Below are 56106 nucleotides of genomic sequence, written 5' to 3'. Positions count from 1 at the left end.
TGTTGATGCGTCGGGAGGGCGCTCGGACGGTGGCGGCGTTCTCGGAGGCGTTGCGGAGTCGTCGTGCGCCGCATCAGGAGTTGGCGGACGGGGTGTTGATCGCGGCGGCGGGGTTCTTGATCGTTCTGCCGGGGTTCGTGAGTGATGTGGTGGGGTTGTTCCTGTTGTTCCCGGTGACGCGGCGGTTGGTCAGTCGGCGGATCGCGCGGCGGGCGGAGGAGCGGGAGCGGGCGATGGCGTTGAACTTCCGGTACGGGCAGCACCCGATGGCGGGCGGTGTCGTGGTGGACGGTGTGGTGGACGGCGATGTGGTGGATGTGCGGTCGGAGTCGCCGTCGGCGCGGCCGGAGTTGCCCTGATCGGCGGGGGTGTGCCGGGTTGGTCCGGTTCGCCGGGCGGGTGGTGGGGTACGTGAGACGGCATGACCGTCATCGGTGTGCACGCTTCGCATGAGCAGGTTCACCCGTCGGCGTTGTTGTCGGCGGTGCGTCGCGCGGAGGAGGTGGGGTTCGACGCGGCGATGAGTTCGGACCACTTCTCGCCGTGGAGTGCGCGGCAGGGGCAGAGCGCGTTCGCGTGGTCGTGGTTGGGTGCGGCGTTGGAGGCGACGAACCTGCCGTTCGGGGTGGTGAACGCGCCGGGGCAGCGGTACCACCCGGCGGTGGTCGCGCAGGCGATCGGGACGTTGGGTGCGATGTACCCGGGTCGGTTCTGGGCGGCGTTGGGCAGTGGTGAGGCGAGCAACGAGCACATCACGGGTGGCGGGTGGCCGCGCAAGGAGGTGCGGAACGCGCGGTTGCGGGAGTGCGTGGACGTGATCCGTGCGTTGTTGGCGGGTGAGGAGGTCAGTCACGACGGCCTGGTGCGGGTGGACCGGGCGAGGTTGTGGACGAGACCGGATGAGCCGCCGTTGTTGATCGGTGCCGCGGTGAGCGAGGCGACGGCGCGGTGGTGTGCGGAGTGGGCCGACGGGTTGATCACGGTGAACGCGCCCGCGGAGCAGTTGGAGCGGTTGGTGGCGGCGTACCGGGGTGCGGGTGGTCGGGGGAAGTTGCACCTGCAGGTGCACTTGAGCTGGGCCGGGTCGGATGACGAGGCGCGGTCGATCGCGCACGAGCAGTGGCGGAGCAATGTGTTCCCGCCGCCGATCTGCTGGGACCTGGACACGGCGGAGCACTTCGACCTGGTGTCGCAGGACGTGTCGGTGGAGCGGGTGGCGGAGGTGGTGAACGTGTCGTCGGACCTGGGGTTGCACGCGAAGACGATCCGGGATTACGCGGAGTTGGGGTTCGAGGAGATCTACCTGCACCACGTGGGGCGGGAGCAGGAGCGTTTCCTGGATGCGTTCGGTGAGCGCGTGCTGCCGGAGGTGCGGGCGTGAAGCTGACCCGGACTGCGGACCTGTGGTGGAAGAACGCCGTCGTGTACTGCTTGGACGTGGAGACGTTCCACGATTCGAACGGTGACGGGCACGGTGATTTCCGGGGGTTGATCGACAAGATCGACCACTTGCACCGGATGGGGGTGACGTGTTTGTGGTTGATGCCGTTCTTCCCGACGCCGGATCGGGATGACGGTTATGACATCACGGATTTCTACGGTGTGGACCCGCGGTTGGGGACGTTGGGTGATTTCGTGGAGTTCGTGCGGACGGCGCGTGATCGTGGGATGCGGGTGATCGCGGACCTGGTGGTGAACCACACGTCGGATCAGCATCCGTGGTTCCAGGCGTCGCGGGATCCGGAGAGCCCGTTCCACGATTGGTACGTGTGGCAGGACGAGCCGCCGGCGGATGAGCACGAGGGTGTGGTGTTCCCGGACAAGGAGACGTCGCTGTGGACGTACGACCGGAAGGCGAAGCAGTACTACCTGCACCGGTTCTACCGGCACCAGCCTGATCTGAACGTGGCGAATCCGGCGGTGCGGGACGAGATCGCGCGGGTGATGGGGTTCTGGATGGAGTTGGGTCTGTCGGGGTTCCGGGTGGACGCGGTGCCGTTCCTGTTGGAGGCGCCGATCGACGCGTTGCCGGATCCGCACGACTACCTGGCGGATCTGCGGGCGTTCCTGTCGCGGCGTAACGGCGAGGCGGTGTTGTTGGGTGAGGTGAACCTGCCGTACACGGAGGCGATGGCGTTCTTCGGCGGGTCGGACGGTGTGGGTGACGAGTTGCACATGTGTTTCGATTTCATCGGGATGCAGCAGATGTACTTGTCGTTGGCGCGTGGGGACGCGAGTCCGTTGACGCATGCGTTGAAGGAGCGTCCGAATCCGCCGCGTGATTGTCATTGGGCGACGTTCGTGCGCAACCACGACGAGTTGACGTTGGACAAGTTGACCGAGCCGGAGCGTCAGGAGGTGTTCGCGGCGTTCGGTCCGGATGAGGACATGCAGTTGTACGGGCGGGGGCTGCGGCGTCGGTTGCCGTCGATGTTGGGTGGTGACCTGGGTCGGATCAAGATGGTGTACAGCCTGTTGTTCTCGTTGCCGGGTACGCCGGTGTTGTTCTACGGCGAGGAGGTGGGGATGACGGAGGACCTGTCGTTGGAGGGCAGGTTGGCGGTGCGGACGCCGATGTGGTGGGACGCGGTGGACGAGCAGCGTCGTGAGCCGGATTCGCTGTTGGGGTGGGTGCGGTTGTTGGTCGAGCGGTATCGGGAGTGCCCGGAGTTGGCGTGGGGGACGTTCACGGCGATCGACACGGCGCAGCCGGCGGTGTTCGCGCACCGGTGTGAGATCGACGGTGGCACGGTGATCGCGGTGCACAACTTCGCCGGGGAGGACGTGTCGGTGGAGGTGCCGAAGGTCGACGGTGTGCTGACGGACCTGTTGGTGGACGGGACGGTGAAGCCGGGGAAGGACGGTACGGCGGTGGTGGAGTTGGGTCCGTACGGGTGTCGGTGGTTCCGTCAGGTGAGCCGGTAGCCGTGGGCGATCGGTTGGCCATGCCGTAGCGGGGTAGGACTTCGGCCTTGCCGGTGGTGACGAGGTGTTCGAGGTAGCGGCGGGCGCTGACGCGGGAGAGGCCGGCGCGGTCGCCGACTTCCTGGGCGGAGAGGTCGTCCTCGGTGGTGCGCAGCGCGTCGACGACGAGTTTGAGCGTCACCGGGGACAGTCCTTTGGGCAGGGCGGCGCGGGGTCGGTGTTGGAGGAGTTGGTCGACTTCGTCCTGGTCGAGCCAGGGTCCGAGGCGTTGGACGTCGGTGCGGCGGGCGAGGTATTCGCGCATGCGGTCGAGGAACGCGGTGCGGGTGAAGGGTTTGACGAGGTAGTGGTCGACGCCGCGGGACATGGCTTGGCGGACGGTGTCGCGTTCGCGGGCGGCGGTGACGGCGATGACGTCGACGGGTGGGCCGGTTCGGGCGCGCAGGCGGGCGAGGACTTCGAGTCCGGAGATGTCGGGCAGGTGGATGTCGAGCAGGACGAGGTCGGGGTGCAGGGCGTCGACGGCGCGCAGTGCCTCGCCGCCGCCGTGTGCTTCGCCGACGACGGTGAAGTCGGGGAGTGCTTCGAGGAAGCCGCGGTGGACGGCGGCGACGGCGAAGTCGTCGTCCACGACGAGGGTGCGCACGGTCTTCGGGTTGCCTGAGTTCGGGCGGCTCGCCTGCGGGTCGCCGGGCCGGGGGCTGCCGGGTCGCGGGTCGCCGGGTCGTGGGCTGCCGGGTGCGGTGTGGCCGGTCATCGGGCGGCCTCCGGGAGCCACACGTCGAAGGAGGCGCCGCCGAGTTCGGAGTCGGTGATGCGGACGCGGCCGCTGCGGCGGGTGACGACGCGGGAGACCAGGGCGAGTCCGATGCCGCGTCCGTGGGCGCCGCGGGGTGCTTTGGTGCTGACGCCGAGGGTGAAGATGCGGCCGCGGTCGTCGTGGTCGACGCCGGGTCCGTCGTCGTCGACCACTACGCGCACGCCCGCGGCGTCGGAGCGGACGAGGACGCGGACGGTGCCGCCGGGGTGGACGGCGTCGACGGCGTTGTCGACGAGGTTGCCGAGCACGGTGAGGGCGTCGTCGCCGGTGCGGGCGTCGACGGTGGTGGCGGGGTCCAGGCGCAGGGCGACGCCGCGTTCGTGGGCGGTGGAGGACTTGGCCAGCAGGAGGGCGGCGAGGGCTGGGTCGGTCATGGCGCCGCCGATGATGTCGGAGGTGACCGATCCGGCGCCACCGACGCGTTCGATGTAGGCGACGGCGTCGTCGCGCCGGTCGAGTTCGACCAGTCCGCTGATGACGTGCAGGTGGTTGGTGAACTCGTGGGCCTGGGCGCGGAGGACCTCGGTGACGGTGCGTTGGCCGTCGAGTTCGCGCAGGGCGTCGTGGAGTTCGGTGCGGTCGCGGAGGGTGAGGACGACGCCGACGGGTCGGCCGTGGGTCTTGGCGGTCATGCGGTTGGCGACCAGGACGCGTTCGCCGGCCAGGACGAGGCGGTCGGCGACGTCGTCGTGGGTGCGGGCGAGGTCGAGCAGGCCGCCGTCCTCGAGGACGGCGGCGGCGGGTTTGCCGGTGGGGTCGTCGGTGAGGCCGAGCAGGCGCAGGGCTTCGTCGTTGACCAGGACGAGGCGTTCGCGGTCGTCGACGGCGACGACGCCTTCGCGGATGCCGTGGAGCATGGCGTCGCGGGTTTCCAGGAGGTGGGCGATCTCGTCGGGTTCGAGGCGGAAGGTGCGCTTGCGGACCATGCGGGTGACGAGGGTGGCGCCGAGGACGCCGACGAGGGCGGCGGCGGCGAGCCAGCCGATGAGTTCGGGGAGGTCTTCGGCGAGGTCGGCGTCGAGTTCGCGTTCGAGGATGCCGACCGAGGCCATGCCGATGATGGCGCCGGAGGTGGACCGGATGGGGACCTTGGCGCGCAGGGAGGTGCCGAGGGTGCCGGTTTCGGTGCCGACGAAGACGTGGCCGGACAGGGCGGTGCTGGGGTCGGTGGAGACGGGTTGGCCGATGCGGGCGGGGTCGGGGTGGGCGTAGCGGACGCCGGTGCGGTCGGTGACGACGACGTAGGTGACGCCGGAGGCTTTGCGGAGGAGTTCGGCGAGGGGCTGGATGGTGGCGGCGGGGTCGGGGGAGTCGAAGGCGTCGACGACGGTGGGGAGGCGGGCGACGCTTTCGGCGACCGACAGCATGCGGTCCTTGTAGGCCTCGCGGATGCGGTCGCTCTGCAGCTTGGCCGCCAGCAGGCCCGCCGCGCAGGTGGTGGCGAGCACGATGACCGCCTGCAGCACGAGCAGGGTGACACCGAGGGGGACCGAACGGCGGCGCATGGGGGGCATTCTGGCCCAACGGGTGTGATCGGGGCCACGACCTAAACGACCAATACGGCCCTTACGACCTTTGCCCCGTCGGGTGGGGGTCGGGCTCCTAGCGTTGCGGCCCACCGGTGGCGACGACGCCCCGGGTCGGCCGTGATCGGTGTCGGCCGTGATCGGTGTCGGCCGTGATCGGTGTCGGCCGTGATCGGCGGGAACCGCGGTGGAGGATCTGATGGCAGGACGGCACACCCGACTTCTCGCGGCGGTGGGCGTCGCGGGCCTGGTGCTCGCGGGGTGCGGGGGCGGTGGCGCGGCGGGCGAGGTCGGCAGGTTGGAGATCATGGCCCCGGCGGATCCGGGCGGCGGCTGGGACCAGACGGCGCGGGCGATGCAGGCGGCGATCGACGGCGCCGGGCTGGCGGACTCGGTGCAGGTCAGCAACGTGGGCGGGGCGGGCGGCACGGTGGGGTTGCAGAAGCTGGCCAACGAGCGGTCCGAGAGCTACCTGATGGTGACCGGGCTGGTGATGGTCGGCGCGGTGGAGACCAACGAGGTGGACAAGCGGCTGGAGGACACCACGCCGATCGCGCGGTTGACCGCGGAGGACGAGGTGGTGGTCGTGCCCGCCGACTCGCCGTACCGGACGATCGAGGACCTGCTGGCGGCGGTGGACGCCAAGGGCAAGGACGTGACGATCACCGGTGGTTCGGCGGGCGGCACGGACCACGTGCTGGCCGGGATGCTGCTGCAGGCGTTGGAGATCGACCCGGGCAAGCTCAACTACGTGCCCTACTCCGGTGGTGGCGAGTCGTTGGCGGCGCTGCTGGGCGGGAAGGTCGACGCCGGTATCTCCGGTGTGGGCGAGTACGTGGAGCAGATCAAGGCGGGCAAGCTGCGGGCGCTGGGCACGTCGGGGCCCCGCGAGCACCCGGAGTTGAAGGTGCCGACGTTCACGAAGCTCGGCACGGGTGTGGAGCTGATCAACTGGCGGGGTGTGGTGGCGCCGGGGTCGATCTCGGTGGCGGCGAAGGAGAAGCTGGTCAAGCTGGTCACCGACATGCACGCCAGCCCGCAGTGGCAGGAGGAGCTGAAGAAGAAGGGCTGGACGGACACGTTCCAGACCGGGCACGACTTCTCCACGTTCCTGACCATGGAGATCGGCCGGATCAAGCCGGTGCTGCAGGAGATCGGCCTGGTCCCGTGACCCCGACACCACCCGACCCGACACCACCCGACCCGGGCGCCGTGCCCGGCGGGGCGGTCGTGTCGCGATCGGCGCAGGTGGAGGAGTACGTCTTCGGTGCCCTGGTGGTGGCGTTGGGGGTGTTCACGCTGGTGGACGCGACCACGATCGCGACCCGGGGCTCGATGGGCGCGGTCGGACCGCGCGCGTTCCCCTACGCGGTGGGCGTGCTGCTGGTCGTGACGGGGGTGGCGGCAATCGTGGCCACCCTGCGCGGCCGGCTGGGCCCGGCCGAGGACGCCGAGGACGTCGACACCACCGTGCGCACCGACTGGGTGACGGTGGCGAAGCTGGTCGCGGTGCTGGTGGCGCACCTGGCGGTGATCGACGTGGCGGGCTGGCCGGTGGCGGCGGTGGTGCTGTTCTTCGGCGCGGCGTGGACGCTGGGCGCGGTGTGGTGGAAGGCGCTGGTCGTCGCGGTGGTGCTGGCGCTGGTGCTGCAGGCGCTGTTCGCCTCCGGGCTGGGCCTGTCGCTGCCGGCCGGGGTGTTGGAGGGGGTGCCGTTGCTCGATGGGTAGCCTCACCGCGCTGCTGGAGGGCTTCGCGACCGCCGCGCAGCCCGAGTACCTGCTCTACGCCCTGCTCGGCGTCACCCTCGGCACCGCCGTGGGCGTGCTGCCCGGCATCGGCCCGGCGATGACGGTGGCGTTGCTGCTGCCGTTGACCTACTCGCTGGAACCCACCGCCGCGTTGATCATCTTCGCGGGCATCTACTACGGCGGCATGTACGGCGGGTCGACCACGTCGATCCTGCTCAACACGCCCGGCGAGTCGTCGTCGGTGGTGACGGCGCTGGAGGGCAACCGGATGGCCCGCGCCGGGCGCGGGGCGGCGGCGCTGGCCACCGCGGCGATCGGGTCGTTCGTCGCGGGCACGATCGCCACGATCCTGCTCACCGCGCTCGCCCCGACCATCGCCGACCTGGCGGTGACGCTGGGGCCGGCGGACTACGTGGCGCTCATGGTGGTGGCGTTCACCACCGTGGCCGCGCTGCTGGGGGCCTCGCCGGTGCGGGGGTTGGCGTCGCTGGGGCTGGGCCTGTTCATCGGGCTGGTCGGCACCGACACCCTCACCGGGCGGCAGCGTTTCACCCTCGGGGTGCCGACGCTGTCGGACGGCATCGACGTCGTCGTGGTCGCCGTCGGGGTGTTCGCCGTCGGCGAGGCCCTCTACGTGGCGGCGCGGATGCGGCACGGCCCGGTCGAGGTGGTGCCGGTGGGTGGGAAGTGGATGACCGGCGAGTTCTGGCGGCGGTCGTGGAAGCCGTGGCTGCGCGGCACCGCGATCGGTTTCCCGATCGGCACCATCCCCGCCGGTGGCGCGGACGTGTCGACGTTCCTGTCCTACGCGGCGGAGAAGAAGCTGGCGAAGCGGCCCGAGGAGTTCGGGAAGGGCGCGATCGAGGGGGTGGCCGGTCCGGAGGCCGCCAACAACGCCGCCGCGGCCGGGGTGCTGGTGCCGCTGCTGACGTTGGGCCTGCCCACCACGGCGACCGCGGCGGTGATCGTGGCCGGGTTCCAGAGCTACGGCATCCAACCCGGGCCGCTGCTGTTCACCGACGACTCGGCGCTGGTGTGGGCGCTGATCGCGTCGCTGTACATCGGCAACGTGATGCTGCTGGTGCTCAACCTGCCGCTGGTGCGGATCTGGGTGAAGGTGCTGCAGATCCCGCGGCCCTACCTGTACGCGGGGATCCTGCTGTTCGCGGCGCTGGGCACCTACGCGGTGAACTTCGTGGTGGACGACCTGGTGGTGCTGCTGGTCATCGGTGTGGCCGGGTTCTTCATGCGCCGCCACGGCTACCCGGTGGCGCCGCTGGTGGTGGGGCTCATCCTCGGGCCGATGGCCGAGGAGCAGCTCCGCCGCACCCTGCAGATCAGCCAGGGCGACCCGGCGGCGCTGGTCACCAGCCCGTTCGCGGCGGTCGCCTACGCGGCGCTGGCCGTGGTGCTCGCCGTCGCGGTGGTGCTGCGGATCCGCCGCCCCACCTGACCCCGCCGGGGGTGCGCCTCGTGCCCGGTCCGGAGTTCCCCGCGGGCCGGGCACACCCGCGTTCCGGGTCGTCCGGGCGTCGCGTCGTCGGCCGCGATCCCCTGTCCGCGTTCGGCGCTTTGGCGGCCCACAGTGTGTCCCTTGCGGAATCTCGCCCTTTCACGTGAAGATATCCGCGTCCCGGCTCTGTCGACCGAAGGATTTCCATGACTTCGCCGTTTGGTCTGCACCGCGTCCTCGAACCCGCCGGGGTGCTGCCGCAGCAGGCCCACCGGCTGGACGCCACGCCGACCTGCGGACCCGACGAGGTCCTGGTCGACGTCACGCGCCTCAACCTCGACGCCGCCTCCTACCGGCAGCTGCGCGAACGGCACGGCGTCACCGGTGTCCGACAGGCCGTCCTGGACATCGTCGCCGCCCGCGGCAAGATGCAGAACCCCGTCACCGGATCGGGCGGGATGCTCTTGGGCACCGTCCGCGAGGTCGGCCCCGCCTCACCGCTCGGGCTGCGCCCCGGCGACCGGATCGCGACCCTGGTGTCGCTCACCCTCACCCCGCTGCGCATCACCGACGGCCTCGCCGCGTGGGACGGCGACGACGAACAGGTGCCGTGCGAGGGCACCGCGGTGCTGTTCGGCCGCTCCGTCGCCGCCGTGCTGCCCGACGACCTGCCCGAACGGCTCGCCCTGTCCGTGCTGGACGTGTGCGGGGCACCCGCCCTCACCGACCGGGTCGTGCGCCGCCGCGCCGCGCCGTCGGTGCTGGTGCTGGGCGGCGGAGGCAAGTCCGGGTCGCTGTCGCTGGCCGCCGCCCGCCGCGCCGGCGCGTCCCGCCTGGTCGCGCTCGTGCCCACCGACCGGGAGGCCGCCGCGGTCCGCGCCGCGGGCCTGGCCGACACCGTCGTCGTCGCCGACGCCCGTGACCCCCTCGCCGTGGCCGACGCCGTCGGCGCGCGCGTCGACGTGACCGTGGTGTGCGTCGACGTGCCCGGCTGCGAGCACGGCGCGATCCTGGCCACCGCCGACGGCGGCACCGTCGTGTTCTTCTCCATGGCCACCTCCTTCGCCGCCGCCGCGCTGGGCGCCGAAGGCCTCGCCGCCGACGTGGAGATGCTCGTCGGCAACGGCTACGTGCCAGGTCACGCCGCGTTCGCCCTCGACCTGCTGCGCGCCGAACCTGCCGTGCGGTCGCTGTTCGAGCACCGGCAGACTCAGCAGGCGTGACTACAGTGAACGGCGCCTCCTCCGCGTCGACCGGTGCGTCGACGCGTCTGCTCGTGGGGGGACGCATCCACTCCCCGACCGCACCCGACGCCACCGCCATGGCCGTCACCGACGGCACCGTGGTGTGGCTCGGCCAGGATTCCGCCGGCCTCGCCCTGCACCCCGACGCCGAGGTCGTGCGCCTCGACGGCGCGTTCGTGGCGCCCGCGTTCGTGGACGCCCACGTGCACGCCACCTCCGCGGGCCTGCTGCTGACCGGCCTGGACCTCACCGGCTGCCTGTCGCTGGCCGAGCTGCTCGACGCCGTGCGCGCCGCCGACGGCCCCCTGGTGTGGGGCCACGGCTGGGACGAGACCCGCTGGCCGGAGAACCGGCCCCCGACCCGCGCCGAACTCGACGACGCCGCCCGCGGCGCCCGCGTCTACCTGTCCCGCATCGACGTGCACTCCGCGCTCGCGTCCACCGCGCTGCTCGACCTCGCCCCCGCCGCCCGCACCGCCGACGGCTGGCACCCCGACGGGCCCCTGTCCCGCGCCGCGCACCACCACGTGCGCCGCGCCGCGAAGGACGCCATCCCCGTCGACCGGCGCCGCGCCGCGCAACGGGCGTTCCTGGAGCACGCCGCGTCGCGCGGCATCGCGTCGGTCCACGAATGCGCCGGACCCGACATCTCCGGCCGCGACGACCTCGCCGACCTGCTGGCCACCGACCTGCTCGACGTCGTCGGCTACTGGGGCGGCCTCGACCCGGTCGACCTGCCCGTGCGCGGCCTCGCGGGCGACCTGTTCGTCGACGGCGCGCTCGGCTCCCACACCGCCGCCCTGTGCGCGCCCTACGCCGACGCCGACACCACCGGCGCCCTCTACCTCGACTCCGACGCCATCGCCGCACACCTGATCCGCTGCACCGAAGCCGGACTGCAGGGCGGGTTCCACGTCATCGGCGACGCCGCCGTCGCCGCCGTCGTCGACGGCTTCGACAAAGCCGCCGCCGTCGTCGGCACACCCGCCCTCGCCGCCCGCCACCACCGCCTCGAACACCTGGAGATGATCACCGCCGAGCAGGCCGCGGCCCTCGCCGCCCGCGGCGTCGTCGCCTCCGTGCAACCCCTGTTCGACCACGAGTGGGGCGGACCCGACGGCATGTACGCCCGCCGCCTCGGCGTCGACCGGGGCACCGCGCTCAACCCGTTCTCGGCCCTCGCCGCCGCCGGCATGATCCTCGCCCTGGGCTCCGACGCCCCCGTCACCGCCGTCGACCCCTGGGCCGCGATCACCGCCGCCGTCCACCACCGCACCGACGGCCACGGCATCTCACCCCGTGCCGCGTTCACCGCCCACACCCGCGGCGGCTGGCGCGCCGCCGGCGTCGACGACGGCGTCACCGGCACCCTGCAACCCGGCGCACCCGCCACCTACGCCGTGTGGGACGCGGGGGAGCTGGAGGTCGCCGCCCCCGACAGCCGCGTGCAGCGCTGGTCCACCGACCCGCGCTCCCGCGTCCCCGCCCTGCCCGCCCTGCACGGCCCCGCACCCACCTGCCTGCGCACCGTCCTGCGCGGCCGCACCATCTACGAGCGGGAGGCGTGAGGTGAAGGTCTTCATCTCCTGGTCGGGGCAGGCGGAACGCGAGTTCGCCCTGTTCCTGCGGGAATGGCTGCCCCTGATTATCCAAGCCGTCAAACCCTGGATGTCGGACAAGGACATCGCCAAGGGCTCGCTGAGCATGGCCGAACTCGGCGGCGCGCTCGACGGGACCTCGTTCGGGATCGTCGTGCTGTCGGCGGGCAACCAGCACTCGCCGTGGATCAACTTCGAAGCCGGCGCCATCTCCAAGAGCGTCGGCCAGTCCAAGGTAATCCCGCTGCTGCTCGACCTCGCCAAGACCGAGGTCACCGGCCCGATCAGCCAGTTCCAGGCCGTCGACGCGGGGGAGAAGACGGACGCCCTCGCCCTGTTGGAAGCGGTGAACGCCGACCTGCCCGAACCGCTGCCCGCACCGCGACTGGCCAGGTTCCTCGACCGCGAATGGGACGACTTCGCGGCCCGGCTGGCCGGGTTTCGCGCCACCGCACCCGACCACGAGCCCGTCCGCTCCGACCGCGACGTGCTCGAGGAGGCACTGCTGCTCCTGCGCCGCCTCAGCCGGCGCCTCGACGACACCTGGACCGGGCGGGGCCCGGCAGCAGACATTCTCCGGTCGCTGGCCTCGGACAGGTCTCTCAGTAATCAAGTACGCATTGAGGCGGCAGTCGCCCTACAAGGATTCCACCACGGACTCCACGGCGAATCCGCCGAACCCGACGAACAGGAGTGAACCCGATGGCGTTGCTCGACCTCGACCCCCGGGTGGTCGCCGCGGCGCGGGACCTCGCCGCCAAGGCCGCCGAACCGGTGGTGGCGCTGGCCAAGGCCCACACCACGGTGGCGGTCGAGCGCGCCACGCTCCGACTGGCCGGCATCACCGGCGCCGACACCACCCACCGCGCCGGCGACGTCCCCTGGGTCAACCGCGTCGTGGACACCGTCCGCGACCACTGCGGCCTCGAACACGGCGTCGCCCTGCCCGTGTTCCACGCCCTGCGCGAACACGACCTCGCCACCCTCACCGACCTCGCCGAGGCCACCGCCGCCGGGCAGATCCGCTACACCCTGCCCACCGGCCGCGACCGCGACCGCGCCCGCACCGCCGCCACCGCCGCCGTCACGCAGGGCCTACGCACCGTCGACCGCAACCGCGCCGACCGCGACCGGCTCGTCACCACCCTCGGCGACCCGCCCCGACGCCCCTGGATCTACCTCATCGTCGCCACCGGCGACATCGACGAGGACGTCGTCCAGGCCCGCAACGCCGCCCGCGCCGGCGCCGACATCATCGCCGTCATCCGCTCCACCGGCCAATCCCTGCTCGACTACGTCCCCGAGGGCGCCACCCACCACGGCTTCGCCGGCACCTACGCCACCCAGGAGAACTTCCGCATCATGCGCGCCGCCCTGGACGAGGTGTCCCACGAGGTCGGCCGCTACGTGCGGCTCACCAACTACGCCTCCGGCCTGTGCATGCCCGAGATCGCCGTCCTCGCCGGCCTGCAACGCCTCGACATGATGCTCAACGACTCCATGTACGGCATCCTGTTCCGCGACATCAACCCCATCCGCACCTTCGTCGACCAGCGGTTCTCCCGCCAGGTCCACGCCCGCGCCGGCATCGTCATCAACACCGGCGAGGACAACTACCTCACCACCGCCGACGCCGTCGACGCCGCCCACACCGTCACCGTCTCCCAACTGCTCAACGAGCACTTCGCCCACGAGGCCGGCCTGCCCGACCACCTCCTGGGCCTGGGCCACGCCTTCGAGATCAACCCCGACGTCCCCGAGTCGTTCCGCCTCGAACTCGCCCACGCCCTGCTGGCCCGCGAACTGTTCCCCGACGCCCCGCTGAAGTGGATGCCCCCCACCAAGCACATGACCGGCGACGTGTTCCACGGCTACCTGCTCGACGGGTTCTTCAACCTCGCAGGCCTGCTCACCGGCCAATCCATCCTGCTGGTCGGCATGATGACCGAAGCCGTCGCCACCCCCTTCCTGTCCGACCGCGACCTCGCCCTGGCCAACGTGCGCTACGTCCTGGGCGCCGCCGCCGGCCTGCGCGAGGACTTCCGGCCCGCACCCGACGGCCTCATCGTCAAACGCGCCCACCAGGTCCTCGGCGAAGCCGTCGACCTGCTGCGCCGCATCGTCGACGACGGCCTGCTCGACGCCATCGCCGACGGCACCTTCGGCCTCATGAAACGCCCCGCCGACGGCGGCCGCGGCGCCGACGGCGTCGTGCCCAAGGCCGACGACTACCTCAACCCCGCCGCCGACCTGCTGGAGGCACACCCGTGAAGCGCCACGTCCGCCCCTACGGCGACACCACCGGCGACGGCATGATCCAGACCTCGTTCACCCTGCCCGTCCCCGCCGGCCCCCACGCCGACGGCGCCGCCCGACAACTGGCCAACAAGATGGGCATCGACCCCGCCATGGTCGTGCACTCCCGACCCCTCGGCGACGACTTCACCTTCTTCGTCGTCTACGGCTCCGTGCGCCACATCGTCGACCTCGACGACGTCCGCGTCGTCGAACGCGACTACCCGCTGCTCCCACCCGCCGAGATCAACACCGCCGTCAAACGACGACTGCGCCGCAAACTCGTCGTCGTCGGCGCCTGCATCGGCACCGACGCCCACACCGTCGGCATCGACGCCATCCTCAACATCAAGGGCTTCGCCGGGGAGAAAGGACTGGAGTACTACCGCGAACTCACCGTCGTCAACCTCGGCGCCCAGGTGTCCGTGCCCGACCTCGTGCGCCGCGCCCGCGCCGAGAAAGCCGACGCCGTCCTCGTCTCCCAGGTCGTCACCCAACGCGACGCCCACATCCTCAACACCCGCGAGATGTCCGCCGCGTTCCGCGAGGCCATGGGGGAGCGCCGCCCCCTGCTCATCGCCGGCGGCCCCCGCTTCGACCCCCTCATGGCCGACGACCTCGGCGTGGACCGCGTCTTCGGCCGCGGCACCACCCCCGGCGACGTCGCCTCCTACCTCGTGCACGCCCTGCTCACCACACCCGCCACCCAGGAGAACCCGTGAACCCCACCGAGGGATTCGCCGTCACCCACCGCCGCTACGTGCCCCACTCCCACGCCCACTACGGCGGCAACCTCGTCGACGGCGCCTACGGCCTGGGCCTGTTCGGCGACGTCGCCACCGAACTGCTCATCCGCACCGACGGCGACGAAGGCCTCTTCGCCGCCTACTCCGCCGTCGAGTTCCTCGCACCCGTCCACGCCGGCGACGTCATCGAGGCCACCGCCACCCTCGTCCGCGTCGGCACCCGCTCCCGCGAGATCGACTTCGAAGCCCGCGTCGTGTGCCGATCCGCACCCCACCGCGGCCCCACCGCCGCCGACGTCCTCGACCCGCCCGTCGTCGTCACGCGCGCCCGCGGCACCGTCGTCACACCCCCACCCGCACCCTGACGCCACCCGCGTACCGACACCACCCGCACGCCGACGCACCCGGGCGGGTCGAGGTCACTCCTCCCACGCCCCCGGGTCGTCGCACACGTCGACGTGGTTGACCCGGTGACCGCGCCGCAACTCCGCGACGAACCCGTCGACGTCCACCCCGAACGCCTCCACCACCCGCACCGACGCCGGCGTCGACCCCACCCGCGCCGCGTCGGCCAAATCGTGACGGCCCTCCGCGCGCAACGCCGCCGTCACCCGGTCGTGGTTCTCAGACTTCGTCCGCTCGTCCCGCACCTCCCGCACCCGCCGGTCACCGCGCAACTCGCCCGCCACCCGCCACATCTGCTCGTCGGTGTCGAACAACACCCGCACCACCGTGCAGTACGGCACCGGCCGGCCCGCCACCGACCGGCCCGCCACCGACCGGCCCGGCCCGGGCAGCACCACCAGCGCGACCACACCCGTGACCAACGCCGACACCACGGTCAGCGCCAGCACCCGGGTCGGCGATCGGCGGAACACGCACACCACCCTGCCACGCCCCGTGGCACACCGGCCACCCAGCGTCACACCCGGCACCGGCGGACGCGGTGACGCGCACCCCCACCACCCTCTGCCACTATCGACCACGTGATCAGCATCGACCCGGCCTCACCCGTGCCGCCCTACGAACAGGTGCGGTCCCAGTTCGCCCGCGCGATCACCGACCGCGACCTGGCCGTCGGCGCCCGCCTGCCCACCGTGCGCGCCCTGGCCGCCGACCTCGGCCTCGCCGTCAACACCGTCGCCCGCGCCTACCGCGAACTGGAGGAATCAGGCCTCATCGAAACCCGCGGCCGCGCCGGCACCGTCGTCAGCGCCGCCGGCCAACGCGGCCGCGAACGCGTCCTGCGCGCCGCCCGCGCCTACGCCACCACCGCCCGCGAACAAGGCCTCACCGCCGACGAGGCCCTCGACATCGTGCGCGCCGCCCTCACCGACACCCACCACCCGTAGGGTGACGCCGATGGCCACCGAACACGGCGGCGGCGACCCGGCCCGGACCCTCGCGGTGCTGTGGCGCACCACCGGCCGGACCGCCCGCACCGACCTCGACGTCGACCGCATCGTCACCACCGCGATCGACCTCGCCGACACCGAGGGCCTCGACGCGCTGTCCATGCGCCGCGTCGCCCGGGAACTGCGCGTCGGCACCATGTCCCTCTACACCCACGTGCCCGGCAAGGCCGAACTCCTCGACGCCATGGTCGACACCGTGCACGGCGAGACCCCACGCCCCGCCGACGTGCCCGGCGGCTGGCGCGGCCGGCTCGCCCGCATCGCCCGCGACAACCTCGACCTGCACCTGCGCCACCCCTGGCTGCTGCACGTCGTCACCCACCGCGCCGTCCTCGGCCCCCACGTCACCGCCAAGTACGACTACGAACTCGGCGCCGTCGACGGCATCGGGCTCACCGACACGGAGATGGACTCGGTCCTCACCCTCGTCCTGGCCCACGTCCGCGCCGCCGCCCGCATCGCCGTCGACGCCGCCCACGTGCGGCGCAGCACCGGCCTCACCGACGAACAGTGGTGGCGCGCCGCCGCCCCCGTGCTCGCCAAGGTCCTCGACCCCGCCCGCTACCCGACCGCCGCCCGCGTCGGCGCCGCCGCCGGCGCCGCGCACGGTGCTGTCCACGACGCCGAGCACGCGTTCACCTTCGGCCTGGAACGCGTGCTCGACGGCATCGACACCCTCGTGCGGAGCCGTCAATAAGGACGCTTCGGCATCATCACCCACAACAACAGGTAGATCAGGAACTGCGGCCCCGGCAACAGGCACGACACCAGGAACACCACCCGCACCGTCCTGGCCTTCCACCCGTACCGGGCAGCCAGCCCCGCACACACACCCGCGATCACTTTCCGGTCCTGAGGCCTGGTCAACGTGGTCATGCCACCACCATTCCCGCGCTCGACGCCCCCCACATCGGTGGGCACCCTGATCCCTACCCCGGCCCGCCCGCACCCAACCCCAGGGCAACCACACCCCGCCCCACACGTCCCCACCCCACACCGTCACCCGTCCGTGTGATGCTTCCGCGGTGCGAGAGGTCTTACAGGGTGTGCTCGACACCCAACGGCGGTTCACCCCCGACTACACCGACGCCATGCGACGGCGCGGCGAACTCGTCCGCGACCGGATGACCGCCTGGCTGCGCCCCCGCCTGCCCGACCTGCGCGCGGTCTGCGTCGACGACCTCGACGTCGACGCGAGCGACGGCATCGGCCGACGCGCCAAGATCCCCTGGGTCCGCGTCCACTCCACCCGCCGCTCACCCCGACCCCGTGACGGCTGGTACGTCGTCTACCTCTTCGACGCCCCCGGCGACAGCGTCTACCTCACCCTCATGCAGGGCACCACCACCTGGAACGGCAACGCGCCCGTCGACCGCCCCGTCGCCGAACTGCGGGCCCGCTCCCACTGGGCGCGCACGACACTGGCCACCGACCTGGCCCGACGCCCCGACCTGCTGCCCGCGATCGCGCTGCGGGGAGCCCGCGGCAAGCGGGCACAAGGGTACGAGCACGGCACCGTGGCCGCCTTCGAATACCGCCGCGACGCGATCCCCGCCGACGACGTCCTCCACACCGACCTGCTGTTCCTCGTCTCCGTCCTGGGCCGGCTGCACGCGATCGAGGACACCGACGCCCACCCCGCCCACAGCGGCACCCCGGACCGGCGGCCACCCGAGCCGCCCGAGGTCACCGACGCCACCGCCTCGGCCGCACGCGCGGCCGGGCGCCGCAACACCGGCCAGGGCTTCGCCACCGACCCCGCCGAACGCGCCGCGATCGAGGCCCACGCCGTGGCACGCGCCCAGCGCTACCTGCGGGCGCAGGGGTTCGCCGTGCGCGACGTCGGCGCGGTCGAGTCCTACGACCTCGACGCCACCCGGCCCGGCGAACGGCTGTACGTCGAGGTCAAGGGCACCACCTCGACCGGCGGGGAAGTGGTGCTCACCCGCAACGAGGTACTCCTCAACGCCGACCGCCACCCGCACACGATGCTGATCGTCCTCAGCCACATCGAGATCGACCGCGACGTCACGCCGCCGCGCGCCACCGGCGGCCGGATGCGCGTCGTGCACCCGTGGTCGGTGGCGGGGGAGGACCTCACCCCCGTCTCCTACCGCTACCGGGTCCGGTGAGGGAGCGCGACGGGCTGGCTGCGGGTTCGTGACCGCGGGCTCGTAGGCTGGCCCGGTGGTCGCCGCCCCCGTGACGCCGGGTCAACCCGTCGCCGACACGCCCCCCGCCCGCCGTCGCCGTGACGTGCGGGGCACGCTGCTGCGGATCGCGGCGGCCGCCGCCGGCGGGGCCGCGGTGTTCCTCAGCTTCCCCCCGCGCACCACCTGGTGGCTGGCCCCCGTCGGGTTCGCCGTGCTCGGCGTCCTGCTGCACGGCCGCCGCGCCCGCGCCGGGTTCGGCCTCGGCCTCGTGTGGGGACTGGCGTTCATGGCGCCGCTGCTGCGGTGGACCGGCGAGTTCGTCGGCCTCATCGCCTGGCTGCCGCTGGCCCTGCTGTGCGCGGCGCTGATCGCGGTCGGCACCGCCGCCATGGCCGCGGTGTCCCGACTGCCCGGCGCGCCGCTGTGGATGGCGCTGGTGTGGGTCGCCGACGAGGCGCTGCGCGCCGTCGTGCCGTTCGGCGGATTCCCCTGGGGCAAGATCGCCTTCGGTCAACCCGAGGGCTGGTACCTGCCGCTGGCCTCCGTCGGCGGCGCACCCCTGATCGGGTTCGCCGTCGCCCTCACCGGCCTGGGCGCCGCCCACCTCCTGCGCACCCGCGGCCGCGCCTGGCCGCTCGGCGCGGCCGCCGTCGTGCTGCCCCTCGCCGCCGGCGTCGCCGCCTCCGCCCTCGTGCACACCGACCCCGACCAGGGCTCCGCCACCGTCGCCGCCGTCCAGGGCAACGTGCCGCGCGCCGGCCTGGACTTCAACGCCCAACGCCGCGCCGTGCTCGACAACCACGTCGCCCGCACCCTGCAACTGGCCGCCGACGTCGACGCCGGCCGCACCCGACGACCCGACCTGGTCATCTGGCCGGAGAACTCCTCCGACATCGACCCGTTCCGCAACGCCGACGCCGCCGCCCGCATCCGCCAGGCCACCGAGGCCATCGGCGCGCCCATCGCCGTCGGCGCCGTCGTCATCGACCCCGACGACAACCTGCCCCGCAACACCGTCGTGCTCTACGAACCCGGCGTCGGCGCCACCGACACCTACACCAAGCGGCAGCTGCAGCCCTTCGGCGAGACCATGCCCTACCGCGCGTTCTTCCGGATCTTCACCGACACCGTCGACCGCGCCGGCACCTTCCAACCCGGCACCGACCCCGAGGGCTTCACCATGGGCCCCGCCAAGGTCGCCCTCGACACCTGCTACGAGGTCGCGTTCGACGGCGTAGTCCGCGACTCGGTCACCGCCGGCGCGAACCTCATCGCCATCCCCACCAACAACGCCACCTTCGGCTACACCGAGATGACCTACCAGCAACTGGCCATGTCCCGCGTCCGCGCCGTCGAACACGGCCGATCCGTCGTGGTCGCCGCCACGAGCGGCGTCAGCGCGATCGTGGCCCCCGACGGGTCGGTCACCCAGCGGACCGGCCTGTTCACCGCCGACGCGCTGGTGGCGACGGTGCCGCTGCGCGGGGAGGCTACGCTGGCCACCCGGCTCGGCGCATGGCCCGAGTGGGTGATGACCGCCCTGGGCCTCATGGCCGTGGCGTTCACCGTGACGATGAGACGACGACGATCGCGTCCGACCCCTGGTGCGGGTGTCGGCGAGGAGGAAACGGATGGCGGACCAGCAGGCGCAGCCTGACCGCGAGCTCGGGCCGGTGCTGGTGGTGATCCCGACCTACAACGAGCGGGACAACATCGGGAAGATCGTGCAACGGCTGCACACCGCGCTGCCGGACGTGCACGCCCTCGTGGTCGACGACGGCAGCCCCGACGGCACAGGACAGCTGGCCGACGAACTGGCCGCCGCCGACGACCGCGTGCACGTCCTGCACCGCACAGAGAAGGCGGGCCTGGGCGCCGCCTACATCGCCGGGTTCGGCTGGGGCATGGAACGCGGCTACCAGGTCCTCGTGGAGATGGACGCCGACGGCTCCCACGCCCCCGAGGACCTGCCCCGCATGCTCGACGCCCTGCACGACGCGGACCTCGTGATCGGCTCCCGCTACGTGCCCGGCGGCACCGTGGTCAACTGGCCCAAGAAGCGCGAGATCCTCTCCCGCGGCGCGAACCTCTACTCCCGGCTCGCGCTGGGCGCGTCGGTCAAGGACATCACCGCGGGCTTCCGCGCCTACCGCACCGACGTGCTGCGCAACCTCAACCTGCACAACGTCGCCTCGGCCGGCTACTGCTTCCAGATCGACCTGGGCTGGCGCACCATCGAACTCGGCTACCGGGTCGTCGAGGTGCCCATCACGTTCACCGAACGTGAGATCGGCGTGTCCAAGATGAGCGGCGACATCGTCCGCGAGGCGCTGATCAGGGTCACCAAGTGGGGACTGCGCCGCCGCGGCACCCAGCTGCGCGACCTGTTCGCCCCGAAGACCAAGGCGAAGACCCCCAGCAACCGCTGAACCACCCGCACACGCCGGGGGGCCCGCCAGGACGATCGTCCCGGCGGGCCCCCCGCACGTCGTGTCGGATCAGGCGGTGCGCGTGCGCCGCCCCTTCAGCTCCTCCAACCGCTCGTCCAGGAGCTCTTCGAGCTCCGGGATCGTGCGACGCTCCAGGAGCATGTCCCAGTGCGTGCGCGGCGGCTTCACCTTCTTCTGCTCCGGCTCCGCGCCGTCGATGATCTTCGACTCCTGGCCGTGCAGACGGCACTCCCAGGTGTGCGGGACCTCGGCGTCGTCGGAGAACGGGACCTCGAAGTCGTGGCCCTTGGGGCAGGCGTACCGCACCGACCGGCGCGGGGCGAGGTCGTGATTGCGGTCGGTCTCGTAGCTGACTGCTCCGAGCCGGCTACCCCGTAGAACGCGGTCGGCCATGGCGGTGTCCTTTCGCTCGGCTCAGGGCCGGGGCCCAGGCTTGTTGCTCACCGAGTGCAACGATCGGACTGCTCCGTTCGTTCCCGGCTTCACGGTCATCGTCGCCCACAGTGACGTCTTTCACCCGTCAACGAAGGCGTCCACCTAAGGGATGCAATCGCGGCCGGTTCGTGACGCGTTATCAAGCTACCGAGACCATCCATCACACGGACGGAGCAGTCCTGGCACAAGACGTGCGGCTGCGACAGCTTAGACCGACCACGCAGGGCGACGTCACGGCGGGTTTAACGCAACAGTAGTGACGTCCGTCATGGTCACGGTCACGCAAAGTTATTTCGAGGATTTTCGGGGATCCCGCCACGCTCGGTGGCGGTTCAAGTGTGCTCGGTGGCGGACATGAGGATGAATCACCCGTCCGGACCGCACCCAAACGTCCAATCGGACGCTTTACCCTCTCGATAACTTCAGTGTCACCCGAAAGAGTACTTTTCGGCGAGTCGGTCGAGCAGCTCCCGTTGACCCTTGACCACTTTCACCCGCGCCTGGACCAGAGGGAACCACGCGACGCGGTCGACCTCCGGGTACTCCCGCACCCGTCCGGACCCGCGAGGCCACTCCAGGGTGAACGTGCCCGGAACCACCCGATCGGGGTCCAGGTCGCCCTCCAGGGCCCACGCCCGCACCACCTTGCCCCCGGACTGCCGCACCTCGCCCAACGGCACCAGCTCGCCCCGCGGCACCGGCAGCCCCAACTCCTCGACGAACTCCCGACGCGCGGTGACCTCCGACTCCTCGTCGCCCTCGGGCTCGCCCTTCGGGATCGACCACGCGCCCTCGTCCTTGCGCGCCCAGAACGGGCCGCCCATGTGCCCCAGCAGCACCTGCACCTCGCCGTCGACCACCCGGTGCAGCAGGATGCCCGCGCTGAACCGCCCCGTCACCCGTGCACACCCCGTGCGCCCGACCCCGTCACACCCACCGTCATGGTCCCCAGTGTGGCGGGCCCCGCCACGCCCGCGACGATCAGGTCTTGCGGCGGGTCCGCATGTGGATCTGCTCGCCCTGCTTGCCGAACAGGCTCAGGATCTCCACCGGCTCCGGACCGGCCGGACCGAACCAGTGCGGCAGGCGCGTGTCGAACTCCGCCGCCTCGCCCGCCCCCAGCACCACGTCGTGGTCGGCCAGGATCAACCGCAACCGACCCGACAGCACGTAGAGCCACTCGTAGCCGGTGTGCGTGCGCGGATCCGGCTCACCCCGGTCCGGGATGATCATCTTGAACGCCTGCAGACCACCCGGCTGCTGGGTCAGCGGCAGCACCGTCATGCCGTTGCGGCGCACCGGCACGGGACGGATCCGCGGATCGCCCACCGGCGGCGCGCCCACCAGCTCGTCGAGGGGCACGCGGTGCGCGCGGGCGATCGGCAGCAGCAGCTCCAGGCTCGGGCGCCGCAGACCCGACTCCAGGCGGGACAGGGTGCTCTTGGAGATGCCGGTCGCCGCCGCCAGGTCCGCCAGCGTGGCGCCCCGGCTGGTGCGGATGTGGCGCAGCCGCTCACCGACCTTGTCCAACACCTCGTCGGTCGGACCGTCACCGGAACCACCGGTGTCGGCACGGTCGGCGCCGGCGGCATCGTCGGGGTGGTCGGTGCTGGGGTCGCTCGCGTCGCTCATCTGGTCGTGTCCCGGTTCCGGCAACAAGGCTTGTCCATTGTGGGACGCCGGGGCGGTGTCCGTCGACCGGGGTCAGGTCAGGCGCAGCTGGTGGCCGTCCACGGCGTGGGGACCGAGGTCGCCGGTGCGGTAGTGGGTGCGGCACAGCACCTGGTAGCGGACCTCCACGCCGTCGGCCGCGGTGTGGGCGGTGGTGTCGGCGACCAGGACGGTGTCCCCGGCGCGCACGACGTCGCCGTCGTGGACGCGGGCGTTGAACCGGCCCGGCCGGCCGCACCAGCACAGCACCTCGACCTGGATGGCGTTGAGCTCGTCGGCCAGCTCGAACAGGCGCTGCGAGCCCGGGAACAGGCAACTGCGGAAGTCGGTGGCCAGACCGAAGCAGTAGACCTCCAGGTGGGCGTCGTCGGCGAGCTCGGCCAGCTGGTCGACCTGCTCGGCGGACAGGAACTGGGCCTCGTCGACGATGACGTAGTCCACCCGGGCGCCGCCCGCCCACGTCTCGCGCACCAGCTCGCACAGGTCCATGTCCTCGTGGACCTCCAGGGCGTTGCGGGCCAGGCCCATGCGGCTGGAGATCGTCGGGGCGCCGGAGCGGTCGTGGCGCACCAGCAGCAGCCCGCGGCGGCCCTGACGGGCCTGGTTGTGGTCGATCTGCAACGCCAGCGTCGACTTGCCGCAGTCCATCGGGCCGAAGAAGAACCGCAACCGCCCGGTGGGCGCGAGACCGCGGCCCGCGCCGGCGGCGGGCACGGAGGACAACGCGTCGGTCGGGTCCGGGGCGAGGGTGATCGGTTCCACGGCGGGCCACCCTAATGCGCCATACCCGCGGTCGGTGCGCGGGCCGTGCACACCGGCCGCCCCCACGGCCTTCCCGCCGGCGGTCCGCGGCGCCGCGGCCCGGATCCCCCGGGCCGGGGGAGGGCGCGAGGTCAGCGTGCAGCGACGGCGTCGACCTCGAACAGTATCCCGGGCAGGGCGAGGGTGGCGACGCCGAGCAGCGTCTGGGCGGGTGGCCGGTCGCCCCAGATGCGGCCGACGCGGTCGGCCAGGACGGCGAGCCGGTCGGCGTCGTGGTCGACGACGTAGGTGCCCAGGCGGGCGACGTGGTGGTAGTCGAGCCCCGCGGCGCGCAGCGCGGTGCCGAGGTTGGCGAAGGCGCGGTCGACCTGCTCGGCGAAGTCGTCGGAGACGACGTGGCCGTCGCGGTCGCTGCCGTATTGGCCGGCCACGAGCACCAGGTCGCCGGTGGTGGCGGCGAGGTGGCTGTAGCCGTAGCCGGTGGGGTCGTGCAGTCCGTCGGGGTTGACCAGGGTGTGCGGCACGGTCGGTCCTTCCAATCGGGTCCGCCCGGGGCTCGGGCGGGTCGGGCTCGGGTGAGCGGGCTCGGGGTTCAGGCGGGTGGGGCGGGGGAGAGCCGGGCTCGGGTGGCGGCGGGCGCGTCGGGGTCGGCGCGGCGCACGTCGGCGTCGAGGTCGGCGAGGGTGCGGCCGGCGAGCTCGCGGCGCCAGGCCAGCTCGGCGCGGGTCATGGCGGTGTCGATGGCGCAGCGGGTGGTGTGGGGGCCGCCCGCGCGGATCTCGGTGCAGCGGAACGCCGGGTCGGCGCCTTCGAGCGCGGTGACGACGTCCATGAGGGTCACCGCGTGCGGTGGCCGGTCGAGCAGGTAGCCGCCGCGCGGGCCGGGGGTGGAGCGGACGATGCCGGCGCGGCCGAGCGCCTGCAGCTGCTTGGTCAGGTAGGCCGCGGGCAGGCCGTGGTGGGCGGCGAGCCGGGCGGCGGGGACGGGGGTGCCGCGCGCCCACGCCAGGTCCAGGCAGCAGTGCAGGGCCCATTCGACGCCCTCGGCCATCCTCATGCCCCCACCCTAGCCGAATCCTGGACATCGCATATCCAGATTTATTGCCGAGATATATCGCGAAGCGGTATAACCTGCGGTGTGAGAGGTATGTCGGAGCAGGTGTTCCTGGTGCTCACCGCGTTGGCGGAGGAGCCGTTGCACGGGTACGCGATCGTGCGTGCGGTGGAGGAGTTGTCGGAGGGGCGGGTGCGGCTGCGGGTCGGCACGCTCTACGGGGCGCTGGACCGGCTGGTCGCGGAGGGACTGGCCGAGCGGGACCGCGAGGAGGTCCACCAGGGCAGGCTGCGGCGCTACTACCGGCTGACCGACGCCGGGGTGCGGGTGTTGTCGGCGGAGGTGGCGCGGCTGTCGGCGAACGTGCGCGCCGCGTCGTCGGTGCTGCGGGCCAGGGGCGCGCTGTGAGCCGCGCGGTGAGGGGTGCGCTGTGAGGTCGAACCTGGAACGCCGCTACCGGGCGCTGCTGCGGGTGCTGCCCGCCTGGTACCGGGCGGAGCGCGAGGAGGAGATGGTCGGGATCTTCCTGGCCGACCGCACCGACGACCTGGACCTGGAGCACGGTTGGCCCGGGTGGGGCGAGGCGGGCGCGACGGTGGCGCTGGCGGTGCGGGTCCGGCTGGGCGCGCGGCGCGCGGCGGGGACCGTGCTGCGGGTGCTGGGGTTGACCGGGCTGCTGGGGCACCTGGTCGCGGCGGCGCAGTCGTGGACGGTGGTGGCGCGGACGGGTTTCGCGGTCCCGGTGCAGGGCTGGTGGTACGACGCGCTGGCGGTGGTGGCGTTCGCGATGCTGGTCGCGGGCCGTCGCGCGGTGGGTCGGGTCGCGGCCGGGCTGCTGGGCGTGGCGTCGCCGGCGCTGGTGGTGTGGGCGGTGGCGTCGGGGTCGGTGGCGTCCGGGTCCCCGCCGTGGCCGACGCTGCTGTGGCACGTCCCGGCGGTGGTGGTCGCCGCCGTGGTGGTGGCGGGGTTCCACCGGGAGGCGCCGCCGGTGCCGCGGCGGTGGTGGGTCACCGCGCCGGTCGGTCTGGCGGCGGGGGCGGTGTCGGTGGTGTTCGCGCCGGTGCTGTCGACGTGGACGGTGGTCGGGTCGTGGCTGCTCGCCGCCGCCGTGGTGGCGGTGGTGCGGCCCTGGTCGACGCGGGCGCCGGCGCCGGCGCTGTGACCGGTGTGCCCCGCCCGGCGGTACCGGGGCGGGGCACAACCGCGCGGTCACACCTTGTCGGGCACCGGGTTGCCGGAGGCGATGATCGCCCGCCGCACCGGCACGAAGATCATCAGCACGAACCCGACGACGAAGAAGACCACCAGCGAGATGATCGCGAGCCGGAACGACCCGGTGGCCTGCCCGACGCCGGCGAACACCAGCGGCCCCAACCACGACGTGGACCGCTCGCCGACCTCGTAGAGGGAGAAGTACTGGGCCTCGCGGCCGGGCGGGATCATCTGGCTGAACAGCGACCGCGACAACGCGTTCGTGCCGCCCAGCACCAGACCGATGCCCGCGGCCAGCACGTAGAACTGGACCTGCTGCTGCGCCTGGACGAAGAACGCCGCGCCCACGACCACGATCCACACGCACAGGCTGACCATGATGGTGCGCTTGGCGCCCCAGGACCTGGCCAACCGGCCGTGCAGCATGCCGCCGAAGAACGCGACGAACTGCACGATCAGGATGGTGGTGATCAGCACCGTCTCGTCGAGCTTGAGCTCGTCGCGGCCGTACTGGGCGGAGACGTTGGCCACGGTGGCGATGCCGTCGGTGTAGATGAGGTAGGTGCCCAGGAACGCCAGCGTCAGCGGGAACAGCCGCGCCTGCTTGACCGTCTGGCGCAGCTCGGCGAACCCGGCGGTGATCACCGCCCCGCCGGACTCGGTGCCGTGCGGCGCCTGGTGCCGCTTGAGGCGGGCCAGCGGGATGAGGGTGAACCCGGCCCACCACAGACCCGACAGCACGAACCCGACGCGCACCGCGGCGCCCTCGCTCAACCCGACGGCGTCGTGGCCGATGAACAACCCCAGCTGCACCGCCAGCGCCAGGCCGCCGCCCAGGTAGCCGAACGCCCAGCCGCGCGAGGAGACCGCGTCGCGCTCGTCGGGGGCGGCGATCTCGGGCAGGAACGCGTAGTACACGACGACCGACGCGCCGTAGCAGATGTTGCCGAGGATGAACAACGCCACGCCGAGGTGCCAGTTGTCGCCGCCGACGGTGGCCAGCGCGATGGTGGCGGCCGACCCGGTGAACGCCAGACCGCCCAGCATGCGCCGCTTGTTCTGGGTGCGGTCGGCGATGGCGCCCATCACCGGCAGCACCACGACCTGCACGACCGTGGCGATCGACAGCAGGTAACCCCACAGCGACCCGGCCGGGAAGTAGGCGCCGAACAGGGAGATGTCGCACTGCCGCAGCGACCCGTCCGCGCAGGCGTCCGGGCCGTTGCGGGCCGTGTCGGCGATCGCCGCCTCCTTGGCCACCGCGGTGAGGTAGCCGGAGAGGAACACGGTGACCACCGAGGTGGGGAACACCGAGTTCGCCCAGTCGTACCAGGTCCATCCGCGCTGTTCCCGCCTGCGGTCCACGGCGGGTGCGGTGCTGTCGGCCACGCTCATGGGGGCGGACTGTATATCGCGGGCCACCCGTTGGTGGTGATCACCGCCAAGCTGTTGCCAACCGGTCGCCCGCACGCCACGCGACACGACCCCGACCCCGCGGCCGACCGACCGCGACAGCCCACGACCGACCCGCGACGGCACCGACCCGCGACGCAGGCCGACCACCGCGGACGGGGCCCGCCGCGCGTGCGATCCGGCCGGGAACCCGGGACGATCCGGGGTGTCAGCCCTCGGCCCACGCCCGCCGGTCGATCAGCACGTCGCGCAACCGGTCCGGCCGGTCGGTGACCAGACCGTCCACGCCCAGGTCGAGCAGCCCCCGCATCCGCGCCTCGTCGTCGATGGTCCACACGTGCACCTCCAGACCCCGGCGGTGCGCGGCGCGCACGAAACGGCCGTCGACCACCAGCAGCCTGCCCTGGTTCACCGGCACCTGCGCCACCATGCCCCGCACCGGCAGCCCCACCAGCGGCACCCGCCCCGCCGCCCACAGCGCGCCCGCCGACCGCGGCCCCATCGACGTCAACAACCCCGGGCCGCCCAACCTGCGCAGCCGCGCCAGCCGCCTCTCCGAGAACGACGCCAGGCACACCCGGTGCAGCGCGTTCGTCCGGCGCAGCACCTCCAGCACCGGCACCACCGCCGAGTCCGCCTTCACGTCGATGTTGACCAACGCCTCCGGCAGGTCCTCCAGCAGGTCCTCCAGCCGCGCGATCGGCTCCCGCCCGCCCACGTTGGCCGCCCGCACCGCCGACCACGGCTGCGCCGCCACCGGCCCCGTAGCGTCGGTCGTGCGGTCCAGCACCGCGTCGTGGTGCACCACCACGACCCCGTCGGAGGTCGCGTGCACGTCGGTCTCCAGGTACCGGAAACCCTCCCGGGCGGCGCGGCGGAACGCGGCCAGCGAGTTCTCCATCCCCGACAGCTCGTCGAGGTGCCAGCCCCGGTGGGCGAACGCGCGGGGGTGCGGTCCGGACAGGTACGGGTGGGTCGCGGTCACACCCGGAGTGTGCCCTGGCGGCGTGGCGTTGCGGTGACCGGTGGGTAGCCGGATACCGTCGCGCGCCATGGAGCTGGTGACCGAGCCCGTCGCGGCGCGCCGTGAGGAAGCCAGGCACTGCGCCTGGTGCGGACGCCGCCTGCCCGACAGCGGACGGATCGGCCGGCCACGCCGGTACTGCGCGCAGCCCTGCCGGCAGCGCGCCTACGAGCGGCGGGCCGCCGTGCAGCGCGGCGGGCTGCCCGAGGACGCCGTGGTGCTGTCCGCCGGCGAGTTGGCCGACCTGCAGGACCGGCTGTTCCAGCTGCGGTGCGCCGCCGAGGACGTCGCCACCGCGGCCGCCGACGGCGCGGACGGGTCGGAGCTGCGGCGGCTGGCGGGGGAACTGGTCGACACCGCACGCGGTCTGGAGCGGTTGCGCTGAACGGTGTCGGCTTGCCCACCGCGTGTGGTCTCGACCATCATGACGCGCGGGTGGGCGAGGAGGGGCGCGTGAACGGCAACGGCGCGTTGCACCGGGAGGTGCTCGACCGGGCCGACGTCGGTTTCGGTGTGACCGACGCGAACGGCACGCTGGCGTGGGTGAACCCGGCGCTGGCGGAGATCCTGGGCGTGCCGGTGGACCACGTGGTCGGCCGGTCGCTGCCCGCGCTGCTGCCCGGCGCGCCCGAACGGCCCCGCTCGGGCCTGGCGCTGCTCACACCCAGCGCCTACCGCAAGGGCCACCGCTGGCTGGAGGTCACCTGCCAGCACCTGCACCCCGACGCCGGGTCCGACGCGACCGCGGGGGAGCAGCTGCTGTACCGGGTCGTGGACGTCACCGCGTGGCGCGACCGGGAGCTGGAGGCCACCCACGAGGCCGACGCGCTGCGCCGCGCCCAGGTGCTGGGCCGCATGGGCACGTGGGAGTGGCACATCACCGAGGACCGCGTGGTGTGGTCGGACACGCTGCTGGAGATGTTCGGGTTCCCACCCGACACCGAACTCGACTTCGACCGCTACGCCGCGCTCGTGCACCCCGACGACCTGGCGATGATCCAGGCCACCCTGCAGGAGGCCATGCGGTCGGGCGCCGGGTTCTCCTACACCCACCGCATGACGCTGGCCGACAAGGGCACCGAGCGGTGGTTCGAGTGCTTCGGCGAGGTCGTCACCGACGAGGACGGCGCGCCGCTGCGGGTGCTGGGCACCGCCCACGACATCACCCGCGCCCGCCGCGTGCACGACGAACTGCTCGCCCTGGCCGAGCAGGACCCGCTCACCGGGCTGGCCAACCGGCGCGCGGTGACCCGCGAACTGGAACGACAACTCGCCGGCGGCGGGCCCGGCGCGATGCTGCTGCTGGACCTGGACAACTTCAAGGACGTCAACGACCTGCGCGGCCACGCCGTCGGCGACCGGCTGATGAAGGCGCTGGCCGCCAAACTGCGGTCACGGCTGTCGACATCGCAGCTGATCGGCCGGCTCGGCGGCGACGAGTTCGCCGTCGTGCTGCCCGGCGCCACCTCCGCCGACGCCGCCCACGTCGCCGAAGGGCTGCGCGACGCCGTGGCGTCCCTGCCGCTGGTCGGCGCCGCGCGCAGCGTCACCGTGTCCACCGGCGTCGCCGAGTACGGGCCCGGCGACACGTGGGAACTGGTCCTGGCCAACGCCGACCTCGCCCTCTACGCCTCCAAGGCCGCCGGACGCAACCGCGTCACCGTCTACGAACCGGGCCACTACGCCGACACCGCCAAACGCGTCTCCGTGCTGGACCGGCTGCGCGCAGCCCTGGACCACGGAGGCCTGGCCCTGCACGCCATGCCGATGGTGCAGCTGGCCACCGGCAAGACCCTCGGCCACGAACTGCTGCTGCGCCTGGAGGACGGCCAGGACCCCTACCTCGGCCCGGCGGAGTTCCTGCCCGAGGCCGAACGCTCCGACCTGGTCCTCGACATCGACCGGTGGGTGCTGTCCACCGCCATCGACGCCCTCGTCGGCCACCCCGACCCCGCACTGCGGTTCAACGTCAACATCTCCGGCCGGACCCTGGAGGACGAGGACTTCGGCGGGTTCGTCCTGGACCGGCTCGCCACCGCGGGCGTCGCACCGGGCCGGCTCGGCCTGGAGATCACCGAGACCGCCGCGGTCACCAACCTCGACGCCGCCCGCGCCCTGGCGCTGCAGCTGCGCGGCTTCGGCTGCCGCATCACCCTCGACGACTTCGGCTCCGGGTTCGGCTCCTTCGTCCACCTCAAGCACCTGCCCATCACCGGCATCAAGATCGACGGCGAGTTCGTGCGCGGCATCGACGAACGCTCCACCGACGCCGTGCTCGTCGCCGGCATCGTGCAGATCGCCCAGGGCCTGGGACTGTCCGCCGTCGCCGAGTGGGTCGAACGCCCCGCCCAGGTCGAGGCCCTCACCCGACTCGGGGTCCGCGTCGGCCAGGGATTCCACCTCGGCCGCCCCCAACCGCTGGCACAGGTCCTCTCGGCCCAGCCGCAGCCACCGAACGGCGCATTGTCGCCACGCATGGCCGGTGCGGAGGATGGGGCGCGTTCCTGATCACCGCACCACCCCGCACCACACCCGCACCGCCCGCGTTCGACCGCCCGTGCCCGATCCCCGCGTTCGATCCCCGCGTTCGACCACCCGCCGCCCGCCCCGATGGGAAGCCACCGCCGTGCCCGGTACCCCCGACAGCCCCGCACGCGGTGTCCGCCGCGTCGAGCTGAACACCACCGACCCCGAACCCGTCGCCGAGTTCTACGCCCACCTCCTCGGCTGGGTGATCATCGCCGAGCCCGACGGCTCGTTCACCGGCTGGGTCGGCGACCGCCTCGCCACCCGCGTGCAACCCGGCGAACCCGGCTGGCACCTCGTGTTCGCCGGCACCCAGCCCCGTGACCTCGACCGCGGCGCCGCCGTCGACCAAGGCCGCGTGCTGCACGGCCCGTGGGCCCCGCAACCCCGCCCCGGCGAACCCTGCTGGGTCGAACTCATGGCCGACCCCGACGCCGACGACTACTGGGCCGACCAACTCGGCTGGCAGGTCCGCGACCCCGGCGGCCCGTTCACCCTCTACGACGCCGCCGTGGCCGACGACCGCCGCCCCGTCGCCGGTCGCCTCACCGCCGAAGGCGGCTGGACCTGCTACTTCGCCGTGCCCGACATCGCCGCGGCCACCGCCGAGGCGACCGACATGGGCGGCACCGTCCTCATCGGCCCCAAGGAAGTGCCCACCGGCGTCGTCGCGGCCGTCGCCGACCCGGCCGGCGCCGTGTTCGCGCTGCTGGAGAACCCGGCCGGCTGGGGCGGCACCTGGTGCGCCACCACCCGCCAGGCACTCGCCTGACCCGCACCCACCACCACCCCGGTCCGATCCGGAACCCCGTCACCGGGCTCCGAACCCCGGCCCTCGAAGGCCGGTGCCGCCACCCCGTCCGGGCGGCGGCACCGGCATTCGACGGTCAGTCGGCGAGTTCGGGCGGGAAACCACCCGTCGCGACCGGGCCCCACCGGTCGATCGTCACGCGGATCAGCGACTTGCCCTGCCGCCGCATCGCCTCCCGGTACTCGTCCCAGTCCGGGTGCTCCCCGGCGATGCACCGGTAGTACTCCACCAGCGGCTCCACCGCCTCCGGCAGGTCCAGCACCTCCGCCCGACCGTCGACCTGCACGTACGGTCCGTCCCACTCGTCGGACAGCACGCACAACGTCACCCGCTCGTCGCGCCGCGCGTTGCGGGACTTCGCCCGCCCCGGGTACGTCGACACCACGACCCGCCCCTCGCCGTCCACCCCGCACGTCACCGGCGACACCTGCGGCCGCCCGTCGACGCGCGCGGTGACCAGCAGAGCACGGTGACGCGGCCGCAGGAACGCGAGCAGCTCGTCACGGGACACGGTCTCGGCGGTGGCGAATGTCGGCATGACCACCAGCCTAGGAGAACCCCGCGGCGCGAACGACCTCCCCGCCCACGGAGGACGACCACCCATGCACCGCTTCACCACCTACGACGGCACGACCCTGGCCGACCACCTGCGCGCCCACACCCACCAGCCCTGGTTCGCCGCCGCCGAAGCCACCGAGGCCTCACCGGCCGCCCAGGCCGGCTACAGCGCCGACGGCGCGTTCAGCCCCGGCCACACCCGCCGCGCCCTCGACCTGCCCGTCCTGATCCACGCCGGGGGAGCGGACCCCGTGTCACCACCGCACCTGGTGCGGCAGCTGGTCGAGCTCATCCCCGGCTCCCGCGACGTCGAACAACCCGGCGCCGGCCACTTCCCGTGGCCGGACGACCCCGACTTCCTCGGCGAACACCTGCGGTCCTTCCCGAACCCCTGACCCGAACCTCCGGCCCGAACGCCCGATCCGAACCCCGGTCCGACGCCGCCGACCCGGACCAAGCCCACCCGGCACGCGGGGGACAGGACGATCAGGCACGACCCAAGATCTCGGCCACCACGGCCGACTTCGCGTCCGCGTACTGCTGCACGTACGCCCACTCCCGCGACGCCAACTCCCGCTTCACCCGCTCGTACAACTCCCGATCCGCCACCGAGCCCCGCAACCGGTCCCGGAACGCCAACATCCGCCCCACCTCCGGCTCACCCTCCGTGAACACGTGCAGGTTCACGTTGGTGTCCGGCCCCTTGAACATGCGGTGCTCGAACCACTCCGGCTCACGCACCACCAACACGTACCCCACCGCCTCCAACGCCGGCACGTACGACACCTCGTCCGCCGAATCCGCGACCGTCAACACCACGTCCACCACCGGCTTCGCCGCCAACCCCGGCACCGACGTCGACCCCGCGTGCTCCAACCCCACCACCACCCCACCCAACGCACCCCGGATCCGCGCCGCCTCACGCTCGTACAACCCCGGCCACGCCGGGTCGTACTCCACCAACACCACCCGACCGTCCAACCGCGGCGCCTCACCCACGTGCGCCGCCCGGATCTCGTCCTCCGACGACCCCACGACCCGCTCCCTCCGTAGTCCGGCGGGCCAGGATAAGACCATCAGCGCGGCAACGGCGACGGCTTTCCCACCGCGAACAGGTCACCCCCCGCACCCACCCGCTCCCGCACCTCGTCGGCCAGGAACACCAGGTCCTCCACCACCCGGCACGCCTCCACCTCCGCCCACGACACCGGCGTCGACACCGACGGACGCGCCCGCGCCCGCAACGAGTACGGCGCCACCGTCGTCTTCGCCGGGTTGTTCTGCGACCAGTCGATCAACACCTTCCCCGTGCGCTGCGCCTTCGCCATCCGCCACACCACCTCATCCGGCGACTCACCCGCCAACCGCTGCGCCACCCCCTTCGCGTACTCCGACGTCCGCTCCGCCGACGACACCGACACCGCCGCGTACACCTGCAACCCCTTCGACCCCGACGTCTTCACCACCGGCGACAACCCGTCACCCTCCAACACCTCCCGCACCCGGCACGCCACCCGACAACACTCCACCACCGTCGCCGGCTCACCCGGATCCAGGTCGAACACCACCAGATCAGGGGAGTGCCGCCCACCCCGCACACCCACCGACCACTGCGGCACGTGCAACTCCAACGCCGCCAGGTTCGCCAACCACACCAACGTCGCCAAGTCCTCCACCACCACGAAGTCCGCGTACTCCGCACCCCGCGACGACCCCGGCGTCTCCACCCGCACCGTCCGCACCCACTCCGGCGCGTGCGACGGCGCGTTCTTCTCGAAGAACGACTTCCCGTCCACCCCGTTCGGATACCGCCGCAACGTCACCGGCCGCCCCGCCACGTGCGGCAACAACACCGGCGCGATCCGCGTGTAGTAGTCGATCACCTCCGCCTTGGTGAACCCCACCTCCGGGTACAACACCTTGTCCAGGTTCGTCAGCCTCACCCGACGACCCTCCACCTGCACCAACGCCTCAGCCGTCACGCCGCACCTCCCCGGGCACCCGATCCGGCCGCAACCCCCGCCACGTCGGGAACCGCATCCGCCCGTCCGCCGTCCACTGCCGGTGCGCCACCTCACCCACCAACACCGGACGCACCCACCGCGCACCCCGCGCCCGCTCCCGCGGCACCCCCGACACGAACGGCGACCCCTCCACCTCCAACGACGACAACCGCGCCGTCAACCGCTCCAACTCCGACTGGTCGAACCCCGTCCCCACCGACCCCGCGAACACCAACCCACCCTCACCCGGGATCCCCAACAACAACGCACCCACCAACCCCTCCCGCTTGCCCACACCCGGCCGCCACCCCCCGACCACCACCTCCTGCGTCACCACCGACGTCACCTTCACCCACTGCGGCGACCGCTGACCCGGCACATACCGCGAATCCAGCCGCTTCGCCACCACCCCCTCCAACCCCTGCTCCCGACTCGCCGCCAACACCGCCGCACCCGCACCCGGGAACGCCTTCGGCGTCAACCAATGCGCCCCCCGCAACCCCAACCCCTCCAACAACTCCCGACGCCGCACGTACGGCAACTCCACAGTCGGGGAACCGTCCAGGTGCAACACGTCGAACACCAGGAACGTCACCGGCGTCCCCGCCACCAACCGACGCGCCTGCGCCGCCGACGCGTGCATCCGCTGCTGCAACGCCCCGAAACTCGGCCGCCCACCCCGCAACGCCACGATCTCCCCGTCCAACAACACCTCCGTCGCACCCAACTGCGCACCCAACCCCTGCAACTCCGGATACGTCCCCGTCACGTCATTGCCCAACCGACTCGTCAACCGCACCCGACCACCCTCCACCCGCGCCACCGCCCGCACCCCGTCCCACTTGAACTCGAACGCCCACTTCGACGCCGGTCCCGGCAACCCCGCCGCCGGCGTCGCCAACATCGGCGACACCGACTCCGGCAACGGCACCCAACCCGGACGCACCGCCTCGTGCCGCCGCCGCACCATCCAGTCCTTGCCCCCGGCCGAATCACGGCGGAAGAACACGAACTCACCCTCCACCCGCGAACCGCGCAACACCACGTCCACCTCGCGGTCCGACCACTTCACCGTCTCGTACCGGCCCCGATCCCAGATCACCATCCGACCCGCGCCGTACTCACCCTTCGGGATCACCCCCGAGAACGACGCGTACTCCAACGGGTGATCCTCGGTCCGCACCGCCAACCGGATCGTCCCCGGCTCCGACGGCAACCCCTTCGGCACCGCCCACGACACCAACACCCCACCCCGCTCCAACCGCACATCCCAGTGCAGCCGCGACGCGTGATGCTCCTGGATCACGAACGTGTCATCACCACCACGCGGCACCACCGCGTCACCACCCGGCACCGGCTCCGGCGTCCGCCCCGGATCCCGCTTGCGCCGGTACTCCGAAAGATCCCCACCCATCCCACGCCGCCCCGCCTCAGGCGGGCTTCGCCTTCTTCTTCGCCGGAGCCTTCCTCGACGACGACCCCGAACCCGCCGACGACCCGCCGGCCGCCTTCTTCGCCGCAGGCTTGCGACCCGCCGACTTCCCACCCCGAGCCGACTTCGCCTGCTCCACACTCCGCTCCAACGCCGTCATCAGGTCGATCACCTCACCGGCCTGCTCCACCTCGGGCCGCTCCGGCAACTCCGCACCCTCCGCCTTCGCCTCGATCACCTTCTGCATCGCCTCGGTGTAATCATCCGAGAAATCACCCGGATCGAACGACCCCGCCATGCTGTCCACCAACGACGACGCCATCTTCAACTCCTGCGGCCGAACCTCCACATCCGAACCCAAGAACTCGAAATCCGGCTTCCGCACCTCATCCGGCCACAACATCGTGTGCATCACCAACAAATCCTCACGCGCCCGCAACAACGCCAACGTCTCACGCTGACGAATCGTGATCTTCACCACCGCGAGCTGCCCACTGCGCTCCAAAGCGGTCCGAAGCAACACATACGGACGCGTCGCCGCCTTGTCCGGCTCCAAATAATAAGACTTCTGAAAATAGATCGGATCCACTTCCTCGACCGGCACAAACTCCACCACGTCGATCGCGTGATCCGTTTTGATCGGCAACTTGTCGAAGTCCTCGGCATCCATCACCACGACCCGACCGTCGTCCAGCTCGTACCCCTTCGAGATGTCGGCGTACGCGACCTCCTCGCCGCACACCTGACACACCCGCTTGTACCGGATGCGCCCACCATCCTCCCGGTGCACCTGGTGGAACCGGAAGTCGTGCTCCTCCGTGGCCGTGTACAACCGGACACCGATCGTCACCAACCCGAAGGAGATCGCCCCACGCCACACGGACCTCATGCCACGTGACTACCCGCGAACAGCACGATCCGCACCAGCACGTCACCCGAACGGACTAACAATCCCCATCCCCGCCACCAGCACAGAGGGGCCGGCACGGGGGAGCAGCACAAGGGGGAGCGGCCTCAGCCACCATCCCGCCACAACCGCCCCGACCGCACCCGCTCCACACTCCGCCGCAACGCACCCAACAGATCCACCCCACCACCCGTCTCCTCCGGCGCCCGCGCCACCGGCACCACCGCCCCACCCGCCGCCCTCGCCTCGATCAACCCACCCAACGCCTCCCGATACCCATCCCGGAACACCGACCCGTCGAACGGCGCCGTCATCGACTCCACCAACACCTCCGCCACACCCACCTCGACCCCACCCGACACCACACCCGACAGGTCGAACCCCGGCTCCCGCACCTCATCCGGCCACACCAACGTCTGCAACACCAACACCCCACCCCGAGGCCGCAACACACCCAACACCTCCCGACCCCGCAAACCCACCCTCACCACCGCCACCCGCGACAACCGCACCAACACATCCCGCAACACCACATAAGACCCCACCGCCACCCGCTCCGGCTCCACGAAATAACCCCGACCCAACAACAACGGATCCACCTCACCCCCACCCACGAACTGCACCACCTCGATCGTCCGCTCCACCCCGGCCGACAAACCCGCCACATCCTCCGCCCCCAACACCACCAACCGCCCATCCGGCAACACGTAACCCTTGGCCACCTCCGACACCTCCACCCCCGCACCACACACCGAACACACCCGCCGATGCCGCAACCGACCACCATCCACCCGATGCACCTCGTGCAACCGCACACCACGATCCCGCGTCGCCCCGAACAACCGCACCGGGAACACCACCAGACCGAACGACACCGAACCACGCCACAAAGCCCTCATGACCCCTGCGTACACCCGTGCGAACATCGACTCACCCAAGTCACCCGCACAGCCCAACCCACCCCGCGCACCACTACTCCCGCTGCGGCAACCGCGCCAACGACGCATAAGTCCGATTGCCCGCCACCGCCGCCCGCCGCTCCCGCGCCGTCGCCTCGATGTAGTTCTGCGACGTCGCCAACGACGCATGACCCAACAACGCCATGATCTCCGACGCCGACGCACCGTCCTCCGCCAACCGCGTCGCGAACGTGTGCCGCAACGCGTGCAGATTGGCGCCCGACGGCACCCGGTCGTGCAACCCCGCCCACCGGAAGCACGACCGCACCAGGTACTCCAACCCGCCACGCCCGATCGGCTCACCGTGCCGATCACGCAACAACGCCGACCCCCGATCGAACCGCCCCTGCGGGAACCGCCGCCGACACGACTCCAGGTACTGCTCGATGATCCGATCCATCGCCGGCTCGATCGGCACCGACCGATCCCGGTTCCCCTTGCCGGCCACGTGCAGCCGCCGCTCACCCGGCCGACCCACCACCGACGCCAACGTCAACGTCCGCATCTCCGCCGACCGCAACCCCGCCACCAGACCCAGCGCCAACACCAGCACATCCCGCTCCGGCCACGGATCACGACCCTGCCGCGCACCCTCCGCCGCCGCCGTCAGCAACCGCTCCGGCGTGTCCTCGCCCCGCAACGGCTTCGGCACCAGGGGAGGGGTCTTCGGCCGCGCCACCGCACCCATCGGGTTGCCCGCCACCAACTCCTCCGCCACGCAGAACGTCAGGAACTGGTTCCACGTCGACCACGCCCGCAGCACCGACGACTTCGCATGCGAATCCGCGAACACACCGAACGCCGCACGCAGGTTCCGCGCCGTCAGGTCCGCCATTGTCAACCGGTCCGGGGGAGTGGCGGCCACCTCCGCCAACAACGCCATCACACCCGCCAGGTCACGCCGGTACGCCGCCGTGGTGTGCGGCGAATCCTTCCGCGGCCGACGAGCGAGGAAGAACGACTCCTGAGCGGCAAGCACAAGCATGTCGATCTTCATACCGCACACCACCGACAATCAGCCGACCCATGACTGATGGATAATGGCAATTATCCATCAAAAAGCGGTCCGGAAGGGGTTCCCGGTCCGACCGGGGGATGCCGCTCCCGAACACCCGCCGCCGGCCGATTCGACCCCTGGGAACGCACACGTGCACCACGCGTGCCCCGTCACATGCCGGTCCCGACGCCCGGGCGACCGCGGGATGGCCGCCGAGGACTCGACGCCGGGCCGGCGCCCGGTTGATCAACATCTGGAGTGAACCCGACGTGCACGTCGTCGCGACATCCGCTGACACCACCCATGATCCGTCACTGTGACGTTTCTACGGTGGCGTGTCAGGACGGGCTGACCCCGCCACCGCCGCCGGCCTGCCGGGTGTGCGGCGCGGCTGCGCCGACGCTGGTGGCGTGGCCCCGCCGCGCCGCGTCGGCGTGTGCCCGGCCGCGAGCGATCGTCGGTGGCGTCGATGCACGCGAAACGACGCGTAGGACCTATGTGGACGGTCCGTGCCCCGGCCCTGTCGACCAGCCGTTCCACAACGCCGATAATCTACATTATGTTAAGTAGATCGTCGGACGCGCTCTCGCGGATACGGTGGCCGTGTGGACGACAAGCAGCTCTTGCGCTCCTCGTTCGGCGCGGTGGCCGCCGCCTACGCCGAGCACCGTCCGGACTACGCGCGGGCCGCGGTGCGTTGGGCGCTGGAGTTCGCGCCCGGTCCGCAGGTGCTCGACCTCGGTGCGGGAACCGGCAAGTTGACCGCCGTGCTGGTCGAGCTCGGTGCCCAGGTGATCGCGGTGGAGCCCGATCCGGCGATGCTGGCCGAGTTGCGGCGGGTGCTGCCCGCGGTCCGTGCCCTGTCGGGCGGTGCCGAGTCGATTCCGCTGCCGGACGCGTCGGTCGACGCGGTGGTGGCAGGCAATGCCCTGCACTGGTTCGACATGGCCGGCGCGGAGCCGGAGATCGCCAGGGTCCTTGCGCCGGGAGGTGTCCTGGCGGGCTTGTGGAACGTCCTGGACGACCGGGTCGGGTGGGTTGCGGGTCTGGCGCGGGTCGGTGGGTCGGCGGTGGCCGGTCCGCGTGACGTGGTGAGTGGTTGGCGTGCCGCGACGGCGGGTCTGCACCTTCCGGGTCCGGGCCTGCTCCCCCGGTTCGGCTCGGCGGAGCAGGGCGAGTTCCCGCACGGGCAGCGCCGCACCGTCGATTCCCTGGTGGCGACGCTCGCGACGCGTGCGGGGGTGTTGGTCATGTCGGAGCGGGATCGGGAGGTGGTGGTCGGTCGGCTGCGTGCGTTCCTGGAGGGCCGGCCGGAGACGCGTGGTGGCGGGTTCGTCCTGCCGATGGCGACCGGTGTGCTGCGCGTTCGGCGGCTTTCAGGGGTCGTCGGTGCGCAGGTGTCCCCTGGTGTGCCGGTGGGTGTGTGGGGTGGTCAGGTTCGGGGGTTGGTCATGCGGTCGAGGATGGCGTGGTAGTGGGTGTTGGCCATGATGCCGAGGATGTTGCCGAAGGGGTCGATGACGCTGGCGGTGACGTAGCCCTCGCCGCGGACCTTGGGTGCGTCGTGGGGTGTGGCGCCGAGTTCGGTGAGGCGGTCGAGGGTGGTGTGGAGGTCGTCGACGGCCCAGTAGGTGATTGCGCCGGCGGGGCCGGTGTGGACGTCGTGGGGTGCGTAGTCGCTCTTGACGATGCCGAACTCGTGTTCGTAGTCGCCGATGCGGAACTCGATGTAGCCGCCGGGGACGGTGAAGTAGGGCTCGATGCCGAACAGGCGGGTGTACCAGGTGGCGGCGGCGTCGAGGTCGTCGGCGAAGAAGCTGGTGGTGGTGAGTCCGCGGAGCATGGGTTCCTCTTTCGTGGTGGTGGTCTGTTGTCACCTACTCTGGCGGTCAAAGTGCTCACCAAGTGAGCACTTTTCGGGCGAGGATGGGTGCATGCGTGCGGACCGGTTGGTGGCTGTCCTGTTGTTGATGCAGGCGCGGGGTCGGGTGACGGCGGCGGAGTTGGCGGGTGAGTTGGAGGTGTCGGTGGCGACGGCGCGTCGGGATCTGGAGGCGTTGTCGGCGGCGGGTGTGCCGGTGTACCCGCAGCCGGGGCGTGGTGGTGGTTGGCGGTTGGTGGGGCGTGCGCGGACGGATTTGAGCGGGTTGACGGCGTCGGAGGCGCGGGCGTTGTTCTTGTTGGTGGGGCCTGCGGCGTCGGGGTCGCCGGAGGTGCGGGCGGCGTTGCGGAAGTTGGTGCGGGCGTTGCCGGAGACGTTCCGGGAGGGTGCGTTGGCGGCGGCGGACGCGGTGGTGGTGGATGTGGCGGGTTGGGGTGGGGTGGGTCGGGTGCGGCCGGGGTTGGTGGAGGTGTTGCAGGGTGCGGTGGTGGGTCGGCGGCGGGTGGTGTTGGTGTACGAGGGGCGTGGGCGGGTGCGGTCGGAGCGGGTGGTGGAGCCGTGGGGGTTGGTGGACAAGGACGAGGTTTGGTACTTGGTGGCGGGTACCGGGGCGGGTGAGCGGACGTTCCGGGTGGATCGGGTGGTGTCGGCGCGGGTGACGGATGAGGTGTTCGTGCGGCCGGCGGGGTTCGACCTGTCGGTGGCGTGGGAGCGGGTGGTGTCGGAGGTGGAGCGGCGGCGGGGGTCGGTGTCGGCGGTGGTGTCGGTGGAGTCGCGGTTCGCCCGGGTGTTGGGTGATCAGTTCGGGCGGCAGTGCGAGGTGGTGGAGGAGGTGGGTGGTCGGGTGAGGTTGCGGTTGTCGGCGACCACTCCCCTGATGATCGCGCAGGTGTTGGCGGGGTGGGGTGGGTTGGTGGAGGTGGTGGAGTCGGGTGAGGTGCGGGCGGAGTTGGCGCGGTTGGGTGCGGAGTTGGTGGCGTTGCACGCGGGGCGGTGACGCTGTCCCGGGGGTCTGGTCAGGCCTTGGGGTCGGGGGTGGTCATGTGGTGGTGGATGCGGTCGCGCAGGGGTTTTTCGCGCAGTGCGCGGAGGGTGGCGTCGACGAGGGTGGTGAGGGGGTAGGGCAGTTCGTTGTCGAGGTCGTGGGCGGCGGTGGTGGTGGCGGTCCACTCGGCGGTGAGGGTGGGGAGGATGGTGTGGGCGTGGTCGGTGAGGTGGACGATGCGGGTGCGGGCGTCGTCGCCGGGTTTGAGGTCGACCAGGCCGTCGCGGCGCATCTGGTTGACGGTCTGGCTGATGGCGGAGTGGGTGACGCCGATGGTGTCGGCGAGGTCGCGGATGGATTGGGGTCCGTTGCGGTGGACGATGTGGATGACCGGGGTGTAGCGGGGGCGGAAGTTCGGTAGGCCGAGGTCGGTGTAGACGCGGGCGACGTCGCCTTCGAGCAGGTCGAGCAGGTGGCGCAGGCGGGTGCCGAGGAATTGGCCGGCGGGTGTGTGGTCCACTCCCCTAATGTAACAGTGCTGTTGTTTCTGTGAGGAGGGGTGATGTACCCGGAGATCGAGCCGTACGAGCACGGGATGTTGGACGTGGGTGACGGCAACCTCGTGTACTGGGAGGTGTGCGGCAACCCGGAGGGGAAGCCGGTGGTGTGCCTGCACGGTGGGCCGGGCACGGGCTGCTCCCCCGCGATGGCGCGCCAGTTCGATCCCGAGGCCTATCGGATCGTGTTGTTCGACCAGCGTGGCAGTGGGCGCAGCGTGCCGCACGCGAGCGTGTACTCGACGGATCTGTCGGTGAACACGACGGCGCACCTGGTGGCCGACATCGAGCGGGTGCGGGAGCACGTGGGTGTGCAGCGGTGGATGGTGTTCGGCGGGTCGTGGGGTTCGACGTTGGGTCTGCGGTACGCGCAGTCGTTCCCGGACCGGGTGACGGAGGTCGTGCTGGTGGGGATCACGACGAGCCGGTACGCGGAGTTGGACTGGCTGTACCACGGGTTGGGTGTGCTGTTCCCGCAGGAGTGGTCGCGGTTCCGGGCGGGTGCGGGTGAGGGTGCGACGGATCTGGTGGCGGCCTACGACGCGTTGCTCAACGACCCGGATCCGGTGGTGCGGGAGAAGGCGGCGACGGATTGGACGGACTGGGAGTCGTCGATCGTGTCGTTGGACCCGGAGTACCGGCCGGGGCCGCGGATGGCCGATCCGGCGTGGCGGATGGCGTTCGCGCGGTTGTGCGCGCACTACTTCCGGCACCGGGTGTGGTTGGAGGACGGTGAGGTGATGCGGGACGTGGAGCGGTTGCGCGGTATCCCGGCGATCCTGGTGCACGGCCGGTTGGACCTGCAGGGTCCGTTGTGGACGGCGTGGGAGTTGGCGCGGGCGTGGCCGGACGCGGAGTTGGTGGTGGTGCCGGGTGCGTCGCACGCGGCGTCGGACCCGGGTATGGGTGAGGCGGTGGTGGCGGCGACGGACCGGTTCGCGCGGCGGTAGCGGGTCGCGGTGTGGCGGGACGGTCCGCTAGGGGCGCCAGACGGTGGTCGTCCTGACCGCGACGCCTTCCAGGTTCGGGGGTACCGGTACGGGGAAGGCGGCGACGCGGGTCCAGCCGCGGGGCATGAACGACCGGTGTGGGTCGCCCACCAGTACGAGCGCGCCGCGGCGGTGGGCGGCCAGCAGGAAGGGTTCGACGCGGGCGGCCATGTCGCGGTCGTAGAACACGTCGCCGGCCAGCAGGACGTCGGTGTCGGGGGTGGTGTCGAGCAGGTCGCCGGGTGTGATGGTGAGGGTGACGTCGTTGGCGCGGGCGTTGAGGGTGATCGCCGTGGCCGCGACCGGGTCGACGTCGTTGGCGGTGACCCGGCCGCCCGCGCGGGCGGCGGCGACCGCGACCAGTCCCGAGCCGGACGCCAGGTCCAGGACGCGGCGGCCGGCCAGCAGTTCCGGGTGGTCCAGGACGTACCGGGCGAGCGCCTGGCCGCCGGCCCACGGGAATGCCCAGAACGGCGGCTCGGGCGATCCCGTGCGTTCCCACAGCGTGATGATGTCGTCGGCCGTGTGCAGCACGATCTCCGGTGTCAACGGGACCGGCCGGGTGCTGGTCACCGAGAGGACGAACGCGGCGTGGTCGGTCTCCCCCGCGTCGGGTCCGGGTTCGTGCGGGCCGTCCCGGTGCGGGTGGGGTGGGTGCGGGTGGGGTCGGGCCACTAGGCCGACAGCCTCTGCGGCTCCAAGGCCCGCGACAACCCGTCCATCGACAGTCCGACCGCCTCGCACAGCGCCGCCACGGTGAAGAACGCGGGCGTGGGCACCCGGCCGCGTTCGATCTTGCGTAGCGTCTCCACCGAGATGCCGGCCGCCGCGGCCACCTCCACCATGCTGCGCCCGCCGCGGGCGTCGCGCAGGAGCCCGCCGAGGCGTTCGCCGCGGTCGCGGTCGGACTGGGTGAGTGGCTGTCGCACCATGCTGTGATAGTAATACCGGTATAACTATCACGGTAGGGAGCATGTGGTGATCGAGTTGAAGAGCCCCGGCGAGTTGGACGCCATGCGCGCCGCCGGAGTCGTGGTGGCCGACGCGCTGGCCGCGGTGCGCGACCACGCCGCGATCGGGGTCTCCCTGCTGGAGCTCGACGAGGTCGCCCACCAGGTCATCCGCGACGCGGGCGCCGGGTCGTCGTTCCTGCACTACCACCCGTCGTTCGCGCCCACCCCGTTCCCCGGCGTCATCTGCGCCTCGGTCAACGACCTCGTCGTGCACGGCATCCCCGACGGCTACCGGCTGCGCGACGGCGACCTGGTCAGCATCGACTGCGGCGCCCACCTCGACGGCTGGCACGGCGACTCCGCCGTCAGCTTCGTCGTCGGCCGGGCCGACCCCGCCGACCTGCTGCTCATCGACACCGCCCGGCGCGCCCTGGAGGCCGGGATCGCCGCGGCCGTGCCGGGCGCGCGGATCGGCGACGTCTCCCACGCCATCGGCGTGATCGGTCGCGCCGCCGGCTACGGCATGCCCGCCGACTTCGGCGGCCACGGCATCGGCCGCGCCATGCACGAGGCGCCCGGCGTGCCCAACGAGGGCAGGCCCGGCCGCGGCCTCACCCTGCGCCCCGGCATGGCCATCGCCATCGAGCCGATGTTCCACGCCGGCGGGGGCGACGCCTACTACGCCGCCGAGGACGGCTGGGCCCTGCACACCGTCGACGGCAGCCGCGCCGCCCACGTCGAGCACACCGTCGCCGTCACCGAGGACGGACCCCGCGTGCTCACAGCCCCCCGGCTACCCGCAGCACCGCGCCGGTCGTGAACGACGCGGCGTCGCCCAGCAGCCACGCCACCGCCTCGGCGATCTCCGCCGGCTCGCCGGGACGGCCCAGCGGGATGGTCGACGCCACCCGGTCGGGCCGGTCCGGCACCCCCGACAGCTCGTGGATCGCGGTGCGGACCGTCCCGGCCGCCACCGCGTTCACCCGGATCCCCCGCGGACCCAGCTCCTTGGCCAGGCCCACGGTCATCGCGTCCACCGCCGCCTTGCTCGCCGCGTAGTGCACGTACTCGCCCGGCGACCCCGTCGTGGCCGCCGCCGACGACAGCGACACGATCGACCCGCCCGCCACCAGGTCCCGCGCCGCCCGCCGCGCGCACAGCAACGCGCCCACCACGTTGACCTCCACCACCCGGCGCAGGTCCTCGGTCCGCAGCCGCGCCAACGGTCCCACCGGGCTGGTGACGCCCGCGTTGATCACCACCCCCGTCACCTGACCCAACCCCGCCGCGGCGTCGAACAGGGCGTCCACGTCGGCCTCGTCGGACACCTCCGCCCGCACCGCGACACCGCCCACCTCCCGCGCCAACGCCTCCGCCTCCCCGGCCGCGGCCCGGTAGCCGATCACCACCCGGTGCCCGTCGGCCGCGACCCGCCGCACCACCGCCGCGCCGATACCCCGGCTCCCGCCCGTCACCACGATCAGGCCAGCCACGCCGTCACCTCCGCGTCCACCACGTCCTGCCCGGTCACCAGCATGTGCGCCAGTCCGGGCACGTCCACCAGCCGCGCGCCCGGCACCGCCGCGCACAACGCCGCCTGCACCGGCCGGAACGCCGCGTACTCCCCCTCGCCCCGCACCACCAGCAGCGGCACGTCCACCCGTCGCGCCCGGGCGAGCACGTCCAACGGCTCCGCCGCCGCGCGCGAGGCGTCGGTCCACGTGTAGGGCTCCAGCGCGCCCACCGCGATCGACGCCTCCACCACCGCCTCCACCCGCACCGCCGGGTTGACCACCGCCACCCGCCGCACCGCCACCACGTCCCGCACGGCCGTGACCAGGCAGACGTGCCCGCCCGCCGAACCGCCGACCAGGTCCACCGGCCCGTCGTCGCACCCCAACCGGTCCCGCGCCGCCCCGACCAGGGCGGGCATCGCGGCCACCGCCGACTCCACCATCGCCGCGTACCCGTCGGCCACCGGGTCCGGGCCCTGGCCCCACGCCGGCAGTGCCGCGTACAGCCGCCACGCGTCCACACCCGTCAACGGCAACGCCTCGGCCATGGCCTCCGGTGTCCCCGGCTCACCCAGCAGGTGCCACACCACGACCAACCGCCGGCCACCCCGCGCCGGGGGTGCCGCCACGAACCGCACACCCGCCGCCTCGCCCGTGATCATCACGACCCCGAACCTACGTCCCGCCGACACCACCGGACCACCGCCCGCCGTCCACCCGTCGCGAACATCGCACACGCACGGCGATCACGTGCCGCCCGAACGCGTGAATCCGGACCCCGGTGTCACTCGAACGGCCCCGCCAGGGCACCCTGGGGAGGTGACCGAGCCGCGTTGCGCCGCGATCTCCGCGGACCTCGACGAACCGCAGGCGGGCACCGCCGCCACCGCCGCCGCCTGGCTCTGCCTCGAACAACCCGGACCCTGGGGCCGCGACGCCCTCACCCAGAGCCGGCTCGACCCCGCCCTCGGCGCCGAACTCGCCCGCCGCGCCGCCGACACCGGCGTCCGCGTCCTGCTCATCCGCCGCCCCGGCCGCCACGCCGACACCCACCACGACGCACCCCGCCGCGTCTACCTCGCCGCCACCACCCCCGGCCGGCCCCGCCTGGAGCAGGCCGACCTCGCCACGCCCGCGGACCTGCTCGACCTCGACTTCGCCGCCCTCGCCGCCGGACGCCCCACCGGCCTGGGCACCCCTGTCGCCGACCCGCTGCTGCTCGTGTGCGCCAACAGCCGCCGCGACGTGTGCTGCGCCCTGCTCGGCCGTCCCCTCGCCGAGGACCTCGCCGCGACCCGGCCCGACGCCGTCTGGGAGTGCACCCACACCGGCGGCCACCGCTTCGCCCCCACCGGCGTGCTGCTGCCCACCGGCTACACCTACGGCCGCCTCGACACCGACCTCGCCGCCCGCCTGCTCGACCACGCCGGCCGCGGCCACGTCCTCACCGACCGCTGCCGCGGCCGCAGCACCCACACCCCGCACGGCCAGGTCGCCGAACTCGCCGTCCGCGACCTCACCGGCGAACACCGCGACGTGCTCACCGTGCGCGGCGACACCGTCCACCACACCGACGGCCGCGCCTGGCGCGTCACCGTCGACACCCTCGACCTACCGGCCACCCGCCCCGCCAGCTGCGGCGCGGTCCCCACCCCCGCCACCGGGCTCGTCGCCACCGCCGTGCGCCCGCTCGTCCCCGTCGGCTGACCGCGCACCCGGCACCGCCGCGTGGAACAACCCCAACCCCACCGCGTCCGGGTCGTCCAACCCCACCGTCCGCAACGCCGCCTCCGGCAACGCCAACAACGACACCGCCACACCCAGGAAATAGGCGTCCAACAACCCCGCGTCCCGCACCGTGCCCGCCAACCCCGCCGCCGCGTGCAACCCCGCGCCCGCCCGCGCGTTGGACACCGCCATCCGCCCCAACGCCTCACGCACCCCCGGCCGCCGCACCGCCTCCAGGTACAGCTCCACCATCGCCAACAACTGCGTCGGGTCCTGCACCACCGCACGCCGCAGCAACGCCGGGTACAGCCGCGCCACCTCCGCCGCCGTGATCCCCTCCGGCGTCGTCTCCCGCAACCGCCGCACCGCCGCCGCGTGCAACGCCGTCATCCGCGCCGCCGCACCGCCCAACAACGCGTCCCGCGACGGGAAGTAGTTCTTCGTCGTGCCCTGCGGCACCCCCGCCGCCCGGTCCACCGCCCGGTGCGTCAGACCACGACCACCCTCCGCCGCCAACACCGCGATCGCGCAATCGCACAACAGGTCCCGACGGCTCGTCACGGGGACAGGACACTAGCCGACCGCGGCCGGCCCGCCGTCGCCACCACCCGCCCCGCCTCCACCACCAGCCACACCCCGCACACGCACCGCACGTAGTCCACCGCACCGTGCGACGAGACCGGATACGCGCGCTCGGCGCTGGGCCACCCGCACCACGGGCATCTGGTGTTCACCCCACCAGCGTGGTGTCATGGTTCAGTGCATTTCAACCCTTACGGCGGGGCCGCGGCCGAACTCGCCGCCGCCCTGGTCAACACCGACCCCGACAGCACCGCCGCGGACCTGCTCGACCTGCTGCGCGACCACGGCTACAAACCCCTCGGCGCCCTCGACGACCGGCAGGCCCGCGAACTCACCGCCTGGGCCGCCCGCCTCTCACCCGTCTTCGACCACACCCCCGACCAGGTCGCCCTCGTCAACGACCTGCTCGCCGAGGCCGCCGCCAAGCCCTACATCTCCACCCACGACGACCGGCCACCCCACCTGCACTTCGCTCCCGAACACGCACCCACACCCCACCGCGTCCGCGCCTTCACCGCCGCCGGCCTCGCCCACGCCGTCTGCGAGGACCCCCGCCGCCTCGGCCGCTGCGCCCGACCCGGCTGCCACACCGTCTACGTCGACACCTCCCGCAACGCCCGCCGCCGCTTCTGCAGCACCCGCTGCGCCAACCGCGTCCACGTCGCCGACCACCGCACCCGCACCACCTGACCCGCACCCACCCGACCCACCACACCCCAACCACCGAACCCCGACCACCCGGCCCGGGCGGGCGGCGGCGCGCGCCGCCTCGGTGCAGGGGCCTGGTGCGGGGGATCTGGTGCGGGGGCCTCAGTGCAGGACGCGGCGACCGAAGCGGGCGTTGCCGAACTCCGCCGCCTCGCCGATCAACGCCGACCCCACGTCCGTGCGACCGCGGAACCACGCGTGCCGGAACCACGCGTCCTGGTGGAACACCACCTCGCCGAACAACGCCCGACCACCGAACCGCACGTGCCGGAAGTCCGCCCGACCCGACACCTCGGCCCGCCGCAGGTCGGCCCGACCCGACACCTTCGCCCGCGCGAACACCAACTGGTCGGCCACCTGCGCCGACCGCAACGACACGTTGCCCGCGAACACCGCCAACCCGAACGACACCGACCGCGCGAACAACGCGTCGCTGAACACCGCGTGCCGCAGGAACCGCGCGCCCGCGAAGTTCGCGTCCCCCGTCACCGTCATCGCCTCGAACCGCGCGTCGCCCAGGAACACCGCACCCACCAGGTCCACCCGGTTCACCCGGCACCCCGACAGGTCCACGTCCACCAGGATCGCCCCCGGCGCCACCACGTCCATCCCCGGCCAGAAGTCCTCACCCGGCCGCAGGTGCGACACCAGCTCCCGCTGCACCGCCAGCCGCCACGGCGCGTCCAACCCCCGGCTCACCCCGCCCCGCAACGCCGCCAGCCACGCCGTCACCACCGCCTGCCGCCGCTTCGGCACCCGCCTGCCGATCTCGGCCAACAGCAGCAACCCCTCCACCTCGCCCGCCCGGAACAACCGGTTGGCCTCCCGCCACACCGACACCGGGGCCGGGGCCGCCACCGCGTCCGGCCCCACCCGCCGCCGCGCGTGCTCGTCCAACAACGTCTCCGCACGCGACGCGCGCGCATGGCGCACACCGATCCAGACGACGACCACGGCCACCGCCAACGCCACCAGCCACGACGACATACCCCCGATCATGCCCGTCCTCGTACGTCCGCGGACGTACTTCCCGTCACCGCTTCCCGACCGACGCCGCGAGACCCGCCCGCGCGGAGCATCGAGGACATGCGACCCACACCCGACCCGCACACCCACCGGCCCCCGACCGGCCCATCCCTGCCCGACCGGGCCCCGCACCACCCGCCCGGCACCGACCCGACCCCGACCGACCCTCCGCCCCACGAGCCGCCCCCGCCGCTTCGGGCCTCCGACACCGACCGCGACCACACCGCCGCCCGCCTGCGCGACGCCGTGGGCGAGGGCAGGCTCACCCTCGCCGAAGCCGACCACCGCATCGCCGCCGCCTACACCGCCGTGCACCGCCACGACCTCGCCGCCCTCACCGCCGACCTGCCCGCCCCACCGCCGCCGCCGCCCACCACGACACCCGCCCGCCGCCGGCCACCCCTGCTGCCCGTCGCGCTGCTGCTGATCACCGTCGCCTGGATCGCCTCACCCCTGCCGTTCCCGTGGCCGCTGCTGCTGATCGCCCTGCTCGTGCACCGCGGCGTGCGCCACCACGCGCACCGCCGCGCCCACCCCGGCCGGCCGCGACCCCGCGACGCGATCACCCCGACACCCCGCGGCTGATCCACTCCGACCCCGCTCCTGCCCTACAGTCCGGACATGGACCTGACCGACGCGTGCTTCGCGGGCGCCGCCCGACAGGCCGAGCTGTTGCGATCCGGCACGCTCACCTCACGCGACCTCGTCGCCGAATGCCTGCGCCGCATCGACCGCCACGACCGCGTGCTCAACGCCTTCCGGCTCGTGTTCACCGACCGAGCCCTCGCCGACGCCGACCACGCCGACGCCCGCCGCGCCCGCGGCGAGGACGCGCCCCTGCTCGGCGTGCCCGTCGCGGTCAAGGAAGACCTCGCCATCGCCGGCCTGCCCACCACCAAGGGCACCGCCGCCGTCGACACCACCGCGCCCGCCGACGCCGAGATCGTCCGCCGCCTGCGCGACGCCGGAGCCGTCATCGTCGGCCGCACCCGCATGCCCGAACTCGGCCTGTGGCCCCACACCGAGTCCACCTGGGCCGGCGCCACCCGCAACCCCTGGTCACCCGACCACTCACCCGGCGGATCCAGCGGCGGATCGGCCGCCGCCGTCGCCGCCGGCCTCGTCGGCGCCGCCATCGGCACCGACGGCGGCGGCTCCGTGCGCATCCCCGCCGCCTGCACCGGCCTGTTCGGCCTCAAGCCCCACCGCGACCACATCCCCCTCACCCCCGACCGCGACGTCTGGGGCGGCCTGGTCGCCGCCGGACCCATCACCCGCCACGTCGCCGACGCCGCCCTGCTGCTCGACGTCCTCGCACCCGGCACCGACCACACCGCGGCCGTCACCGACACCCGCACCCTGCGCATCGCGGTGTCCCTGCGCACCTGGGGACCCGGCATCCCGGTCGACCCCGAGGTCCGCGACGCCGTCCTGGACACCGCCGGCCTGCTCGCCGACCTCGGCCACGACGTCACCCGCGTCGACCCCGACCTGCACGACCTCACCGGACCCGCCGCGTTCGCCGCCCGCTACCTGCACAGCGCCGCCACCACCGAACGCGCGCTGGACCGCCCCGACCGGCTCGACGCCCGCACCCGCGCCGTCGCCGCCCTCGGCCGGTCCCTGCCCGCGCCCGCCGTGCGCGCCGCCCTCGCCCGCACCGCGAAGCTCACCGACCGCGTCGACCGCCTCTTCCACGACCACGACCTGCTGCTCACCCCCGTGCTCAGCAGACCACCCCTGCGCGTGGGCGAGTGGAACCGCCGACCCACCCTCGCCGCCCTGCTCGCCGCCGCCCGCATGACCACGTTCCTGCCCCTGTGGAACGTCACCGGCTACCCCGCCGCCTCCGTCCCCGCCGGGCACACCCGCACCGGCCTGCCCCTGGCCGTGCAACTCGTCGCCCCCGCCCACGACGAACGCACCATCCTCACCGCCGCCGGCCAACTCCAACGCGCCCGCCCCTGGACCGACCGCCGCCCACCCGCCTACACCTGACCACCGCGCGTCCGGGCCGGGCCACCGGACCCGACCCGGACGACACGGGACGCCCGCGCCGCGACGGCGTGCGCCCACCACGCGACCGCTACCGGCCCCCGGACTTCTTCTTCGCCAACGCACAGGCCTCCGTGCGGTGGGTCGAGTCGGTGATCCCGTTGTCGGCGAGGAACTTGTCACAGGTGTCCGCGCTCAGCGCGCCGACCTGACACCCCGCGCCGGCGCCGTCGTTGAGGGCGTACTTCCTGCCCGCGAGGTGATCCATGCGCTCGGCGTAGGTCGCCTGCGCCGGCGAGGCCGTCAGCAGCGACAACGCGACCGCGGCGCAGGCGCTCGCGGCCAGGGCCGCCACGCGGACCATGTTCGTCATCGGTCGTTCCCCTTCCCGGAGTCGTTCGTGGACCGCACCCGCCCCCCCGGACACCGGACGCGTCGGAACGAGCGGGCCGCGGTCGTCCGGGAATGCCCGCACCGCGCCACGGGATGCCGGACCACGAACCCGCACCCCCGTCCGGGCACGCGTCCCACGCGACGGGGAACCGGGACACCGGCGGGCGTGGCACCGCGTGCACTGCCACCCCGCACCACCGTCGCCCCGACGGGTCACCACCCACCCCGCACCCCCTCGGGGCGCGCCCGTCACCGCTCCCGACGCGCCAGTTCCGCCCGCCACCGCCGCAACCACTCCGGTACCGCGCCACCCGACACCGCGGCCAACTCCGCCTCCACCACCTGCCGCAACACGTCGTCACCGCGATCACCCAAGGCCGCCAGCACCTCCTCGCGCACCGCGGGCCAGTCACCCGACGACGCCGCCACCGCCCGCAACCGCGCGTAGTTCCCCCACCCCGGCTGCGCCAGCAACGCCCGCCGCCGCAACCCCACCGCCCGCGCCACCCACCCCGCGCGCAGGCACTCGTCCACCCCCAGGTCCACCAACCGGGCCGCCGCGCCACGCCACCCCGTCGCCGCCAGACCGCGCTCCACCCACCCCAGCGCCTCCTCCGACCGGCCCGCGTCCCGCAACACCGTCGCCACCTGCAGGTAGTGCCACCCCGACGACAGGTCCTTCGACAACACCGACACCTGCAGCTCCACGTCACCGGTGTGCTCGGCCAACTCCTCCATCACCCGCAGCAACGCCCACCGCTCCCGGTCGTAACGCCCCGTCGCGCCGAACCCGATCACCGGCAACCGCTCGAACCGCGCCACCGCCTCCGCCCGGTAGAACGCCAACCCCTCCGCGCCCAACGACGACGCGTAGGCCGCCAACCGCACCTCCGGCGGCTCGGCGAACCCCGTCTGCAACCACAACAACCACGCCGCCAGCTCCCGACCACCGGGCGGCTCGGCCGCGCACGCCACCGCGTGCAGGTCCAGCACCCGGTCCACCAGGGTCGTCAACGCCGCCCGGTGCCCACCCCGCACCGCCGCCACCAACACCTCGGCCAGCTCCTGCGCCGACACCCGCCCGCCCGGACCACCCCGCACCAGCTCCGACAGCTCCGCCACCACCGACGCCAACTCGTCCCACCGCGCCGGCCACGGGACGTCGACACGGGCCAGCACGGTCGCCGCACGACCGGCCAAAACGTCCACCGCGACATCCAACCGCACCCCGGCCCGCCCGACGAGACCCCAACCGGACGCCCGTCACGTGATCACCCGCCCCCGACCACGCGAAAGGGGGTGCCGGCGACCACGCCGACACCCCCCACCACTGCGTCGAAGATCACTCGACCCCGGCGGCCACCCCGCGCGCGGGACCACCCACGCCCGGAGGTCGCCCGCGGGTCACTCGTGCAGCGACCGCGGCGGCTCCGCCTGCCCGCCCGCCACCTCGCGCGCCGACGAGGCCTGGCCCAACGCGCCGCGATCGGCCGCACCCCGCTCCACCGCGGTGTGCTCCAACGGACCGGGCACCTCCTTGCGCGCCACCGCCTCCGCCGCCCGCACCGCCTCGGCCACCGCCGGATCCGGCGCCGTGTCGAACCAGTCCGCCACCGACGGGTCGTCCTGCTCCGGCGCCGAGGTCACCGGCTCCTCGTAGGCGGGCGGCTCGTAGCGGAACACCCCGTCCTCGCCCGGCGCGCCCAGCATCTTCGCGAACCCCTCCAGCGCCTTGCCGTAGTCCGACGGCACCAGCCACACCTTGTTCGCGTCACCCTGCGCCATCTGCGGCAACGTCTGCAGGTACTGGTAGGCCAGCACCTCCGGCGTCGGCCTGCCCGCCTTGATCGCCGCGAACACCTTCTCGATCGCCTTCGCCTGACCCTGCGCCTGCAGGTACCGGGCCGCCCGCTCACCCTGCGCCCGCAGGATCGCCGACTGCCGCTCCGCCTCCGCCGTCAGGATCGCCGCCTGCTTCGCGCCCTCCGCCGACAGGATCTGCGCCTGCTTCTGACCCTCGGCGGACTTGATCGCCGCCTCCCGCTGACCCTCCGCGTTCAGGATCATCGCGCGCTTCTCCCGGTCCGCGCGCATCTGCTTCTCCATCGAGTCCCGGATCGACGGCGGCGGGTCGACCGCCTTCAACTCCACCCGCGCCACCCGGATGCCCCACCGCCCGGTCGCCTCGTCCAGCACACCGCGCAACTGGTTGTTGATCTGGTCACGGGAGGTCAGCGTCTCCTCCAGGCTCATCCCGCCCACCAGGTTGCGCAGCGTCGTGGTCGCCAACTGCTCCACACCCACGATGTAGTTCGAGATCTCGTACACCGCCGCCCGCGGATCGGTCACCTGGAAGTAGACCACCGTGTCGATCGACACGGTCAGGTTGTCCCGGGTGATCACCGGCTGCGGCGGGAACGACACCACCTGCTCGCGCAGGTCGATCCGCGCCCGCACCCGGTCGAGGAACGGCACCAGGATGTTCAACCCCGGCGCCGCGGTCGTGCGGTAACGGCCCAGCCGCTCGATCACCGCGGCCGTGGCCTGCGGGATCACCAGCACCGACTTCACCGTCACGATCAGCACGAACAGCACCAGGACCGCGATGACGATCAGCGTCGTGGTCAACTCTCCCAGCCTCCACTCAGGCCCCGGACAGCACCACAGCGGTCGCGCCCGAGATCTCGACAACAGTCACTTCGGCGCCGGGCTCGATGACCTCGCGGTCCAACGACCGCGCCGACCACACCTCGCCACCGATCCGCACCCTACCGCCGTGTCCGTCCACAGTGGACACGACCACGGCCGTGCTGCCCACCAGGGCCTCCACGCCCGACCGGTGGCCCTGACCCAACGCCATCCGGCGCTTGATCGCCGGCCGCGCGCCCACCACCAGGCCCAACGACACCACGCCGAACACGACGGCGCTGACCACCACGTCCGCGCCCATCGCCGACGCCCCCGCCGCGCCCAACGCCGCCAGCCCCAGCATGACCAGCACGAAGTCGCCCGACAGGATCTCGGCCGCCACCAGGACGACACCGAGGATCAACCAGATCAGCGCGGCCACACACCTATCCTCGCACTTTCCGCGGACCCGGGTGGGGCTTTCAGGCCGCGGGCCCGGTCACGAAGTCGATCAACCGCTCCACCGCGCCGATCAGCGGCGTCTCCAGGTCCCGGAACCCCGACACCCCCGCCAACACCCGCCGCCACCCCTCGTAGGGCTCGCCCCACCCCAGGGCGGCGCACACGCCCTCCTTCCACGGCACCCCGCGCGGCACCACCGGCCACGCCGCGATCCCCACCGACCCGGGCTTCACCGCCTGCCACACGTCCACGTACGGGTGGCCCGTGACCAGCACGTTCGCGTCGCGGACCGCCGAGACCAGCCGCGACTCCTTGCTGCCCGGCACCAGGTGGTCCACCAGCACACCCAGCCGCCGGTCCGGCGCGGTGCCGAACTCCGCGACCCGGTCGGCCAGCACGTCCACCCCGTCCAGCGGCTCGACCACCACCCCCTCCACCCGCAGGTCGTGCCCCCACACCCGCTCCACCAGCTCCGCGTCGTGCAGGCCCTCCACCCAGATGCGGCTGTCACGGGCCGTGCGGGCGCGCAACCCCTCGACCCGCACCGACCCCGACGCCGTCCGCGCCGGCGCCGCCGCCGCGGGCGCCGGCCGCACCAACGTCACCGGCTGCCCGTCCACCAGGAAACCCGCCGGTCGCAGCGGGAACAGCCGGTGCCGGCCCCGCCGGTCCTCCAGCACCACCTGCCCGTGCTCGAACCGCACCACCGCGCCGGTGAACCCCGACGCCGGGTCCTCCGCCACCAGCCCGACCTCGGCCACCACCTCGGGCACCGTCCTGCGCTTGCGGCCCGACAGCACGTCGCGGCCGTAGTCGTGTGATCGCACGGCCGGCGACGTTACCGGCCCGCGGCCACCGACGGGTGGTCAGGGAAGAACCCGGCGAACACGCCGCACCACGCCGCCAACCGGTCGCCGTCCACCACCGCCGACCACTTCTCGATGCCGTCCCGCAGGTCGGGGGAGGCATAGGCCAGGTCGACCGCGTCCACGGCCGGGTCGCCCACGCACGGCCGCGGGTCGATCGCCACCAACCCGCGCGGACCCGCGTCCAGCACGTTGCCCAGGTGCAGGTCGCCGTGCAGCATCGTCGCCCGCACCCGGTCACGGGCCAGCTCCGCCGCCCGCGCGTGCGCCGCGTCGTGATCGCCGGGGTGCCGGGCCCGCAGCAACCCGAACACGAAGTCCACCCGCTCGCTCAACGGCGCGAACCCCTCGCGCGGCGGGATGTGCAGCTCACGCAGCACCTCCGCCAGCCCCGGGCCGTCGACCGCGGGCGTGCCCGGCACCAGCCCCTCCAGCAGCAACGCGCCCCGCGCCGGATCCGACCGCAGCACCCGCACCACCCGCGGCGACGGCTCCCACGCCCGCAGCGCCGCCTCCTCCCGCACCGCGATCGGCGGCTGCGGCGTCACCTTCAGCACCACCGGCTCCCCGGCCCGACGGCACAGCAGCGCGTGCGACGTGCCACCCGACAACGGCCGCACCACCTCCAGCCCCCAGTCCCGGCACAGACCCGCCACCAGCGGGTCCAACCCCGCCAGCCACGACCGCACCCCGGCGCCGA

General features: G+C 72.7%; 63 protein-coding genes and 1 pseudogene (2 of these 64 only partly in view). 31 read left to right on the top strand and 33 right to left on the bottom strand.

The features are described from left to right. The 3 genes from AB0K14_RS20890 to AB0K14_RS20880 form a co-directional block, all read left to right on the top strand. Positions 1-359 carry the 3' portion of an FxsA family protein gene (locus tag AB0K14_RS20890; RefSeq protein WP_360451727.1) on the top strand. It extends 127 nt beyond the left edge of the window, so only the last 359 of its 486 coding nucleotides appear in the window; its start codon lies beyond the left edge, outside the window; its stop codon occupies positions 357-359. Between the two features lie 62 nt (positions 360-421). After that, positions 422-1381, top strand: a complete 960-nt coding sequence (locus tag AB0K14_RS20885; RefSeq protein WP_360451725.1) for a TIGR03885 family FMN-dependent LLM class oxidoreductase — start codon at positions 422-424, stop codon at positions 1379-1381. Further along, a complete protein-coding gene (locus AB0K14_RS20880) occupies positions 1378-2925 on the top strand; it encodes an alpha-amylase family protein (RefSeq protein ID WP_360451723.1) in 1548 nt (515 codons plus the stop codon). The genes AB0K14_RS20885 and AB0K14_RS20880 overlap by 4 nt, the downstream gene beginning before the upstream one ends. A gap of 364 nt (positions 2926-3289) precedes the next feature. Here the strand turns inward: AB0K14_RS20880 and AB0K14_RS20875 are convergent. Together AB0K14_RS20875 and AB0K14_RS20870 are read right to left on the bottom strand one after the other, a co-directional pair. Then, a pseudogene (locus AB0K14_RS20875) lies at positions 3290-3682 on the bottom strand (response regulator); the annotation flags it as partial. After that, on the bottom strand, positions 3679-5250 hold the full coding sequence (locus AB0K14_RS20870) for a sensor histidine kinase (protein WP_360451720.1): 1572 nt from the start codon (positions 5248-5250) through the stop codon (positions 3679-3681). The pseudogene AB0K14_RS20875 and the gene AB0K14_RS20870, both read right to left, overlap by 4 nt. Positions 5251-5470: 220 nt before the next feature. Here AB0K14_RS20870 and AB0K14_RS20865 point away from each other — a divergent pair, with 220 nt between their 5' ends. The 9 genes from AB0K14_RS20865 to AB0K14_RS20825 all read left to right on the top strand — a co-directional run bounded on the left by AB0K14_RS20865 (position 5471) and on the right by AB0K14_RS20825 (position 14721). Then, on the top strand, positions 5471-6442 hold the full coding sequence (locus tag AB0K14_RS20865) for a tripartite tricarboxylate transporter substrate binding protein (protein ID WP_360451718.1): 972 nt from the start codon (positions 5471-5473) through the stop codon (positions 6440-6442). Further along, positions 6439-6999 (top strand): tripartite tricarboxylate transporter TctB family protein, encoded by a 561-nt coding sequence (locus tag AB0K14_RS20860; protein ID WP_360451716.1) that lies wholly within the window; start codon positions 6439-6441, stop codon positions 6997-6999. The genes AB0K14_RS20865 and AB0K14_RS20860 overlap by 4 nt, the downstream gene beginning before the upstream one ends. Further along, positions 6992-8473: a tripartite tricarboxylate transporter permease gene (locus tag AB0K14_RS20855; protein ID WP_360451714.1), complete on the top strand. Its 1482-nt coding sequence runs from the start codon at positions 6992-6994 to the stop codon at positions 8471-8473. Before AB0K14_RS20860 ends, AB0K14_RS20855 begins: the two co-directional genes overlap by 8 nt. Before the next feature lie 206 nt (positions 8474-8679). Further along, the gene (locus AB0K14_RS20850; RefSeq protein WP_360451712.1) at positions 8680-9696 is read left to right on the top strand and encodes an L-erythro-3,5-diaminohexanoate dehydrogenase; all 1017 of its coding nucleotides are present in this window, start codon (positions 8680-8682) and stop codon (positions 9694-9696) included. Then, positions 9693-11285 (top strand): amidohydrolase family protein, encoded by a 1593-nt coding sequence (locus AB0K14_RS20845; RefSeq protein WP_360451710.1) that lies wholly within the window; start codon positions 9693-9695, stop codon positions 11283-11285. The genes AB0K14_RS20850 and AB0K14_RS20845 overlap by 4 nt, the downstream gene beginning before the upstream one ends. A 1-nt stretch (position 11286) precedes the next feature. After that, on the top strand, positions 11287-12012 hold the full coding sequence (locus AB0K14_RS20840) for a toll/interleukin-1 receptor domain-containing protein (protein ID WP_360451707.1): 726 nt from the start codon (positions 11287-11289) through the stop codon (positions 12010-12012). Between the two features lie 5 nt (positions 12013-12017). Then, entirely contained in the window at positions 12018-13586 is a 1569-nt protein-coding gene (locus AB0K14_RS20835; RefSeq protein ID WP_360451705.1) for a lysine 5,6-aminomutase subunit alpha, read from the top strand. Continuing rightward, positions 13583-14332 (top strand): OAM dimerization domain-containing protein, encoded by a 750-nt coding sequence (locus AB0K14_RS20830; protein WP_360451703.1) that lies wholly within the window; start codon positions 13583-13585, stop codon positions 14330-14332. The genes AB0K14_RS20835 and AB0K14_RS20830 overlap by 4 nt, the downstream gene beginning before the upstream one ends. Continuing rightward, the gene (locus tag AB0K14_RS20825) at positions 14329-14721 is read left to right on the top strand and encodes a hotdog domain-containing protein (protein ID WP_360451701.1); all 393 of its coding nucleotides are present in this window, start codon (positions 14329-14331) and stop codon (positions 14719-14721) included. Before AB0K14_RS20830 ends, AB0K14_RS20825 begins: the two co-directional genes overlap by 4 nt. Positions 14722-14775: 54 nt before the next feature. Here AB0K14_RS20825 and AB0K14_RS20820 read toward each other — a convergent pair whose 3' ends face one another. Beyond that, positions 14776-15234, bottom strand: a complete 459-nt coding sequence (locus AB0K14_RS20820; protein ID WP_360451699.1) for a hypothetical protein — start codon at positions 15232-15234, stop codon at positions 14776-14778. A gap of 108 nt (positions 15235-15342) precedes the next feature. On the opposite strand from AB0K14_RS20820, the gene AB0K14_RS20815 reads away from it, so the two are divergent. Continuing rightward, the gene (locus AB0K14_RS20815; RefSeq protein WP_360451697.1) at positions 15343-15708 is read left to right on the top strand and encodes a GntR family transcriptional regulator; all 366 of its coding nucleotides are present in this window, start codon (positions 15343-15345) and stop codon (positions 15706-15708) included. 10 nt (positions 15709-15718) lie between these two features. Next, positions 15719-16468, top strand: a complete 750-nt coding sequence (locus AB0K14_RS20810) for a TetR/AcrR family transcriptional regulator (RefSeq protein ID WP_360451695.1) — start codon at positions 15719-15721, stop codon at positions 16466-16468. Here AB0K14_RS20810 and AB0K14_RS20805 read toward each other — a convergent pair. Then, on the bottom strand, positions 16462-16647 hold the full coding sequence (locus tag AB0K14_RS20805) for a PspC domain-containing protein (protein WP_360451693.1): 186 nt from the start codon (positions 16645-16647) through the stop codon (positions 16462-16464). The two genes, AB0K14_RS20810 and AB0K14_RS20805, sit on opposite strands and share 7 nt — an antisense overlap. A gap of 149 nt (positions 16648-16796) precedes the next feature. On the opposite strand from AB0K14_RS20805, the gene AB0K14_RS20800 reads away from it, so the two are divergent. From AB0K14_RS20800 to AB0K14_RS20790, 3 genes are read left to right on the top strand one after another with little or no spacing between them, the layout of a single operon-like run. Next, positions 16797-17903, top strand: a complete 1107-nt coding sequence (locus AB0K14_RS20800; protein WP_360451691.1) for a DUF3578 domain-containing protein — start codon at positions 16797-16799, stop codon at positions 17901-17903. A 55-nt stretch (positions 17904-17958) separates the two neighbouring features. Continuing rightward, the gene (gene lnt / locus AB0K14_RS20795; protein ID WP_360451689.1) at positions 17959-19581 is read left to right on the top strand and encodes an apolipoprotein N-acyltransferase; all 1623 of its coding nucleotides are present in this window, start codon (positions 17959-17961) and stop codon (positions 19579-19581) included. Then, entirely contained in the window at positions 19556-20353 is a 798-nt protein-coding gene (locus AB0K14_RS20790) for a polyprenol monophosphomannose synthase (RefSeq protein ID WP_360451687.1), read from the top strand. The genes lnt and AB0K14_RS20790 overlap by 26 nt, the downstream gene beginning before the upstream one ends. Positions 20354-20422: 69 nt before the next feature. Here the strand turns inward: AB0K14_RS20790 and AB0K14_RS20785 are convergent, their stop codons facing one another. The 6 genes from AB0K14_RS20785 to AB0K14_RS20760 all read right to left on the bottom strand — a co-directional run bounded on the left by AB0K14_RS20785 (position 20423) and on the right by AB0K14_RS20760 (position 24299). Beyond that, a complete protein-coding gene (locus AB0K14_RS20785; RefSeq protein WP_360451685.1) occupies positions 20423-20767 on the bottom strand; it encodes an RNA polymerase-binding protein RbpA in 345 nt (114 codons plus the stop codon). Positions 20768-21237: 470 nt separating this feature from the next. Next, entirely contained in the window at positions 21238-21708 is a 471-nt protein-coding gene (locus tag AB0K14_RS20780) for an NUDIX domain-containing protein (RefSeq protein WP_360451684.1), read from the bottom strand. A gap of 82 nt (positions 21709-21790) precedes the next feature. Further along, positions 21791-22441, bottom strand: a complete 651-nt coding sequence (locus tag AB0K14_RS20775) for an XRE family transcriptional regulator (protein ID WP_360451682.1) — start codon at positions 22439-22441, stop codon at positions 21791-21793. Between the two features lie 72 nt (positions 22442-22513). Further along, the gene (locus tag AB0K14_RS20770) at positions 22514-23242 is read right to left on the bottom strand and encodes a thymidine kinase (protein WP_360451680.1); all 729 of its coding nucleotides are present in this window, start codon (positions 23240-23242) and stop codon (positions 22514-22516) included. A 131-nt stretch (positions 23243-23373) separates the two neighbouring features. Then, positions 23374-23766, bottom strand: coding sequence for a Rid family hydrolase (locus tag AB0K14_RS20765; RefSeq protein ID WP_360451679.1), 393 nt, complete (start codon positions 23764-23766; stop codon positions 23374-23376). 68 nt (positions 23767-23834) lie between these two features. After that, positions 23835-24299 carry an Rrf2 family transcriptional regulator gene (locus AB0K14_RS20760; RefSeq protein WP_360451677.1) on the bottom strand — a complete coding sequence of 155 codons (465 nt, stop codon included), beginning with the start codon at positions 24297-24299 and terminating at the stop codon, positions 23835-23837. Between the two features lie 90 nt (positions 24300-24389). Between AB0K14_RS20760 and AB0K14_RS20755 the strand changes: the two genes are divergently transcribed. Together AB0K14_RS20755 and AB0K14_RS20750 are read left to right on the top strand one after the other, a co-directional pair. Then, a complete protein-coding gene (locus AB0K14_RS20755) occupies positions 24390-24704 on the top strand; it encodes a PadR family transcriptional regulator (protein WP_360451800.1) in 315 nt (104 codons plus the stop codon). Between the two features lie 22 nt (positions 24705-24726). Beyond that, positions 24727-25458 (top strand): hypothetical protein, encoded by a 732-nt coding sequence (locus AB0K14_RS20750; RefSeq protein ID WP_360451675.1) that lies wholly within the window; start codon positions 24727-24729, stop codon positions 25456-25458. Positions 25459-25505: 47 nt separating this feature from the next. Here the strand turns inward: AB0K14_RS20750 and AB0K14_RS20745 are convergent, their stop codons facing one another. Together AB0K14_RS20745 and AB0K14_RS20740 are read right to left on the bottom strand one after the other, a co-directional pair. Next, a complete protein-coding gene (locus tag AB0K14_RS20745; RefSeq protein WP_360451673.1) occupies positions 25506-26903 on the bottom strand; it encodes an MFS transporter in 1398 nt (465 codons plus the stop codon). Between the two features lie 226 nt (positions 26904-27129). Beyond that, the gene (locus AB0K14_RS20740; protein ID WP_360451671.1) at positions 27130-27906 is read right to left on the bottom strand and encodes a glycerophosphodiester phosphodiesterase; all 777 of its coding nucleotides are present in this window, start codon (positions 27904-27906) and stop codon (positions 27130-27132) included. 67 nt (positions 27907-27973) lie between these two features. On the opposite strand from AB0K14_RS20740, the gene AB0K14_RS20735 reads away from it, so the two are divergent. The 3 genes from AB0K14_RS20735 to AB0K14_RS20725 all read left to right on the top strand — a co-directional run bounded on the left by AB0K14_RS20735 (position 27974) and on the right by AB0K14_RS20725 (position 31243). Beyond that, positions 27974-28330: a hypothetical protein gene (locus AB0K14_RS20735; protein ID WP_360451669.1), complete on the top strand. Its 357-nt coding sequence runs from the start codon at positions 27974-27976 to the stop codon at positions 28328-28330. Between the two features lie 68 nt (positions 28331-28398). Continuing rightward, on the top strand, positions 28399-30453 hold the full coding sequence (locus tag AB0K14_RS20730) for an EAL domain-containing protein (RefSeq protein ID WP_360451667.1): 2055 nt from the start codon (positions 28399-28401) through the stop codon (positions 30451-30453). A gap of 118 nt (positions 30454-30571) precedes the next feature. Then, positions 30572-31243 (top strand): VOC family protein, encoded by a 672-nt coding sequence (locus AB0K14_RS20725; RefSeq protein ID WP_360451665.1) that lies wholly within the window; start codon positions 30572-30574, stop codon positions 31241-31243. A gap of 115 nt (positions 31244-31358) precedes the next feature. On the opposite strand, the gene AB0K14_RS20720 is transcribed toward AB0K14_RS20725, so the two are convergent. Continuing rightward, the gene (locus tag AB0K14_RS20720; RefSeq protein WP_360451664.1) at positions 31359-31820 is read right to left on the bottom strand and encodes a PPOX class F420-dependent oxidoreductase; all 462 of its coding nucleotides are present in this window, start codon (positions 31818-31820) and stop codon (positions 31359-31361) included. 64 nt (positions 31821-31884) lie between these two features. On the opposite strand from AB0K14_RS20720, the gene AB0K14_RS20715 reads away from it, so the two are divergent. Then, a complete protein-coding gene (locus AB0K14_RS20715) occupies positions 31885-32235 on the top strand; it encodes a hypothetical protein (protein ID WP_360451662.1) in 351 nt (116 codons plus the stop codon). Between the two features lie 91 nt (positions 32236-32326). On the opposite strand, the gene AB0K14_RS20710 is transcribed toward AB0K14_RS20715, so the two are convergent. From AB0K14_RS20710 to AB0K14_RS20685, 6 genes are all read right to left on the bottom strand, one after another. Then, on the bottom strand, positions 32327-32875 hold the full coding sequence (locus tag AB0K14_RS20710) for a GrpB family protein (protein ID WP_360451660.1): 549 nt from the start codon (positions 32873-32875) through the stop codon (positions 32327-32329). 41 nt (positions 32876-32916) lie between these two features. Continuing rightward, complete coding sequence (gene ligD / locus AB0K14_RS20705; RefSeq protein ID WP_360451658.1) at positions 32917-33822, bottom strand: non-homologous end-joining DNA ligase; 906 nt, start codon at positions 33820-33822, stop codon at positions 32917-32919. Beyond that, the gene (ligD, locus tag AB0K14_RS20700; RefSeq protein ID WP_360451656.1) at positions 33812-35257 is read right to left on the bottom strand and encodes a non-homologous end-joining DNA ligase; all 1446 of its coding nucleotides are present in this window, start codon (positions 35255-35257) and stop codon (positions 33812-33814) included. The genes ligD (AB0K14_RS20705) and ligD (AB0K14_RS20700) overlap by 11 nt, the downstream gene beginning before the upstream one ends. A gap of 16 nt (positions 35258-35273) precedes the next feature. Then, positions 35274-36164 carry a Ku protein gene (locus tag AB0K14_RS20695; RefSeq protein ID WP_360451654.1) on the bottom strand — a complete coding sequence of 297 codons (891 nt, stop codon included), beginning with the start codon at positions 36162-36164 and terminating at the stop codon, positions 35274-35276. 125 nt (positions 36165-36289) lie between these two features. Then, the gene (locus AB0K14_RS20690; RefSeq protein WP_360451652.1) at positions 36290-37081 is read right to left on the bottom strand and encodes a Ku protein; all 792 of its coding nucleotides are present in this window, start codon (positions 37079-37081) and stop codon (positions 36290-36292) included. A 73-nt stretch (positions 37082-37154) separates the two neighbouring features. Then, on the bottom strand, positions 37155-38138 hold the full coding sequence (locus tag AB0K14_RS20685) for a tyrosine-type recombinase/integrase (protein WP_360451650.1): 984 nt from the start codon (positions 38136-38138) through the stop codon (positions 37155-37157). Positions 38139-38743: 605 nt separating this feature from the next. On the opposite strand from AB0K14_RS20685, the gene AB0K14_RS20680 reads away from it, so the two are divergent. After that, on the top strand, positions 38744-39613 hold the full coding sequence (locus AB0K14_RS20680; protein ID WP_360451648.1) for a class I SAM-dependent methyltransferase: 870 nt from the start codon (positions 38744-38746) through the stop codon (positions 39611-39613). Here the strand turns inward: AB0K14_RS20680 and AB0K14_RS20675 are convergent. Next, the gene (locus AB0K14_RS20675) at positions 39571-39981 is read right to left on the bottom strand and encodes a VOC family protein (protein ID WP_360451646.1); all 411 of its coding nucleotides are present in this window, start codon (positions 39979-39981) and stop codon (positions 39571-39573) included. The two genes, AB0K14_RS20680 and AB0K14_RS20675, sit on opposite strands and share 43 nt — an antisense overlap. Positions 39982-40072: 91 nt before the next feature. Between AB0K14_RS20675 and AB0K14_RS20670 the strand changes: the two genes are divergently transcribed. Then, a complete protein-coding gene (locus AB0K14_RS20670) occupies positions 40073-41017 on the top strand; it encodes a WYL domain-containing protein (protein WP_360451644.1) in 945 nt (314 codons plus the stop codon). A 19-nt stretch (positions 41018-41036) separates the two neighbouring features. On the opposite strand, the gene AB0K14_RS20665 is transcribed toward AB0K14_RS20670, so the two are convergent. Then, entirely contained in the window at positions 41037-41525 is a 489-nt protein-coding gene (locus AB0K14_RS20665; RefSeq protein WP_360451642.1) for a MarR family transcriptional regulator, read from the bottom strand. Between the two features lie 42 nt (positions 41526-41567). On the opposite strand from AB0K14_RS20665, the gene pip reads away from it, so the two are divergent. Continuing rightward, positions 41568-42512, top strand: a complete 945-nt coding sequence (pip, locus tag AB0K14_RS20660; protein ID WP_360451640.1) for a prolyl aminopeptidase — start codon at positions 41568-41570, stop codon at positions 42510-42512. Positions 42513-42539: 27 nt separating this feature from the next. Here the strand turns inward: pip and AB0K14_RS20655 are convergent, their stop codons facing one another. Beyond that, entirely contained in the window at positions 42540-43226 is a 687-nt protein-coding gene (locus AB0K14_RS20655) for a 50S ribosomal protein L11 methyltransferase (RefSeq protein ID WP_360451638.1), read from the bottom strand. After that, on the bottom strand, positions 43226-43483 hold the full coding sequence (locus AB0K14_RS20650) for a helix-turn-helix transcriptional regulator (protein WP_360451636.1): 258 nt from the start codon (positions 43481-43483) through the stop codon (positions 43226-43228). Before AB0K14_RS20650 ends, AB0K14_RS20655 begins: the two co-directional genes overlap by 1 nt. A gap of 46 nt (positions 43484-43529) precedes the next feature. Between AB0K14_RS20650 and map the strand changes: the two genes are divergently transcribed. Continuing rightward, entirely contained in the window at positions 43530-44324 is a 795-nt protein-coding gene (map, locus tag AB0K14_RS20645; RefSeq protein WP_360451634.1) for a type I methionyl aminopeptidase, read from the top strand. On the opposite strand, the gene AB0K14_RS20640 is transcribed toward map, so the two are convergent. Both AB0K14_RS20640 and AB0K14_RS20635 read right to left on the bottom strand, forming a co-directional pair. After that, positions 44284-44997 (bottom strand): SDR family oxidoreductase, encoded by a 714-nt coding sequence (locus AB0K14_RS20640; RefSeq protein ID WP_360451632.1) that lies wholly within the window; start codon positions 44995-44997, stop codon positions 44284-44286. The genes map and AB0K14_RS20640 overlap by 41 nt on opposite strands. Beyond that, a complete protein-coding gene (locus AB0K14_RS20635) occupies positions 44985-45680 on the bottom strand; it encodes a hypothetical protein (RefSeq protein ID WP_360451798.1) in 696 nt (231 codons plus the stop codon). The genes AB0K14_RS20640 and AB0K14_RS20635 overlap by 13 nt, the downstream gene beginning before the upstream one ends. A gap of 157 nt (positions 45681-45837) precedes the next feature. On the opposite strand from AB0K14_RS20635, the gene AB0K14_RS20630 reads away from it, so the two are divergent. Next, positions 45838-46725, top strand: coding sequence for a sucrase ferredoxin (locus tag AB0K14_RS20630; protein ID WP_360451630.1), 888 nt, complete (start codon positions 45838-45840; stop codon positions 46723-46725). Here AB0K14_RS20630 and AB0K14_RS20625 read toward each other — a convergent pair. After that, the gene (locus AB0K14_RS20625) at positions 46630-47307 is read right to left on the bottom strand and encodes a TetR/AcrR family transcriptional regulator (RefSeq protein WP_360451628.1); all 678 of its coding nucleotides are present in this window, start codon (positions 47305-47307) and stop codon (positions 46630-46632) included. The genes AB0K14_RS20630 and AB0K14_RS20625 overlap by 96 nt on opposite strands. A 198-nt stretch (positions 47308-47505) precedes the next feature. Between AB0K14_RS20625 and AB0K14_RS20620 the strand changes: the two genes are divergently transcribed. Beyond that, positions 47506-48018, top strand: coding sequence for a CGNR zinc finger domain-containing protein (locus AB0K14_RS20620; protein ID WP_360451626.1), 513 nt, complete (start codon positions 47506-47508; stop codon positions 48016-48018). Positions 48019-48138: 120 nt separating this feature from the next. Here AB0K14_RS20620 and AB0K14_RS20615 read toward each other — a convergent pair whose 3' ends face one another. Further along, a complete protein-coding gene (locus AB0K14_RS20615; protein WP_360451624.1) occupies positions 48139-49035 on the bottom strand; it encodes a pentapeptide repeat-containing protein in 897 nt (298 codons plus the stop codon). 87 nt (positions 49036-49122) lie between these two features. Here AB0K14_RS20615 and AB0K14_RS20610 point away from each other — a divergent pair, with 87 nt between their 5' ends. Together AB0K14_RS20610 and AB0K14_RS20605 are read left to right on the top strand one after the other, a co-directional pair. Further along, the gene (locus tag AB0K14_RS20610; protein WP_360451622.1) at positions 49123-49647 is read left to right on the top strand and encodes a DUF1707 domain-containing protein; all 525 of its coding nucleotides are present in this window, start codon (positions 49123-49125) and stop codon (positions 49645-49647) included. A 36-nt stretch (positions 49648-49683) separates the two neighbouring features. After that, positions 49684-51060 (top strand): amidase family protein, encoded by a 1377-nt coding sequence (locus AB0K14_RS20605; RefSeq protein ID WP_360451620.1) that lies wholly within the window; start codon positions 49684-49686, stop codon positions 51058-51060. A gap of 88 nt (positions 51061-51148) precedes the next feature. On the opposite strand, the gene AB0K14_RS20600 is transcribed toward AB0K14_RS20605, so the two are convergent. The 6 genes from AB0K14_RS20600 to AB0K14_RS20575 all read right to left on the bottom strand — a co-directional run. Further along, the gene (locus AB0K14_RS20600; protein WP_360451618.1) at positions 51149-51430 is read right to left on the bottom strand and encodes a hypothetical protein; all 282 of its coding nucleotides are present in this window, start codon (positions 51428-51430) and stop codon (positions 51149-51151) included. Positions 51431-51699: 269 nt separating this feature from the next. Beyond that, complete coding sequence (locus AB0K14_RS20595) at positions 51700-52659, bottom strand: hypothetical protein (RefSeq protein WP_360451616.1); 960 nt, start codon at positions 52657-52659, stop codon at positions 51700-51702. 195 nt (positions 52660-52854) lie between these two features. After that, complete coding sequence (locus tag AB0K14_RS20590; protein ID WP_360451614.1) at positions 52855-54078, bottom strand: SPFH domain-containing protein; 1224 nt, start codon at positions 54076-54078, stop codon at positions 52855-52857. Between the two features lie 16 nt (positions 54079-54094). Next, positions 54095-54520: an NfeD family protein gene (locus AB0K14_RS20585; RefSeq protein ID WP_360451612.1), complete on the bottom strand. Its 426-nt coding sequence runs from the start codon at positions 54518-54520 to the stop codon at positions 54095-54097. A 40-nt stretch (positions 54521-54560) separates the two neighbouring features. Beyond that, positions 54561-55367, bottom strand: coding sequence for a DUF3097 domain-containing protein (locus AB0K14_RS20580; RefSeq protein WP_360451610.1), 807 nt, complete (start codon positions 55365-55367; stop codon positions 54561-54563). An 11-nt stretch (positions 55368-55378) separates the two neighbouring features. Next, positions 55379-56106, bottom strand: partial view of an aminoglycoside phosphotransferase family protein gene (locus AB0K14_RS20575; protein WP_360451608.1) — the 3' portion only. It continues 13 nt past the right edge of the window; the window shows 728 of its 741 coding nt (coding positions 14-741); its start codon lies beyond the right edge, outside the window — the gene reads right to left on this strand; it ends in the stop codon at positions 55379-55381.

It is taken from the genome of Actinosynnema sp. NPDC050801 (assembly GCF_040673975.1).
Taxonomy (GTDB): domain Bacteria; phylum Actinomycetota; class Actinomycetes; order Mycobacteriales; family Pseudonocardiaceae; genus Actinosynnema.
This window is presented reverse-complemented; position numbering and strand designations above follow the sequence as displayed.

What these genes read in the sequence shown, in the direction of transcription:
- AB0K14_RS20885 (WP_360451725.1), top strand. Translation starts at nt 422, where the DNA reads ATGACCGTCATCGGTGTGCACGCTTCGCATGAGCAGGTTCACCCGTCG.
- AB0K14_RS20870 (WP_360451720.1), bottom strand. Translation starts at nt 5,250, where the DNA reads ATGCGCCGCCGTTCGGTCCCCCTCGGTGTCACCCTGCTCGTGCTGCAG.
- AB0K14_RS20865 (WP_360451718.1), top strand. Translation starts at nt 5,471, where the DNA reads ATGGCAGGACGGCACACCCGACTTCTCGCGGCGGTGGGCGTCGCGGGC.
- AB0K14_RS20855 (WP_360451714.1), top strand. Translation starts at nt 6,992, where the DNA reads ATGGGTAGCCTCACCGCGCTGCTGGAGGGCTTCGCGACCGCCGCGCAG.
- AB0K14_RS20850 (WP_360451712.1), top strand. Translation starts at nt 8,680, where the DNA reads ATGACTTCGCCGTTTGGTCTGCACCGCGTCCTCGAACCCGCCGGGGTG.
- AB0K14_RS20835 (WP_360451705.1), top strand. Translation starts at nt 12,018, where the DNA reads ATGGCGTTGCTCGACCTCGACCCCCGGGTGGTCGCCGCGGCGCGGGAC.
- AB0K14_RS20810 (WP_360451695.1), top strand. Translation starts at nt 15,719, where the DNA reads ATGGCCACCGAACACGGCGGCGGCGACCCGGCCCGGACCCTCGCGGTG.
- AB0K14_RS20805 (WP_360451693.1), bottom strand. Translation starts at nt 16,647, where the DNA reads ATGACCACGTTGACCAGGCCTCAGGACCGGAAAGTGATCGCGGGTGTG.
- AB0K14_RS20790 (WP_360451687.1), top strand. Translation starts at nt 19,556, where the DNA reads ATGGCGGACCAGCAGGCGCAGCCTGACCGCGAGCTCGGGCCGGTGCTG.
- AB0K14_RS20785 (WP_360451685.1), bottom strand. Translation starts at nt 20,767, where the DNA reads ATGGCCGACCGCGTTCTACGGGGTAGCCGGCTCGGAGCAGTCAGCTAC.
- AB0K14_RS20775 (WP_360451682.1), bottom strand. Translation starts at nt 22,441, where the DNA reads ATGAGCGACGCGAGCGACCCCAGCACCGACCACCCCGACGATGCCGCC.
- AB0K14_RS20760 (WP_360451677.1), bottom strand. Translation starts at nt 24,299, where the DNA reads ATGAGGATGGCCGAGGGCGTCGAATGGGCCCTGCACTGCTGCCTGGAC.
- AB0K14_RS20755 (WP_360451800.1), top strand. Translation starts at nt 24,390, where the DNA reads ATGTCGGAGCAGGTGTTCCTGGTGCTCACCGCGTTGGCGGAGGAGCCG.
- AB0K14_RS20745 (WP_360451673.1), bottom strand. Translation starts at nt 26,903, where the DNA reads ATGAGCGTGGCCGACAGCACCGCACCCGCCGTGGACCGCAGGCGGGAA.
- AB0K14_RS20735 (WP_360451669.1), top strand. Translation starts at nt 27,974, where the DNA reads ATGGAGCTGGTGACCGAGCCCGTCGCGGCGCGCCGTGAGGAAGCCAGG.
- AB0K14_RS20720 (WP_360451664.1), bottom strand. Translation starts at nt 31,820, where the DNA reads ATGCCGACATTCGCCACCGCCGAGACCGTGTCCCGTGACGAGCTGCTC.
- AB0K14_RS20715 (WP_360451662.1), top strand. Translation starts at nt 31,885, where the DNA reads ATGCACCGCTTCACCACCTACGACGGCACGACCCTGGCCGACCACCTG.
- ligD (WP_360451656.1), bottom strand. Translation starts at nt 35,257, where the DNA reads ATGGGTGGGGATCTTTCGGAGTACCGGCGCAAGCGGGATCCGGGGCGG.
- AB0K14_RS20695 (WP_360451654.1), bottom strand. Translation starts at nt 36,164, where the DNA reads ATGAGGTCCGTGTGGCGTGGGGCGATCTCCTTCGGGTTGGTGACGATC.
- AB0K14_RS20690 (WP_360451652.1), bottom strand. Translation starts at nt 37,081, where the DNA reads ATGAGGGCTTTGTGGCGTGGTTCGGTGTCGTTCGGTCTGGTGGTGTTC.
- AB0K14_RS20685 (WP_360451650.1), bottom strand. Translation starts at nt 38,138, where the DNA reads ATGAAGATCGACATGCTTGTGCTTGCCGCTCAGGAGTCGTTCTTCCTC.
- AB0K14_RS20675 (WP_360451646.1), bottom strand. Translation starts at nt 39,981, where the DNA reads ATGCTCCGCGGACTCACCACCACCAGCTTCTTCGCCGACGACCTCGAC.
- AB0K14_RS20670 (WP_360451644.1), top strand. Translation starts at nt 40,073, where the DNA reads ATGCGTGCGGACCGGTTGGTGGCTGTCCTGTTGTTGATGCAGGCGCGG.
- pip (WP_360451640.1), top strand. Translation starts at nt 41,568, where the DNA reads ATGTACCCGGAGATCGAGCCGTACGAGCACGGGATGTTGGACGTGGGT.
- AB0K14_RS20650 (WP_360451636.1), bottom strand. Translation starts at nt 43,483, where the DNA reads ATGGTGCGACAGCCACTCACCCAGTCCGACCGCGACCGCGGCGAACGC.
- AB0K14_RS20635 (WP_360451798.1), bottom strand. Translation starts at nt 45,680, where the DNA reads ATGATCACGGGCGAGGCGGCGGGTGTGCGGTTCGTGGCGGCACCCCCG.
- AB0K14_RS20615 (WP_360451624.1), bottom strand. Translation starts at nt 49,035, where the DNA reads ATGATCGGGGGTATGTCGTCGTGGCTGGTGGCGTTGGCGGTGGCCGTG.
- AB0K14_RS20610 (WP_360451622.1), top strand. Translation starts at nt 49,123, where the DNA reads ATGCGACCCACACCCGACCCGCACACCCACCGGCCCCCGACCGGCCCA.
- AB0K14_RS20605 (WP_360451620.1), top strand. Translation starts at nt 49,684, where the DNA reads ATGGACCTGACCGACGCGTGCTTCGCGGGCGCCGCCCGACAGGCCGAG.
- AB0K14_RS20600 (WP_360451618.1), bottom strand. Translation starts at nt 51,430, where the DNA reads ATGACGAACATGGTCCGCGTGGCGGCCCTGGCCGCGAGCGCCTGCGCC.